The sequence below is a fragment of the Glaciecola sp. 33A genome (assembly GCF_002836745.1).
Taxonomy (GTDB): domain Bacteria; phylum Pseudomonadota; class Gammaproteobacteria; order Enterobacterales; family Alteromonadaceae; genus Glaciecola.
In genome coordinates, this window is record NZ_PJAR01000043.1 from 288,358 (window position 1) to 346,028 (window position 57,671).

The 57,671-nt window shown below is 42.5% G+C and carries 49 protein-coding genes (1 of these 49 running past the window's edge); 30 read left to right on the forward strand and 19 right to left on the reverse strand.

Annotated elements, in window-relative coordinates; all coding sequences use genetic code 11:
• On the reverse strand, positions 1-2,217 hold the 5' portion of the coding sequence (locus CXF81_RS15630) for an efflux RND transporter permease subunit (protein WP_101182268.1). 894 nt of this gene lie to the left of the window's left edge; only the first 2,217 of its 3,111 coding nucleotides appear in the window; it begins with the start codon at positions 2,215-2,217; the stop codon falls past the left edge of the window.
• Entirely contained in the window at positions 2,214-3,260 is a 1,047-nt protein-coding gene (locus CXF81_RS15635) for an efflux RND transporter periplasmic adaptor subunit (protein WP_101182269.1), read from the reverse strand. Before CXF81_RS15635 ends, CXF81_RS15630 begins: the two co-directional genes overlap by 4 nt.
• A 458-nt stretch (positions 3,261-3,718) precedes the next feature.
• Here CXF81_RS15635 and CXF81_RS15640 point away from each other — a divergent pair, with 458 nt between their 5' ends.
• Together CXF81_RS15640 and CXF81_RS15645 are read left to right on the forward strand one after the other, a co-directional pair.
• Positions 3,719-4,060 (forward strand): hypothetical protein, encoded by a 342-nt coding sequence (locus CXF81_RS15640; RefSeq protein WP_232771962.1) that lies wholly within the window; start codon positions 3,719-3,721, stop codon positions 4,058-4,060.
• Positions 4,061-4,248: 188 nt separating this feature from the next.
• The gene (locus CXF81_RS15645) at positions 4,249-6,438 is read left to right on the forward strand and encodes a TonB-dependent receptor (protein WP_232771963.1); all 2,190 of its coding nucleotides are present in this window, start codon (positions 4,249-4,251) and stop codon (positions 6,436-6,438) included.
• Between the two features lie 131 nt (positions 6,439-6,569).
• On the opposite strand, the gene typA is transcribed toward CXF81_RS15645, so the two are convergent.
• From typA to CXF81_RS15665, 4 genes are all read right to left on the reverse strand, one after another.
• The gene (gene typA, locus CXF81_RS15650) at positions 6,570-8,399 is read right to left on the reverse strand and encodes a translational GTPase TypA (protein WP_101182270.1); all 1,830 of its coding nucleotides are present in this window, start codon (positions 8,397-8,399) and stop codon (positions 6,570-6,572) included.
• 206 nt (positions 8,400-8,605) lie between these two features.
• Entirely contained in the window at positions 8,606-9,208 is a 603-nt protein-coding gene (locus tag CXF81_RS15655) for a YceI family protein (RefSeq protein ID WP_101182271.1), read from the reverse strand.
• Between the two features lie 43 nt (positions 9,209-9,251).
• Positions 9,252-9,842 carry a cytochrome b gene (locus CXF81_RS15660; RefSeq protein WP_232771964.1) on the reverse strand — a complete coding sequence of 197 codons (591 nt, stop codon included), beginning with the start codon at positions 9,840-9,842 and terminating at the stop codon, positions 9,252-9,254.
• A complete protein-coding gene (locus CXF81_RS15665; protein ID WP_232771965.1) occupies positions 9,823-10,659 on the reverse strand; it encodes a YceI family protein in 837 nt (278 codons plus the stop codon). The genes CXF81_RS15660 and CXF81_RS15665 overlap by 20 nt, the downstream gene beginning before the upstream one ends.
• A gap of 251 nt (positions 10,660-10,910) precedes the next feature.
• Here CXF81_RS15665 and glnA point away from each other — a divergent pair, with 251 nt between their 5' ends.
• From glnA to glnG, 4 genes are all read left to right on the forward strand, one after another.
• A complete protein-coding gene (glnA, locus tag CXF81_RS15670) occupies positions 10,911-12,320 on the forward strand; it encodes a glutamate--ammonia ligase (RefSeq protein WP_101182273.1) in 1,410 nt (469 codons plus the stop codon).
• A gap of 152 nt (positions 12,321-12,472) precedes the next feature.
• Positions 12,473-13,024, forward strand: coding sequence for a DUF4124 domain-containing protein (locus tag CXF81_RS15675; protein WP_101182274.1), 552 nt, complete (start codon positions 12,473-12,475; stop codon positions 13,022-13,024).
• Between the two features lie 134 nt (positions 13,025-13,158).
• Positions 13,159-14,247, forward strand: a complete 1,089-nt coding sequence (gene glnL, locus CXF81_RS15680; protein ID WP_101182275.1) for a nitrogen regulation protein NR(II) — start codon at positions 13,159-13,161, stop codon at positions 14,245-14,247.
• A gap of 2 nt (positions 14,248-14,249) precedes the next feature.
• A complete protein-coding gene (gene glnG / locus CXF81_RS15685) occupies positions 14,250-15,659 on the forward strand; it encodes a nitrogen regulation protein NR(I) (protein ID WP_101182276.1) in 1,410 nt (469 codons plus the stop codon).
• Positions 15,660-15,934: 275 nt separating this feature from the next.
• Here the strand turns inward: glnG and CXF81_RS15690 are convergent, their stop codons facing one another.
• Together CXF81_RS15690 and rlmF are read right to left on the reverse strand one after the other, a co-directional pair.
• Complete coding sequence (locus CXF81_RS15690) at positions 15,935-17,215, reverse strand: RDD family protein (protein ID WP_101182277.1); 1,281 nt, start codon at positions 17,213-17,215, stop codon at positions 15,935-15,937.
• A 58-nt stretch (positions 17,216-17,273) separates the two neighbouring features.
• Positions 17,274-18,275 carry a 23S rRNA (adenine(1618)-N(6))-methyltransferase RlmF gene (gene rlmF, locus CXF81_RS15695; RefSeq protein WP_101182278.1) on the reverse strand — a complete coding sequence of 334 codons (1,002 nt, stop codon included), beginning with the start codon at positions 18,273-18,275 and terminating at the stop codon, positions 17,274-17,276.
• Between the two features lie 188 nt (positions 18,276-18,463).
• Here rlmF and CXF81_RS15700 point away from each other — a divergent pair, with 188 nt between their 5' ends.
• Genes CXF81_RS15700 through CXF81_RS15715 form a run of 4 tightly spaced genes read left to right on the forward strand, consistent with a single transcriptional unit; the run spans position 18,464 to position 22,079 of the window.
• Entirely contained in the window at positions 18,464-19,096 is a 633-nt protein-coding gene (locus tag CXF81_RS15700) for a paraquat-inducible protein A (RefSeq protein ID WP_101182279.1), read from the forward strand.
• Positions 19,089-19,709, forward strand: coding sequence for a paraquat-inducible protein A (locus CXF81_RS15705; protein ID WP_101182280.1), 621 nt, complete (start codon positions 19,089-19,091; stop codon positions 19,707-19,709). The genes CXF81_RS15700 and CXF81_RS15705 overlap by 8 nt, the downstream gene beginning before the upstream one ends.
• Complete coding sequence (locus CXF81_RS15710) at positions 19,706-21,526, forward strand: intermembrane transport protein PqiB (RefSeq protein WP_101182281.1); 1,821 nt, start codon at positions 19,706-19,708, stop codon at positions 21,524-21,526. The genes CXF81_RS15705 and CXF81_RS15710 overlap by 4 nt, the downstream gene beginning before the upstream one ends.
• A gap of 1 nt (position 21,527) precedes the next feature.
• Entirely contained in the window at positions 21,528-22,079 is a 552-nt protein-coding gene (locus CXF81_RS15715) for a membrane integrity-associated transporter subunit PqiC (protein WP_101182282.1), read from the forward strand.
• Positions 22,080-22,088: 9 nt separating this feature from the next.
• Here the strand turns inward: CXF81_RS15715 and CXF81_RS15720 are convergent, their stop codons facing one another.
• Positions 22,089-23,429: a magnesium transporter gene (locus CXF81_RS15720; RefSeq protein ID WP_101182283.1), complete on the reverse strand. Its 1,341-nt coding sequence runs from the start codon at positions 23,427-23,429 to the stop codon at positions 22,089-22,091.
• Positions 23,430-23,770: 341 nt separating this feature from the next.
• Positions 23,771-25,144, reverse strand: coding sequence for a xanthine permease (locus tag CXF81_RS15725; RefSeq protein WP_232771966.1), 1,374 nt, complete (start codon positions 25,142-25,144; stop codon positions 23,771-23,773).
• 259 nt (positions 25,145-25,403) lie between these two features.
• On the opposite strand from CXF81_RS15725, the gene CXF81_RS15730 reads away from it, so the two are divergent.
• Entirely contained in the window at positions 25,404-27,836 is a 2,433-nt protein-coding gene (locus tag CXF81_RS15730; protein ID WP_101182284.1) for a DUF305 domain-containing protein, read from the forward strand.
• A 224-nt stretch (positions 27,837-28,060) separates the two neighbouring features.
• Here the strand turns inward: CXF81_RS15730 and gorA are convergent, their stop codons facing one another.
• On the reverse strand, positions 28,061-29,440 hold the full coding sequence (gene gorA, locus CXF81_RS15735) for a glutathione-disulfide reductase (protein WP_101182285.1): 1,380 nt from the start codon (positions 29,438-29,440) through the stop codon (positions 28,061-28,063).
• A 186-nt stretch (positions 29,441-29,626) separates the two neighbouring features.
• Between gorA and prlC the strand changes: the two genes are divergently transcribed.
• The 7 genes from prlC (at position 29,627) to CXF81_RS15765 (ending at position 37,098) form a co-directional block, all read left to right on the forward strand.
• On the forward strand, positions 29,627-31,657 hold the full coding sequence (prlC, locus tag CXF81_RS15740) for an oligopeptidase A (protein ID WP_101182286.1): 2,031 nt from the start codon (positions 29,627-29,629) through the stop codon (positions 31,655-31,657).
• Positions 31,654-32,382, forward strand: a complete 729-nt coding sequence (locus CXF81_RS15745) for a DNA-3-methyladenine glycosylase I (RefSeq protein WP_101182287.1) — start codon at positions 31,654-31,656, stop codon at positions 32,380-32,382. Before prlC ends, CXF81_RS15745 begins: the two co-directional genes overlap by 4 nt.
• Positions 32,383-32,710: 328 nt before the next feature.
• Complete coding sequence (gene ubiE / locus CXF81_RS15750; RefSeq protein ID WP_232771967.1) at positions 32,711-33,559, forward strand: bifunctional demethylmenaquinone methyltransferase/2-methoxy-6-polyprenyl-1,4-benzoquinol methylase UbiE; 849 nt, start codon at positions 32,711-32,713, stop codon at positions 33,557-33,559.
• On the forward strand, positions 33,560-34,261 hold the full coding sequence (locus CXF81_RS15755) for an SCP2 domain-containing protein (RefSeq protein ID WP_101182288.1): 702 nt from the start codon (positions 33,560-33,562) through the stop codon (positions 34,259-34,261).
• A complete protein-coding gene (locus tag CXF81_RS19955; RefSeq protein WP_157825575.1) occupies positions 34,258-34,404 on the forward strand; it encodes a hypothetical protein in 147 nt (48 codons plus the stop codon). The genes CXF81_RS15755 and CXF81_RS19955 overlap by 4 nt, the downstream gene beginning before the upstream one ends.
• Positions 34,394-36,022: a ubiquinone biosynthesis regulatory protein kinase UbiB gene (gene ubiB, locus CXF81_RS15760; protein ID WP_101182289.1), complete on the forward strand. Its 1,629-nt coding sequence runs from the start codon at positions 34,394-34,396 to the stop codon at positions 36,020-36,022. The genes CXF81_RS19955 and ubiB overlap by 11 nt, the downstream gene beginning before the upstream one ends.
• 86 nt (positions 36,023-36,108) lie before the next feature.
• Positions 36,109-37,098, forward strand: a complete 990-nt coding sequence (locus tag CXF81_RS15765; protein WP_101182290.1) for a catalase family peroxidase — start codon at positions 36,109-36,111, stop codon at positions 37,096-37,098.
• Between the two features lie 40 nt (positions 37,099-37,138).
• Here CXF81_RS15765 and CXF81_RS15770 read toward each other — a convergent pair whose 3' ends face one another.
• Positions 37,139-38,647, reverse strand: a complete 1,509-nt coding sequence (locus CXF81_RS15770) for a guanosine-5'-triphosphate,3'-diphosphate pyrophosphatase (protein ID WP_101182291.1) — start codon at positions 38,645-38,647, stop codon at positions 37,139-37,141.
• A 12-nt stretch (positions 38,648-38,659) separates the two neighbouring features.
• Complete coding sequence (gene rhlB / locus CXF81_RS15775) at positions 38,660-39,967, reverse strand: ATP-dependent RNA helicase RhlB (protein ID WP_101182292.1); 1,308 nt, start codon at positions 39,965-39,967, stop codon at positions 38,660-38,662.
• 98 nt (positions 39,968-40,065) lie between these two features.
• Here rhlB and trxA point away from each other — a divergent pair, with 98 nt between their 5' ends.
• The 5 genes from trxA to CXF81_RS15800 all read left to right on the forward strand — a co-directional run bounded on the left by trxA (position 40,066) and on the right by CXF81_RS15800 (position 45,480).
• A complete protein-coding gene (gene trxA / locus CXF81_RS15780) occupies positions 40,066-40,392 on the forward strand; it encodes a thioredoxin TrxA (RefSeq protein WP_101182293.1) in 327 nt (108 codons plus the stop codon).
• A 440-nt stretch (positions 40,393-40,832) separates the two neighbouring features.
• On the forward strand, positions 40,833-42,098 hold the full coding sequence (gene rho / locus CXF81_RS15785) for a transcription termination factor Rho (RefSeq protein WP_006011298.1): 1,266 nt from the start codon (positions 40,833-40,835) through the stop codon (positions 42,096-42,098).
• A gap of 370 nt (positions 42,099-42,468) precedes the next feature.
• Positions 42,469-43,722 carry an amidohydrolase gene (locus tag CXF81_RS15790; RefSeq protein WP_198556419.1) on the forward strand — a complete coding sequence of 418 codons (1,254 nt, stop codon included), beginning with the start codon at positions 42,469-42,471 and terminating at the stop codon, positions 43,720-43,722.
• Between the two features lie 115 nt (positions 43,723-43,837).
• Positions 43,838-44,329, forward strand: a complete 492-nt coding sequence (gene purE / locus CXF81_RS15795) for a 5-(carboxyamino)imidazole ribonucleotide mutase (protein ID WP_101182295.1) — start codon at positions 43,838-43,840, stop codon at positions 44,327-44,329.
• Positions 44,326-45,480 (forward strand): 5-(carboxyamino)imidazole ribonucleotide synthase, encoded by a 1,155-nt coding sequence (locus tag CXF81_RS15800; protein ID WP_101182296.1) that lies wholly within the window; start codon positions 44,326-44,328, stop codon positions 45,478-45,480. The genes purE and CXF81_RS15800 overlap by 4 nt, the downstream gene beginning before the upstream one ends.
• Positions 45,481-45,503: 23 nt before the next feature.
• Here the strand turns inward: CXF81_RS15800 and CXF81_RS15805 are convergent, their stop codons facing one another.
• From CXF81_RS15805 to CXF81_RS15820, 4 genes are read right to left on the reverse strand one after another with little or no spacing between them, the layout of a single operon-like run.
• Entirely contained in the window at positions 45,504-47,792 is a 2,289-nt protein-coding gene (locus CXF81_RS15805; protein ID WP_101182297.1) for a xanthine dehydrogenase family protein molybdopterin-binding subunit, read from the reverse strand.
• Position 47,793: 1 nt separating this feature from the next.
• The gene (locus tag CXF81_RS15810) at positions 47,794-48,300 is read right to left on the reverse strand and encodes a (2Fe-2S)-binding protein (protein WP_101182298.1); all 507 of its coding nucleotides are present in this window, start codon (positions 48,298-48,300) and stop codon (positions 47,794-47,796) included.
• Between the two features lie 25 nt (positions 48,301-48,325).
• On the reverse strand, positions 48,326-49,483 hold the full coding sequence (locus tag CXF81_RS15815; RefSeq protein ID WP_101182299.1) for an iron-containing alcohol dehydrogenase: 1,158 nt from the start codon (positions 49,481-49,483) through the stop codon (positions 48,326-48,328).
• A 45-nt stretch (positions 49,484-49,528) separates the two neighbouring features.
• The gene (locus tag CXF81_RS15820) at positions 49,529-50,227 is read right to left on the reverse strand and encodes a type 1 glutamine amidotransferase domain-containing protein (RefSeq protein WP_101182300.1); all 699 of its coding nucleotides are present in this window, start codon (positions 50,225-50,227) and stop codon (positions 49,529-49,531) included.
• Between the two features lie 120 nt (positions 50,228-50,347).
• On the opposite strand from CXF81_RS15820, the gene CXF81_RS15825 reads away from it, so the two are divergent.
• Positions 50,348-51,280 (forward strand): LysR family transcriptional regulator, encoded by a 933-nt coding sequence (locus CXF81_RS15825; protein WP_101182301.1) that lies wholly within the window; start codon positions 50,348-50,350, stop codon positions 51,278-51,280.
• Positions 51,281-51,357: 77 nt separating this feature from the next.
• On the opposite strand, the gene CXF81_RS15830 is transcribed toward CXF81_RS15825, so the two are convergent.
• Positions 51,358-52,056 (reverse strand): type 1 glutamine amidotransferase domain-containing protein, encoded by a 699-nt coding sequence (locus tag CXF81_RS15830; RefSeq protein WP_101182302.1) that lies wholly within the window; start codon positions 52,054-52,056, stop codon positions 51,358-51,360.
• Positions 52,057-52,470: 414 nt separating this feature from the next.
• Between CXF81_RS15830 and CXF81_RS15835 the strand changes: the two genes are divergently transcribed.
• From CXF81_RS15835 to CXF81_RS15845, 3 genes are all read left to right on the forward strand, one after another.
• Positions 52,471-52,944, forward strand: a complete 474-nt coding sequence (locus CXF81_RS15835) for a copper chaperone PCu(A)C (RefSeq protein WP_101182303.1) — start codon at positions 52,471-52,473, stop codon at positions 52,942-52,944.
• Positions 52,945-52,970: 26 nt separating this feature from the next.
• Entirely contained in the window at positions 52,971-53,438 is a 468-nt protein-coding gene (locus tag CXF81_RS15840; RefSeq protein WP_101182304.1) for a Dps family protein, read from the forward strand.
• A 131-nt stretch (positions 53,439-53,569) separates the two neighbouring features.
• Entirely contained in the window at positions 53,570-54,652 is a 1,083-nt protein-coding gene (locus CXF81_RS15845) for a PQQ-dependent sugar dehydrogenase (RefSeq protein WP_101182305.1), read from the forward strand.
• A 91-nt stretch (positions 54,653-54,743) separates the two neighbouring features.
• Here CXF81_RS15845 and CXF81_RS15850 read toward each other — a convergent pair whose 3' ends face one another.
• On the reverse strand, positions 54,744-55,055 hold the full coding sequence (locus CXF81_RS15850; protein WP_101182306.1) for a DUF962 domain-containing protein: 312 nt from the start codon (positions 55,053-55,055) through the stop codon (positions 54,744-54,746).
• Between the two features lie 146 nt (positions 55,056-55,201).
• Between CXF81_RS15850 and CXF81_RS15855 the strand changes: the two genes are divergently transcribed.
• The 3 genes from CXF81_RS15855 to CXF81_RS15865 all read left to right on the forward strand — a co-directional run bounded on the left by CXF81_RS15855 (position 55,202) and on the right by CXF81_RS15865 (position 57,643).
• Positions 55,202-56,062, forward strand: a complete 861-nt coding sequence (locus CXF81_RS15855; protein WP_101182307.1) for a co-chaperone YbbN — start codon at positions 55,202-55,204, stop codon at positions 56,060-56,062.
• Between the two features lie 13 nt (positions 56,063-56,075).
• Positions 56,076-56,270 carry a DUF2065 domain-containing protein gene (locus CXF81_RS15860; protein ID WP_101182308.1) on the forward strand — a complete coding sequence of 65 codons (195 nt, stop codon included), beginning with the start codon at positions 56,076-56,078 and terminating at the stop codon, positions 56,268-56,270.
• A gap of 74 nt (positions 56,271-56,344) precedes the next feature.
• Positions 56,345-57,643: an adenylosuccinate synthase gene (locus CXF81_RS15865; RefSeq protein WP_101182309.1), complete on the forward strand. Its 1,299-nt coding sequence runs from the start codon at positions 56,345-56,347 to the stop codon at positions 57,641-57,643.
• Positions 57,644-57,671 lie beyond the last annotated feature (28 nt).

A 57,671-nucleotide genomic window follows, 5' to 3' on the forward strand; every position in this document is an offset into this window, starting at 1 on the left:
GTCATCGCCACTGATAGCAACTCTTAATGTAGTTGAGATATCACTGAAAGAGACGCCCAGTTCTTCGGCTCTGCGTCTATCAATATTCACTCTTAGTTGCGGTTGCGTTGGCTGGTAGCCAATATCGGGTCTGCCAAGCTCGGGCAACTTTTCTTCTATAAGTTTCCCGAAGGCCAATGCCGATCGATAAATACGCTCGTAAGTGTCTCCTGTAAGCGCCATTTCCAAACCACCACCTTGGCCACGAAGATTCAAACTATTACTACCAAAAGCCCGCGCTGGAGCCCCTGGGATAGCGCCAAGCTTGGGTCGCATCTCATTTATAATTGTTTGCTGTGACTTCTCTCTATTGTCCCAATGTGCTAGTGGTACAGTGATGAAAACAATGTTCGGATCCCATCTACCAACAACAGTATAAATCGAATCAACATCGGCATCATCGACATAAGGCAGCAAAATTTGCTCCATTTTCTCGGCTTGCCGGTTCATATAATTTAAGCCAGCACCATCGGGACCTCTGGCAAATACGCGTATTACTCCTCTATCTTCGGAGGGCAAAAGTTGGTTTTCAATTTGTTCATATAGTAATGCGGCACCACCAGCCGATAAAACCGAAACCAGCACCGTTAACCATGAAAAACGTAGCGTCTGATGCAGTACTGCCATGTATCCATTTAACATGAAGGTACCAAAGACGCCAAGGGTACGGTCAAAAAAACTATTATTTTTGGTCTTGACGGGTAACTTAGCGGTTAACGCCGGTACTAAACTCAATGCAACAAATGAAGAAATGATAACAGCGCCAGCAAGCACACCACCAAACTCCCTAAACAGTCTACCTGCGGTAGATGGTAAAAAAGCGATAGGAATGAAAACCGCAGCAAGTACTGCAGTGGTGGCAACCACCGCAAAAAAAACTTCTCTGGTACCTAAAACTGCAGCGGCTCTTGAACCCATACCTTGAGCACGACGGCGTTGGATATTTTCGGATACTACAATGGCATCATCAACGATAAGTCCGGTTCCAAGCACCAATGCGAGTAGGGTTAAAATATTGATAGAGAAACCAAGTAGCCACATGATGACTAATGCGCCAACCAATGAGACTGGTATCGACAAAGCAGGGACTAACGTCGCTCTAAAGTTACCTAAAAACAACCACAAGGTGCCAATAACTAGCAATATAGTCAAAGCCAGAGAGAACACAACCTCATCTACCGAACTACGAATAAATTCTGCATCATCGGATGTAACCACAATATGCAGGTCAGCAAATCGCGTGTCTAGGGCCTTAACCATCGCCAGTACTTCATCTGAAATTTCTATCGTATTTGAACGTGCCTGTCGTATTATACCTAAACCTACAACGGGTCTGCCATCGAGTCGGACTATACTATTGGCATCAGCGGGGCCGAAATAAACGCTCGCAACATCACCTATCCGAGTGTCTCCTGAGATTAAAATTTGCTCAATATCTTGTGTAGAGACTGAAGTTGCATCCGCTCTCACAATGAGTTCTTGGTCTTGCGATTTAACACTACCAGCAGGCACATCAAACGGTGCCAAGCGCAAGGCTGCAGAGACGTCCGTCATCGACAAATTGAAGCTTGTTAAGCGCAGTGGGTCGACGGATACTCGCATGACTCGCTGGCGCTGACCGTCTAGCGACACATCAGCAACGCCGGGAATGCTCAAGAATAACGGTGCTAGGTCAACTTCGACGCGCTCGGTTAAGGTTTCCATATCAAGCGAGTCGCTGCTTATAGCTAAGCTCACAACAGCCTGAGCGTCGTTGTCTGCTTTTATAATCGATAACTGCTCAACTTCTGCAGGTAATCTGCGCTGCACGCGACTGACCGACTCACGGAGTTCATTAGCGGCATCTTCAAGGTTTGTGCCCGGGCGAAATTCAACTCGAATCCGTGAAGAGCCTTCCTCGCTGGAGGCGTTGATAGAATCAACCCCGCTGACTCTGGCAACGGCACCCTCTAACCGGCTAGTTACTTCACTATCAACGGTCTCAGGAGAACCGCCAGGATAACTAGCTGAAACCGTAACAATTGGGCGATCCACATCAGGCAATTCTCTTATTTCTAGGTCGTTAATGGCGGCAAAACCTGCTAAAATGATGAGCAAATTTAGCACCATCACCAGCACGGGACGGCGTATGGATAGTGAGGGTAAATCGTTTATTTGACGTGCATTATTTTTGCTCATGAGATGCCTTCAGGCCTATTAATAGCCTCAAGCCTTTGCCCCTGTCGCAGTTGCTGCACACCTTCAACAACTAACATTGCCTTGGCGTTAAATTCTCCGATAACCAAAATTGTGCCGCGTAAACGCTCTTGTATTTGTACATCAACTCTAGTGGCCTTACCATCAAACATTTGCCAAACGTAGGCACCGGTTGCACCCCACAATAGTGCTGTTTCCGGAATTGCCGCATATTCTTGACCCTTAACCGATAACGTCACTCTAAAGCTCATACCGGGCCGATATCTATCGTCGCTATTATCTAGCTTTGCCCTCACGCGGATGGTTCGATCTTGCTCATTAATTCGCGTATCTATTTGCGCAATGCTGGCACTAATATTAATATCACGATTTTGCCAAGGTGTTAACGTTACTTCTGGCTTATTACTCAGCATCGCCAAAGACACTTCAGGTGCTGAAAAATTAATAAAAAGGGTCTTTCTATCATCGAGTGTGGTGATCATGGTTTGCTGAGAAATACGATCACCGACCTCCACATCCGTGAAGCCAACAATGCCGCTAAAAGGAGCTTTGACAATCCGCTCTCTGAGCGCAACCTCAGCTTCTTTTACTGCAATTTCGGCAAATGCAAGTTGGGTGCTGGCAATATCTACTTGGCTTTGTGATGCAGCACCTTTTTTTCGACTTTCAACTAACCGGCTATACTCTCGGCTCGCATCTTTTAATTGTATTTTGCCGCGTTCCAGTGCAACTGACTCACGTTCGTTGTATAGCGTTAATAATACGTGGTCTTTTTCAACTTGTTGACCGGGAATAAAGTTGACCGAAATCACTCGTTCACTTACGGCCGGAAACAAAACAATGGACTTTACCGCTTCGGCTGTGCCAACAGCTTCGATATTCGACACCTGTGCTTGATATGCTAATGGTTCGACTAAAACCTGTGTTTTGCTTTCACCTCGCTCACCCCATGATTGTGCGTGCGCAGTACTGGTAAATATTAATCCAAATATAAAAATAGATAGCAAAATGCGGTGAGTCAACATAAACAGGGGGGTCTCAGTTAATTAATCATATATCAGACATACGACTACGCGATAAGTACCTTTTTAGATCAGGTTTTTAGCTTGTCTAATCTGCATTTTAAAAAAAGGCGGCTTTATGTTGATAGAAACTAATGCTTACACTAAAGCAGACTGGTTACAAAAATTAAGCAAAACGAAAAAGGACGTTGAAAACCACTAGGATATTGACTTATGTTTTAAATAAGCTGACAAATTTAACTTATGCCTTGTTTTTATCTTCAATTTGGGGTTGACTATCGTTCAAGCTAATCTTTGTTGGCGTTATGATCACAGTAGTGCACGAATCATTATGAGGTTTTAAAAGCGCAGCAAACAAAAGGTAACCAGTTAACGTAAGCATGTTGTTTAAAACTGCAAATCACTACATTCTCATTACGCTGCTCCTGCTAGCCCTGATTTTTAATCAAGGCCTTGGCATCTTGAGTAGTGCTAATGCGATGTCTGGAATGCAGAGTTTTGCAGATGAAGATACCCTCGCGATTTGCACAGGTACGAGCGTAAAGTGGATATCAGCAGCGATATTCTATCAGTCTGGTGAGCTTATAGAAGTGGATGCTCCGAGCGACACCCCTGCTAACTTACATGAAGTATCATGCATTTTTGCGCACCTCAACGACTCACCAAAAGACCACCAATTTGGTACACTCCAAGCCCCTAAAAATGACTTTGTCACTCCTGTAGTTAACAATGCAAAGCGTTTATTCGTTGCAACAGATTACGTCAATAATTTTCTGGCTAGAGGACCTCCTGCTTTTCTATAAACCACGTTGATACTTAAAACTAATCCGCAATATATGGATTATCTTCTATCATTTATAGGAAACAGATACATGATGTTACGTTATAGCTTTAGTCCTGTGTGCTCAGATAATACGGGCACTAAAAACAACAAAAAAAGCTTCAATTGAAAGCAAAAAATAAACCGATAGAATATAAAAAAGGTGTATATTTGCCAATTTATATGGCGGTAATACTCGCTTTCACAGCGCCAAATAATGCACTTGCTGAGTCTGCCTCAGCGCTTGAAAATAATACACGACAATCAATATCGAGAGTAAAAGATGGTCAACAAGCGCCACTTCATAATGAGGGTAGGGCAGTTAAAGAAATTGAAAGAATTGAAATCATTGGTCAAATAAATACAGGATTAATGGAATCTCAAATTGCATTGGCCGATTCCAGTTCACCTGACCTGCGTTCACAATTGTCACAACTCCCTGGTGTCAGTATAAACGGCAATGGTCTGGTCAGTGGGATTGTCCAGTATAGAGGTTTATTCGGTGATCGGCTCAAGGTCAAAATTGACGGTATTGAGATTGCAGGTGCAGGACCAAATGCAATGGATAGTCCACTATCTCATGCCCTTGGTAATGGCCACGAAATTGTTCTGTATCAAGGCATAGCTCCGGTATCTGTTGGTTATGAAACGCTTGCTGGTGCGATTGAAATAAAGGATGTAAAACCCTCACTTGGTGACTCGAAAGCGTTTGCTGCTGCAACTACGTTGTCGGCAAGTTGGTTTACGAATAACGACGCTAAAATGGTAGGTGTTAACACTGTTCTTGCCAATGACAAGAACTATGCTTCATTTCAGGGCCAATATCAGGATGCACAAAATTATGAAAGTGGTGCTGGATTAATTGTTCCATCGACTTTTTATGAACGCAGTGGCCTAAAATTTAAAGTTGGAAGACAGACAGACGAGTATCAGTTAGATCTATTAGTTGGTACTCGTAATACCAATGAGTCAGGAACGCCTGCGCTTGCTATGGATATATCGTTTATAGACGCACTTTGGTACAAGCTTAGTTTTGAACAAAATCTTAGCAACGATTGGACAACTAAAGTGCAGGTGTTTGGTAATCAAAATCAACACATTATGAATAATTTTAACCTTCGCACAGCGCCTGCTTTGGCAGCATATAGACAAAATACAGTGGATAGCAAGGCTGTTGGGGTAGACCTTGATATTATCCAAAATTCGGCGAAAAGAGATTGGCAATTCGGGGCTAATTATTATTCGCAAGCTCACAACTCTCGAATAACTAACCCCAATAATACGTCTTTCTTTATTCAGAATTTTAATAATATTGAGCGTGAAGTAGGGAGTGTATACGTGCAATATAATATTACAGCTAATTCAAATGAGTCTGCCAATATCCATAGCAACGATGTGCATTGGCAACTTGGTGGCAGATTCAGCAATATTAGTTACAGCACTGATGAAGTCGACTCCAATATGGTTTTGGTCAATCCAAATATTGCCACACTGGCAAATAATTTTAATACTTCACAAGGAACACTTGATTTTGATTTAATCGATTTAGTCGTTAAAGCCGAAACAAAAATTAACGATAACTTACGCGCAACCCTATCATTGGGCCAAAAAGAACGAGCACCGAGTTATAATGAGCTTTATTCTTGGTTTCCACTCGGTGTGTCAGCTGGCTTAGCCGATGGAAGAAACTACGTGGGTAATTTAGCGCTTAAAAAGGAAACGGCGGGGCAGATTGATATAGGTTTGCAATTACACAATGATGATCTGACTATTATGGGCAGTGTTTTCTACCATAGTATTGATAACTATATTATCGGTGTACCGTCAAGCAATATGTCAGCCAACATGATAGCCAATATGATGGGAGCAAAACCGCCATTGCAGTGGAATAACCGCAAAGCGAAATTACGTGGAGCTGACTTATATATATCCAAAATAATTGGGACATATTGGCAAGCAACGATGAGCGGTCAATGGGTTGAAGGTAAATTGAGCGATAGTATTGATGTCCAACGCTACCCGCTATACCGTATAGCGCCTTTGAGTGGAAATATATCTTTACGCTGGAGCAAGGCCGAGCTTGATGCATCGCTGTCATTGACTATCGCAGACAGCCAAAATAATGTGTCGTCATTACAAAATGAAAGCCCAACACCGGGTTATGCTGTTTGGAATTTCAATCTGCACTATCAAGTGACGCCAACACTGGCATTGAGTTTAGTTGCAGAAAACCTGTTGGATAAAGAATATGCCCAGCACTTGGGTGGTATTAATAGAGTTTCTGGCAGCGAAATAGCAGTTGCACAAAAAGTACCTGAAATGGGTCGTAACATAGGCTTATATGCAGAGTATTCGTTCTAACATTCATGAGTATAAATGAGAGTGGATTTAGTTAATCTTTTATTTCTGCAGCGGCTAATCATCAAGCGCTTACAATAAAAAACCCAGCAACTGCTGGGTTTTTTAATGATTAAATTAAAAAAGACTAAGAATTAATCCTTTTTAGGGCGACCTGCACGCTTACGCTCATTTTCGCTCAATAATTTCTTGCGAAGACGTATGCTAAGAGGTGTGACTTCTACTAACTCATCGTCATCAATAAACTCTAGCGCCTGCTCAAGTGTATAAACAATTGGTGGCACTAACGTTTGCGCTTCATCAGTACCTGAAGCACGAACGTTGGTAAGTTGCTTGCCTTTAAGCGCATTCACGGTTAAGTCGTTTTCACGGCTGTGAATACCAATAATCATACCTTCATACACTTCAATACCGTGTCCAATAAACATGCGACCACGTTCTTGCAAATTAAATATGGCGTTGGTAAGTGCTTTGCCCGTCGCGTTGGCAACTAAAACACCATTTTTACGCGTACCAATATCTCCGCCTTTGTGCGGACCATAATGATCAAAAGAATGATAAATTAAACCAGACCCGGATGTTAGCGTCATAAAGTCGGTTTGAAAACCAATTAAGCCACGACTTGGAATAATGAAGTCGACACGAGTTCGACCTTTGCCGTCGGGTGTCATGTTGGTCATTTCACCTTTACGCCTGCCAAGTTGCTCTATCATCGTGCCTTGATGCTGCTCTTCAACGTCTATCGTCAACGTTTCAAACGGTTCCATTAGTTTGCCATCTACTGTTTTCAAGATAACTTCAGGGCGAGATACTGCTAACTCGTAACCTTCTCGACGCATATTTTCAATCAATATACCCAAGTGAAGTTCGCCGCGACCAGCAACGCGGAATTTATCTGGGTCGGCCATTTCTTCGACACGCAAGGCAACGTTATGTACTAATTCGTCCTGCAAACGCTCAAGAATGTTGCGTGACGTAACGTACTTACCCTCTTTACCAGCAAAGGGAGATGTGTTTACTTGGAAAGTCATAATCACGGTTGGTTCATCAACGGACAGCGGCTTGAGTGCCACAACGTTATTAACATCACAAACCGTATCAGAGATTTTTAACTCACCTAATCCAGTAATGGCTACAATATCGCCTGCATCTGCAGATTCAATATCATGGCGTTCAAGACCTAAATAGCCCAAGACTTTACCAATTTTGCCGTTACGCTTTTCACCTTTAGCGTTAACCACGGTGACTTGCTGATTTACCCTAACTGTACCGCGAGTAATACGGCCTACGCCGATTACACCGACATAAGAGTTATGATCAAGTTGTGAAATTTGCATTTGCAATGGGGCTGAAGGATCGCCGTTTGGCGGTTCTACTTGGTCTACGATGGCTTGAAACAAGGGTGTCATACTATCGCTTGGCACATTGTAATCCATTGTTGCCCAGCCGTTAATTGCAGAGGCGTAAATAACTTGGAAGTCCAACTGCTCGTCAGTCGCTCCTAGATTGTCAAAAAGATCGAACACTTGGTCAATGACCCAATCAGGGCGAGAACCCGGCTTGTCAATTTTGTTAATAACAACAATTGGCTTAAGGCCTTGTGCAAATGCTTTTTGCGTTACGAAACGGGTTTGCGGCATAGGACCTTCTTGCGCATCGACTAACAGAAGCACAGAGTCGACCATCGACATAACACGCTCAACTTCACCACCGAAATCGGCGTGTCCTGGAGTATCCACAATGTTTATGCGATATTCATTCCAGTTAATAGCTGTATTCTTAGCAAGGATCGTAATACCACGTTCTTTTTCAATGTCGTTTGAATCCATTACGCGTTCTTCGGCTACACCTCGGCTTTGCAATGTGCCTGATTGTTGAAGAAGCTTATCAACTAGGGTCGTTTTACCGTGGTCGACGTGAGCGATGATCGCGATATTGCGAAGATTTGCAATGGCTGAAGGCATGTTTTACTCTCAATAAATAAATGCGAAGGGAAAAAGCCCCTAGGATTGTTGGGCGCGGATTCTACAGATTTATTCCGCAATTAGCGACAAACTTTAGCATTTAGTCGCTAAATATAATCAAAAATCGAATAAACCCTTGATTTTCAATCAACCAGTCCACTATTTCACTTTACATTTAGCGTTATAATTTATCTTAAAACCATTTTCTATTGTTTTTGTAGGGTTAATGTCATTTTTATTTCTTTGTTTACCCATTCAGCGTCAGGATCTGACTCCATTCCAATACTGTAAGCCAGTCGGTCTATTATAAAACTCGCCGTCAGTGTTGTGTCGTTATTCTTCAGTAAGAACGAAACGGGTTGGCTTATGCCACGTAAGGTTAATGTACCTGTTACTGCGTAATCTTTGTCTTTGGCAACAATTTGGTTGCTTTCAAATACACTTTTAGGATGATTTTCAACATCAAACCAGTCTCCTTCGGGCAACGTACTATCGTAAGTGCTGTCTCCGGTTTTTGCGGATGTCACATCAAACGTAGCTATGATCTTTGGTGACGCTGCGGGTGGTAACAAAATATCAGCATCCCATTTATCAAAAATCCCTGAAAACTGCATACCAACATGTTCCCCAGCAAAGGTAACTTGGCTGTCTTTCGCACTAACAGAGAATTTCTCTTGGGCAAAAGATGACGGCATGCATATAAAGGCAGTCACTAACAGCAGCAAAAATGACAAACTATCTAAATAACCGCCGTCTCCTTGCTGTCTGGTTTTCAGAGCGCTTTTAAATTTTAATTGTGTTTCTAACATATTGTTATTTTCCAAAATATAAGTTGTCATAATTGCGAATAGACTATCTTTTAGTCTTTGACCACCACATACGATCCAATAGATTTACGCCATGTTTATTTCTATGCCAGATAACGGCGCCGATATGGCCTACAATCAGAAAACCCAAAACTGAAGCAGTTATCCAATGTATATTGTTGGCAATAGTTTCAATCGTCTTATTTCTAGACACTCCGGGAATGTGTGGCCATTTTATCCAATCGACAAATACAAAAGTGGGCAGGCCAAAAGGACTGGCGGAGACCATTAGCCAGCCGGAGAGAGGCATAACAACAACCGCAACATAAAGTAGTATATGCCCTGTTTTTGCTTTCTTCTTATCGCTGTTTGAAAATCCCTCAGGAAGCTCAGGTGCGTGTGTGAATATTCGCACACACACTCTGACAAATAAGGCCCAAAGCATAACAACGCCAGCTGCTTTATGGATCTGAAATAGCTTGTATTGATCCGCTTTACTGATGTCTGCGTTGACCATATATAAGCCACTCACGAACATAAATACAAGGCCTAACACCACGGTCCAATGTAATAAAATACTTAGGCTATGGTATCGATGTTGCTTACCGATGAAGTTATTAACCATCTGATTTAACAAATTCACCTTCAATCATCACTTCAACTTCATCACCAATATCAGGTGCATATTTGCTCATACCCCAGTTTGTGCGCTGTATAGTTGTGGTTGCAGAAAATCCCATCGTTGGTTTGCCGCTAAAAGGCTGGCGCAGCATTGCACCATTAAATTCAACATCCAGCGAAACCGGTTTAGACACACCCAAAAAAGTAAGCTTGCCTTTCATTACTGCGGTTTTCTCTCCCGTCATTTCTATTGAGGTTGAAACAAAATCAATACTGGCAAATTCACCAGCATTGAACCAACTCTTATCAGTAGCAAGAATGTTGTCAAAATCTTTCTCTTTTGCATTCGGATAAGCCGTTTGAATTGACAAAGGATTAATTTTGGCCGTCACTTTACTTTGAGTTATATCTGAAGTGTCGTAGTCAATCGCAGCTTCAAAATCTGCAAAGCGAGCGACATAACTAGAGAGTCCTAAATGTGATACTTTCCAAACTACAGACGCGTGGCTCAAGTCGACCACATATTCACCCTCTGGCATGTCATTGAACGGGCTCTTTGCAAACACCAAGGAAACACAGCCAGCCAAACTAAGTACCAAGCTAAAAATAGCCATTTTTAAAAAATTCATCATGTCATCCATTTTTTTGATTTTACATTCTACACACTGAGCATAAACACTCAACGCCGATATTATTTTTCCACGCACAGTGTAAGATACGCTAATGTGAACAAAAAGTGGGTGATTTTGTTGCAAAATTAATTTAAGAATAAAATGATTATCCTGTATAAACAAGTCAGTCAGTTCAACGGCCATTATTTTAAGTTGTTGCACCAAAATAATACGATAATGGCTATTTGCACCAACTTAATTCATTTTTGTATCTTTTTGGTGCAAGTAGACGATTGATCACAACGTGTGCATCAATGACAAGCCAGTGTTTACAAGGGCTTTTATTTCATTGCTTTGTGGCACGAATATAGCTTATGCTTTTGTATAACTATTTTTGACAGCTTATTGGATAGTTTTTAACATGTGTTCGGACATCAAGTCCGTGCAAGGAAATTTTTTTATCGGAGGACAGTATGTCAATTGAGTCGGCATTAGAGCTAATTAAAGAAAGTGAAGCGAAATTTATTGATTTGCGCTTTACGGATACGAAGGGTAAAGAACAACACGTTACTATTCCTAGTCACCAAGTAAATGAAGACTTCTTTGAAGAAGGTAAAATGTTTGACGGTTCATCAATTGCTGGCTGGAAAGGCATTAATGAGTCGGACATGGTACTGATGCCAGATCCTACAACGGCGGTTTTAGACCCCTTCGCTGAAGAGACCCAAGTTAATATTACTTGCGACGTACTAGAGCCATCGACGATGCAGGGTTATGATCGTGATCCTCGTTCAGTTGCGAAACGCGCTGAAGAATATTTGAAGTCTACTGGCATAGGTGACGCTGTGTTGTTTGGTCCAGAGCCAGAATTCTTTTTGTTCGACGACGTTCGTTATCACACAGATATGTCAGGTTCTTTTTTCAAAATTGATGCTGAAGAAGCGGCATGGAATTCTGGTGCAGAATTCGAAGGCGGTAATAAAGGACATCGTCCTGGTGTTAAAGGGGGCTACTTTCCAGTCGCACCAGTTGATTCTGCGCATGATACACGGTCAGCAATGTGTCTTGTAATGGAAGAAATGGGCTTAGTTGTTGAGGCTCATCACCATGAAGTTGCCACCGCTGGCCAAAATGAAATCGCCTGTAAATTTAATACAATGGTTAAAAAAGCAGATGAGATACAAATTTATAAGTATGTTGTGCACAATGTTGCTGACGCATACGGTCAAACAGCGACCTTCATGCCTAAGCCGCTAGTAGGCGATAATGGCTCTGGTATGCACTGCCATATGTCAATCACAAAAGATGGCAAAAATACATTTGCAGGCGATAGCTATGCGGGTCTTTCAGATGATGCATTGTTTTATATTGGCGGTATTATCAAGCATGCCAAAGCAATCAATGCTTTTGCAAATGCCTCAACCAACTCTTACAAGCGTTTGGTTCCGGGATTCGAAGCACCTGTTATGTTAGCTTATTCAGCACGTAACCGTTCGGCTTCTATTCGTATTCCTTACGTAACTAGCGAAAGAGCACGTCGAATTGAAGTTCGTTTCCCTGACCCATCAGCTAATCCATACTTAGCGTTCACTGCTTTATTAATGGCTGGCCTTGACGGGATCAAGAACAAAATCCATCCAGGTGAGTCAATGAACAAAGATTTGTATGACTTACCACCGGAAGAAGCTGCACAGATTCCGAAAGTCGCTAGTTCATTAGAGGAAGCCTTGGCCGCGCTAGATGGAGACCGTGAATTTTTAACTACGGGTGGCGTAATGAGCGACGATATGATTGACGCTTACATTAGACTTAAAGCTGCTGACGTTGAAAAACTCAACATGTCCACTCACCCAGTTGAGTTTGAAATGTACTACAGCGTTTAAACCCTCATTATTTAGAATGCAGGGCCGATATTTATATAATACATCGGCACGGCGTTGCCTAAATATAGATATTTATACTAAAGCCTGTGTTTACAGGCTTTTTTTTTATTTAAAAACGGCTACACTAATACAAGGTTGCCTAGGTCAATTAAATGAATATAGTAAAGTGCTCAACATCCAAATGGTTTAGGCTGCTGATTATACTCGGTCTTGCGCTCTCTTCTTCTGCGCATGCGGGTAAAATATATAAAACGGTAAACACAGATGGAACAATTACTTATTCAGACCAGCCAACGCCGGGGGCTATTGAGGTTGATTTCGCTTCTAACACGACCACGATAGTACAAAATCCAAACATTCAAACTAAACAACTCAAGACCATAAAACAGAAGAAGCCTGTTGAACATGCACTCAACGTTATCTCCCCTGTTATTGATGGCACTATTCGAAATGCAATGGGTAATGTAACCATCAGTGCGTCAGTCACGCCGAATGCTCCAGGTCACTATGAACTTTCACTGCATGAGAAAAAACTTCGTTCCACTTCTGGTACTTTTTTGATAAAAGATCTGCCCAGAGGCGAGTATTCCTACCAAATCAACTTTGTTAGCACTTCGGGCAAGGTAATTGCATCGTCTTCGGTAAGACGCTTTTTTATGCACAAACCTTCAGCGCTAATTAAGCCTCAAAATAATAGCAATTAAGTAATACCGCGTTGGCAACTCTGCATTCATCGTTTGTTCGATGGGTTAGCGAGTTTTTACTATTTATTTAATTACGCTTCGAAATCGCATAATATAGTGCATTGCACAAATTTAGTGCAACAGACAAGGAAATTATGGACGACCGTTTAGCTGCAATAAACTTATCGCCGTTTCAGCTGCGTAATATGTTGAAAACTGTAGTGATCATTATCGATGAGCATTTTGATATTTTATATGTCAATGATGCCGCGTTAGCGATGCTAGAGACGGGATTAAAACAAATTCACGATCGCAAATTCTATGAATTCTTTCTCGATGATGGCATTGAGCGATCGACATTTGAAATAGCACTTCGTCATCAAGAAGACTTCAGTGAAACGGAGGTGCAACTGTGCTTCAAAGACGGACGTAGTGTATTAACTGATATCACGGCTAGTTGTTTTGAGATTGATGGTCAACGCATGATGTTGCTAGAAATAAAACAAATTGATAAACAGAAAAAGATAACCCAAGAAACGCTGCAACACGCGCAGCAAGAGGCAGCAAGGGAACTTGTGCGTGGCTTGGCACATGAAATTAAAAATCCCTTAGGTGGCATTCGCGGCGCGGCGCAGTTGCTTGAAAAAGAACTGACGGATCCAGAACAGAAAGAGTTCACGCAAATGATCGTTGATCAATCTGATCGCCTTTGTTCGCTGGTTGATAGACTTCTTGGTCCAAATTCCTTGCCACAAAGGAAGTGGATTAATATTCATCAGGTAATTGAGAAAGTGCGCTCGGTTATTCACGCAGATACCTTGCACAATATTGAGATAGAAAGAGACTATGACCCATCAATACCGGATCTATATGTTGACCCTGACATGCTGCAACAAGCGTTGTTGAATATTGCACGTAATAGCATGCAAGCATTGAAATCGGACAACACAGAAAATGCACGTATAAAGCTTAAAACGCGTATAGAAAGGCAGTCAGTTATCAAAGGAAAGCGTTACGGACTCAGCGCATTAATTAGTATTATTGACAATGGCCCAGGTATTCCCAAGGAACTCAAAGACACCGTATTTTATCCGATGGTGACAACCAAGCAGAATGGCAGTGGTTTGGGGTTATCGATAGCGCAAAACTTGACCAACCATCACGATGGTAAAATTGACGTAGTAAGTTATCCAGGGCACACCGAATTTACCCTCTATCTACCCATTAAGAAAAGGCACGAATAGTTATGAATGAACCAGTTTGGATTGTCGATGACGACAGCTCTATTCGTTGGGTTTTGCAAAAAGCATTGCAAGCAGCCAACATTGCCTGTGTCAGTTTTGAAAACCCTGAAGATTTATTGCTTCAACTTCAATCTGGCGAAGCACCACAAATAATTATCTCCGATGTGAAAATGCCACAAATGGATGGCATGACATTACTCAATGAGATCCACCAACAATTCCCAGAAATGCCGGTTATAATTATGACCGCACATTCTGATTTAGACAGCGCGGTTAATGCTTATCAGGGCGGTGCTTTCGAATATTTACCGAAACCCTTTGATATTGATGAAGCCGTAACACTAACCAAACGTGCAATTGAGCATGCCAAGGAGCAAAGCAAGCTAAAACGAGTTGCTCAGGTTAACCCAACAGCAGAAATCATTGGTGAAGCACCGGCGATGCAAGAGGTTTTTCGTGCCGTAGGGCGTTTATCCCGTTCATCAATTAGCGTTTTGATTAATGGTCAGTCAGGAACGGGTAAAGAGCTTGTTGCTCTTGCGCTACATAAGCACAGCCCGAGATCAGCAAACCCATTTGTCGCCCTAAATATGGCTGCTATTCCTGCCGATTTAGTCGAGTCTGAATTATTTGGGCATGAGAAAGGAGCATTTACGGGAGCTCAATCGGCGCGTCAAGGCCGCTTTGAACAAGCTGATGGTGGCACCTTATTTTTGGATGAAATTGGTGATATGCCTATTGATGTACAAACTCGATTGCTAAGAGTATTAGCTGAAGGTCAATTCTATCGTGTTGGGGGGCATAATCCAGTGAGTGTGGATGTGCGGATCATTGCAGCGACGCATCAAAATCTTGAAAAACGCGTTGCAGCAGGTCAATTTCGAGAAGATTTATATCATCGTCTAAACGTTATTCGAATTCATATTCCATCATTGAATGAGCGTCGCGAAGACATTCACTTATTGGCTAATCATTTCTTAGCTAAAGCCGGAAAAGAATTGGGTGTTGAAGTTAAAATTTTAAGTAAGGCTGCCGCCAAAGTGCTTTCTCAACTCGCTTGGCCTGGCAACGTCCGCCAGCTAGAAAACACCTGTCGTTGGTTAACTGTTATGGCCAGTGGACAAGAAATTCACCCCGCTGATTTACCGCCAGAACTGGTTAATACTCCTGACGATTTAAAGGTAGAACAGCATAGTAATGACTGGGCTACTTTGCTTTCTCTTTGGGCCGACTCGCAGTTAGGAGCGGGATATGACAATATTTTGGGTGATGCAATGCCAACCTTTGAAAAGATTCTATTGCAGCGAGCGTTAAAATATACCCATGGACACAAGCAAGATGCTGCTAAGAAGCTCGGTTGGGGACGTAATACATTGACCAGAAAATTGAAAGAGTTGGACGTGGATTTATAAAATCTGCGTTTTACCGTTGTGTAAGCCAAACAAAAACTGATTTGCTATTTAAACCAGCAAAAGGTTGCCCGATGGTAACATGGCAAATCCAATGATAAATTTAAGGATGTTCCATGCTCTGGGTTTTAAAACGGAAACACTCATTGTATATTCCTATTAAAACCGCCTCTTTAAGGTAAGCAAATGAATCACTTAGTTCGCATTAAAAAAATGGTCACGCTTAAATTATTTTCTAATAATTCCGACTAATGTCGCTTTGTGACAAGAAACGAAAATTAGTGGTGCTTCTTTACATTAGGTTTTAAACGAAGCACCAAGGTTTCAGATATTTTGTCTTGAATGGCCTGTCTATTAGGGTCCCAATAAATTTGTAAGAAACCTAATAAGCCTGTCGCGAAGCCTGCACCATAGCCTCCATAGCGACCAAAACTTTCCCATAATGAGGGGTAATTTCCGTCGAGTTTAACCACTTCAATGCCAACAATTTTTTTGCCAATAGTCTGTCCGCGCCACCAGGCGGTAAATACGCTGAAATACAACGCTGCCCAGCCTAAGCCAAGGCCAAGGTCAGACATAATACCTTTAACCCATTGGACGACGCTATAAACCGCGTTTGTATCTTCACCAGCATCGTTTGCTTGAGTAATTTCGAGTATATCGTCGGTGTAGGCGTTACGCTCTTCGTTTAATGTGTTGACAAATTTGTCCATAAACACGGCTTTGTTCTCATCGCTCCATTCCTTTTGAGAGACAATATCACTTGTTGTTGCATTAATGTCTTGGACCGGGATTTCCATTGCAGCAGCCCCCGTTGCGACGGCTTCTGCATACTTAAGCAAGCATTCACTATCGCCTTTGCAACTGACATCTATGAGCGCTGCAGCAAGATCAAGAAGGCTTTTCATGGTTGCTTTATTTTCTTGCTGTTGTGCGGCGTTGGTTAACATCAGTTCATCGGGTTCGTCCATATCTGAAATAATCGCAAATATGATAAAGAACAATAAAAATGCAGCGCTTGCGCGCAACGTCAGTCGGATAAAATTCAAGCGCTTTTGTCGCTTTAAGCGACCATCTGCTTTAAAAAAAGTCATGGCAACAAAGCCAGCAAATAAGAGTGCGCTGAGTCCACTTAGCACGGCAATAAGAAATAGATCAATCATCATTGCAACAGCTCTTCGAGTCGGTGTTGCAAGAGGTTGACCGAGTAATTCAGGAGAAACCGTAAAAGCGTATGGTGTGACCATTGCGCGTGTTTCTTTGTCGCTTAGTTTGGTACTTTCTTGTGTCTGAGGGGTATTTTGTTCTGCATCATCAAGTGACCTTGATCTTGTTTGTATATGAACGTCCTCAATAGGCGAATCGACTTCTAATCTATTGCTATTTTTTTCAGGAATATCCACGCTTGTAACAATATCTTCGCCTTCAACAATATCCACGCTTTTTTCAGTAGCTTTAATAGCTTCAGTAGGTGACTCATCGTCCTCTTTGTTTTCTGTTTCATAAGACGAGGGATCGAGGTCAAAAGAGTGTTGTTTGGGATTGTCCGAAGAAGTCATAGTGAGTCCGTTTTTACCATTCTTGGGTTAATATTTTTTAAAATCAAATACACTTGAGTCAAAAACGCCATGCAATGAAACGGCTCGCTTTTGCACCTTGTGCCATATTAATGGTTTTACATTCGGTTGCACCAAGTTTCTCTGCCAGCGTTAGCAAAGGGAGGACATTATCTTTTTTGGATAGTAATGAGGTAAACCATTTCACTTGAGTTTTAAACGCGACACTTTCAGTGATCATGCTTTTGACAAATTCAAATTCACCCCCTTCGCACCATAATTCACTATGCTGCCCACCAAAATTGAGTGAAGACTGGTTTGTGGTTGTGGAGTCTTTACCTCTTCGCTTTTGACTGTGTCTCGCCAAATTTTGATTCTTTTTGCGACTGCCAGCCAAAGCGGCATCCGCAGAAATATGAAATGGTGGATTGCACAGACTAAAATCAAACAACTCATTGTCTTTGACAACACCCGAAAATATTGCTTTTGGCTGTTTTTGAAGACGCACACTTACTAATTTGCGCAAGTTAGGATTAGATTCAACAATAAGACTCGCAGCGGAATATGAAGCCTGATTAATATCGCTTCCTATCATATTCCAGCCATAGCTTTGGCTTGCCACTATTGGATAGATGAGATTTGCGCCAGTGCCAATATCTAAACCTCTGATTTGCTTTCCTTGAGGAATTTGACCGTCCTTGTCTTGTCCGAGTAAATCGGCGATGTAGTGGATGTAATCGGCTCGCCCAGGTACTGCGGGGCATAAAAAACCGGCAGGAATGTCCCAATGTTGGACTTGATAGAATTGCTTTAATAACCCAGCATTAAGGGCTTTTACTGCGCTAGGCTGTGAAAAATCGATGGTTAGTTTGCCCGCGGGATTGGCAGATAAAAATATTCTTAGGGGAGCATGTACTTGCGCTAACTTAACAAAGTCGTAGCCGTGATTGTGCACATTTCTATGATGCATTTCAGCTTTCGCATTGGTTTTTTTGTCCAATGCAGTTGAAGGGTCTGTAGCTAGGTGACCATTTTTAATCGATTTCATTTGCGCTGATTTCATTCTGCAATCACTAAATAATGCCTCAAATGCCTGCTTTCATTCATTCTATAACAACTTCACCTGCAAATCTGGTACTAATGTTGTTAGATCTTAATTTTGGAGACTGGGTCATGCGCACACACGTCTTTACTGTTCATCAACATGGTTTATACTTCTGTGTATGAGATATTTAGGCGAACCTGTTGCAAATGAATAAAGCCCAACCGCACCTGCATGCATGTCTGGAATGTGATCTCCTTGTAAACATGCCTGATGCTATTTCACATCGCACTAATGTTCATTGCCCAAGATGTAACCACAGCATTGCCATGGGGCACAATAACGCCAAACAATATGTATTGGCGACGAGTTTTACCGCTCTCATTTTAATGGTCGTCGCGTGCACATTTTCATTTATCTCTTTTTCTTCTAATGAACAAATCCGCACGATTAATTTATTGCAAACGTTTACAGAACTATATACGCAAGAGTACTACTTTGTTGCGGTTCTCGTTTTTTCCTTTATTTTGCTGCTCCCTACACTTTACTTAACGTCTGTTTGCCTTATTATTTTGTCGACCTTTCGAGGTTTTGAAATAGTGCCTTCGGTAGGGCTAGGTAAATTGATGAGTTATATTTTGCCATGGTCAATGGCCGAAGTATTTCTAATTGGCGTGTTAGTTGCACTAATTAAAGTGACTTCGATGGCCGATATCTCACTTGAACCATCTTTTTGGGCATATGTGATCTTTGCACCGTTATTCACGCATATTGTATCCGTCATAGACAGCCATAGATTATGGGATTGGATAGAACAAGCGGGTGCATGTTCACATGGTTAATTCAATAAAGCCAAAAACAGCGGCAAACAGCGGCTTAGTTAATTGTCTGGTGTGCCATCAATTAGCACCTATTGCCGCAACGCATTGTCAACGTTGCAATACTGCATTGTCATCTCGAGTCAAAAATAGTGTACAAATATCGTTGAGTCTTTTAGTCACTGCCATTTTGCTTTACATACCTGCAAATATTTACCCTATAATGAGCACAGAATTACTAGGTAAAACGACGCAGAGCACCATTATTGGTGGAATAGTTTTGTTCTTAGAACACGGTTCCTATTTTGTTGCTGCGGTCATCCTTATCGCCAGTGTAATTGTCCCGATAGCGAAAATGTTCGCTCTCGCTTGGCTGTGCTATTGTGCAACTAGGGCTGACGGCATTAAGCAATATGAGTTAACTCAATTATATCGAGTGACTGAATTTATAGGCAAGTGGTCGATGGTTGATGTATTTGTTGTGGCTATTTTAGTAGCCCTGATACAACTAGGCGAGATAATGTCAATTAAAGTTGGCTTTGCGGCAACCGCGTTTGCTGTTGTGGTAATAATGACGATGGTCAGTGCTCATCAGTTCGATACAAGGATCCTGTGGGATAGAGTGGACCAAGAATGACCAGTAACAAGAATGAAGAAAACGCACAATCTGAAAATGCTAAAACGGATCATCCCCAAAGTAGTGAGTCTCCCAATGCCGATAGTCCGCCTGAAACTAAAAGTGCAGACCAACTGAAACAAGATAAAAGCAAACAACAGCGGCAACAAAATCAAGCAATACCAACTAATGACCTTGACCAAAATACCACTTTAAACAACGTTGCTAGTGCACCGGTTATCGCTAATAAATCGAAATTTTCGATAATATGGATCTTACCAATCATTGCTGTGCTTATAGGTGTCGGCATGGTTTACAACGATTGGCAAAATCGTGGTATCCACATCCAAGTTGAATTCGAAACTGCAGAGGGATTGGAAGCAAAAAAAACGGTATTAAAAAACCGTAATGTAGGCATCGGCTTGGTCAAAAAAATTAGTTTTAGTGCAGACAAGAAAACTATTTTAGTGGATATTGAGGTTGACAAGTCAATGGACTCTTTTTTAGTTGAGGACAGTGAGTTCTGGGTCGTTAAACCGAGATTTGGCGCAACCGGTTTTACCGGCGTCGGAACACTGCTATCTGGCGCTTATATTGAGGTATCGCCCGGGCAGTCGAATAGTGAGAAATTTGCATTTGTGGGCCTTGAAACCCCACCGGTGACCTCACTTAATGCAGACGGTATTCACTTAAAACTAATTTCACGTGGCAATAAGCCGCTTAACGTCGGTAATCCTGTGTTGCACAAAGGGTTTGAAGTAGGGGCTGTTGAGTCAAAGTACTATGACGACCTTGAGCAAGAAGCTCATTATGACATTTTTATTCACGCTCCTTTTCACAATTTAGTGACTGAAAACACCTCATTTTGGAATGTCAATGGATTGTCGATTACAACCTCGACTCAAGGCGTCAGTTTAACTATGGCATCCCTAGATGCGCTGGTTGCTGGTGGTGTTGAATTTGGACTTGTTGATGATGCAGTGCCGGGAGTTGGTGTGCCGCAAAACCATCAATTTCAAGTTTATGATTCACAAGAAAGTATCGATGAGCAACGAAATTACAAGTTTATCGAGTATGTTATTTTAGTTGAAGACAGTGTCGGTGGCTTACACAAAGGTGCGCCAGTAGATTACCGAGGCATTAGACTTGGCACAGTCAGCAAACCCTATATGGAGTTCTGGGAAATTATTGATATAGCAGGGGTAGGCATAGAAGATCGCATTCCTGTTGTAATCAAACTTGAACCCGAGCGCTTGATGAAGAATGGATATATATCAATTGATATTTTCAAGGGAATGGTTGATGACTGGATCAAAGAAGGCCTAACAGCGTCTATTGAAAATGCGAACCTGATAACCGGAAACCTGAAAGTCAGCCTTCAGCCGGGTGGAAAGCCGATAAACGTAGTTGGTCAATTTGGTGAATACCCTGTTATTCCGGCGGCGCAAGGGGGCTTTGCGAGTTTAAGTAAAAAGTTAGAAAATATTTTGGGTGAACTCGAAAAATTACCATTAAATGCGACGCTTGCGAATATAAATGGATTAATAGATAGCGCAGATGAAACGGTCAAAACGTCAGCCAAGGTAATTGAAAAAGCGAGCATGACCTTGGGTACGTTAGAGCAAAGCTTGCAAGAATTACAGTCGACATTAAAAGGCTTGCAACCGGAGTCGCATGTATATCGTTCGGTTGAGCAAATGATAAAGAAAATTGAAATCGCCTTAGATGAAATAAAGCCTATTGTAAAAGAAGTACGTAACCAGCCCAATTCACTTGTGTTTGGTGGGCCGGCAGAAAGTGATAAACAGCCACAAGCATCTAAAAAAGAAGGTAACTAATATGCAAAAAATGTTTATGTTAACTGTGTTTTGTTTGTTGGTTATGTCATGCGGCACAATGTCACAAGCACCTGATCCGACTTACTACCTATTTGATGCTGAACCGAGAGTGCAAAAGCAAAAAACCACAACGACCAGAATTAAGCTAGAACAAATTAAACTCGCTGACTATTTAAGTACTAATCAGTTAGTTATGCGTGATGGTGGGCAGGTGCTTATTAAGGCCAATTATCACAGTTGGGCAGACAGTTTAGACGACGCTATTGGGCGTGCATTACTAAGCGACCTGAATACTTTAAATGAAAATAGTGAATTCGTAAGCCGGTGCAATAGTTGCGACAGTATTAGTGTGACAATAGAGCATTTCTATCCGGGGGCAGACGGTAAATTGCTACTGTCAGGTTTTTTCGAAATATCATCAAAAAATACTGAAAACACACTTTCTCGCTTTAAACTTGTTGATGATTTGAGCATTGACGGTTATGCCAATGCGGTAAAACAAATGCGGGAGCAAGTGGGCGCTCTCGCCATTCAAATTAACCAGAAGCTTTAAGTTAAAGCCTTACAACAGCAGTATTGTTCCCAAGCCAAGGAAGGCGACAAAACCGACTATGTCAGTAACCGTTGTCAAAATTACTGAGCCAGATAGCGCCGGATCAATTTTTAATTTAACAAGTATCACAGGCACAAAAACACCGGCAAACGCGGCTGCAACGATATTTAAGAAAATAGCGATAGCTATTACGGCGCCGAGTAATGGGTCACCAAACCATGCGAACGCAACTATACCAATGACAATGGCCCATATAATGCCGTTCAGTCCACCCACTTTCAATTCTTTGGATAGCAGTACCCTGGTATTGGCTGGGGTAACTTGTTTTAGTGCTAAGCCTCGTATAATAAGAGTCAGTGTCTGACTACCAGCAATGCCTCCCATACTTGCTACTACAGGCATTAATACAGCCAAAGCCACAACTTGCTGAAGGGTTGCTTCAAACATGCCAATAAAGGCGCTTGCCAAGAGTGCAGTCAGTAAGTTAATACCTAACCAGATTGCACGCCTCTTGGCACTTCTGCGAACCGCAGAAAATAAATCTTCGTTTTCATCCATACCGGCGCTAGCCATCAGTTGGCGCTCATAATACTCTTCGCTCAATTCAGAGGCTGTGGTAACGTCAATTCGGCCAATTAATTTACGATTTTCATCGATAACAGGCAATGCGCCATAGCTTGAATACAAAACATCTTTTACTACCTTTTGGCCTTCATCTGTGGCATTGATGACTGGAAAATCGTGCAATGCAAAATCAACTAAGGGAACGTGTTCCGGTAACGCGTAGAGCTTAGAAATAGGCACGGCCTCAGAAAAATGGCCAAAGCGGTTAATCAGAAAAATCACATCCGTGTGGCGCGGCATTTCGCGGCGTATAAGACGAATACCCTCACGCACTCTGGCATTCAAGGGAAGCACTAGATAGTCATGCGTAATCCAATGACCCACTTGTTCTTCTGGATATTGATTCGCTTCGGTAAAGTACTGCTTTTGTACTCTATCCATCGCCGCATACGCGCGCTCAACCAACTCTTCAGGTAGTGAATCAGCAAGTTCAAGCAAGTCTTCGGCTTCAATACCGACAAACAATTTATCCCATCGTTCGGGCTCGGTTGCTCGCACCAATACTTCACGAGGATCGCCGCGCATGGCAATAAGTATATCGAGCTTTTTATGTTCCGGGAGAGTCTGCCAGAGGCTTAAACGCTGTTCTATCGGCAATGACTCGAGTAGCAATGCCATCTCATCTTCATCAGCCTGCGCAATAATTGCAGCCACGCCTATTCCACTGTCACTCAATTCCGAGTGGCTAATGACCTCTTCAATCAAATCAGGTAATAGTTCAGACATCCGAAAGTCTCCAAAAAGGGGGGCGATAATGTGCGTAGATTCACATCAAATGAAATAAACTGCAATGGATATTTCGGGTTTTTTGCACATAAATAAGCCTAATTTATGCCCTCATTTATACACATAAAGTGGTGCAATTTAGTGGATTATTTACTGGTGTTGACGGTGCATTACAAAAACGTAATTGCTCAAGTGCCTACCGCTTCTAATGAAGCACCGTTGGACAGGTTGCGGTAATATCAATACACCCATAACTAGGTAATGGAATGTTGATACCATCCGCGGTAGTGGCGCTATCTAGGAGTACAACTTGACGCATATACGTCTTTAAATGAGCTGGATTAACTTTTCTCTTCGGGTTTGAAGACTTTAAATCCACATAAACCGATGATAGTGATAATGCCGACGAGTAATCCAATCCACGGTTCGAACACGCTAAATGCCATTGCGGTTATGACCATCGCTCCACGCTCTGTCGCATCCTGCACGAGCGATAGGGCCAGGGTGGCACACGCAAACGCAGTTAATACTAATGTCACTGCCAAGGCCACTGGCAATAGCGGTTGTAATAACGTGACTAATGGCAGGAAAACAAACAGAAATGGCAGACCAAACGCATAGAAACTGCCAATGCTATCGAAAATTGAATCTAGTTTGTCGCGACCTTGAGACCAACGTTTAAGAAGAACCACTTGTATTCCTGTCCACAGCACTCCTTGAGTCGCAAAGAACGGGGCGATGATCCCCATTAATATGTTTCTGATACCTGTAGCCATATGCGCGCGGCTGCTATCTAATTCTAATTTCTCATCGCTGCGAGCTTTTTGCGCTTGCTCTATCATTTCGTTGCCGGTGACCACATCACCGAAAAACAAGATATAGGTGATTAGGGCTAATGGAAACGAAGCGATAAAAGTGTCTATTGATGGCCAGCCAATCACGAATGGTGACGCTTTTTGCCAAAGTGCAGTTGCCGACGTGCCAACATCTAGAATTTCCCAGCGGATATTGTATTCAAATTCACCGGTAAAATATCCAACAGTGCCAGCCACAACAAAGCCCGGTAGTAAGCCAAATCCAAGTAGCTTGGCCAGCCATCTTCGGTCCGTCGCAATCGCATGTAAAGGTTTAGAAAATGCAAAAACTAAACAGACAACAACACCCAGAGTACCTGCTATTGGAGCTGACTGAAATACATTCGCCGCATCACCATCTTTGGTTACGCGCAAGAAGGCAGCGACGGCTGCGCCGAGTATGATGCCGCCTTTAAATACATTGGGTACAATCTTAATTAACTTTTCTCCGAGGCCGGTAGCGCCTAAAAAAATAAGAATAAATGCAAAATTTAATGAAAGTGCAGTCATGGCCTGAAATTGAGAAGTATGATCACCTAAATAGGCCGGCGCCGTTATAAATGCGACTACAAAGGGGATTGCGGGTGTTAACCAACCCGGTGCATAGGGGTCGCCAAAAAACATCCAAGAAAAAGAAATGAGTAAACTATGGAACATTGCCATTGTCACGGCTTCTTCGAAGTTAAGCCCTAACAACGCCATAAAATAAGGTACCAACGCCATTCCGGTTGCACCTGCTACGGCTAGGCCTTGTAGCATGTCAGCTAGTGAAAAACGTAAATGAATCAGTGGGATCCGCATCGTAAACGGACCCCATTTAAAACCGGGTTGAACCTCTCCATCAAGTCTTGTCTTTGCCATATTATTATTCTCAGTATTTAACTATAATTCCAATACAAACAAATTCTTTGGCATGCGTTATTGAATCAACTGTTTGTATTTGTTTAATAAACGAGCGATCATTATTACATCATTTTTTACAAAAAAGACTTAATTATTTTACATTTTTTTAGAGCTTTTTTTATACAGTGCGTTGTCGAAGTCTTTACACTGATTGATTTTCGAACTAGTCTATCTGTCCACTGAAAGAACGTAAACACTTCAAAAGGATTTGCCCTGTATGTCAATTATCAGTACTAAACCGCTAACTTGTTTGTCGTATTCTGCTCTATTCAGCTTGAGCGTTTTAAGTTCAGCCTGCGTTGCGCAAGCGCCTCCTATTGTTCAGCCTGGTGCGCCTGGACAAATATCACGCACGTTGAGTGCGCAAGATGCAGTCAAAATAGCGAATACAAGTTTTACTCGTGACGACGTTCTGTTTATGCAAAACATGATCCCGCATCATGGACAGGCCGTGGACATGGCTGTGTTGGTCGAGGATCGAACCAATAATGAAGATCTAATCGATATTGCAGGTCGCATTCGCAAATCGCAGGCCGATGAAATTGCTTTTATGCAAGACTGGTTAGCGCAACGCAGTGAAGCCACAGATATTGATCATTCCATGCACATGGACCACAGCTTAATGGGGATGGCGAACGCAGATGAAATGGACCAACTTGAGGCAGCGAAAGGCACTGATTTTGATCGCTTATTCTTAAGCTTGATGATACCTCATCATGAGGGTGCACTGAGAATGGTGGATGATTTACTTGAGCAGTCAGGTTCGGCATATGATCCTATTTTGTTTGACTTCGTCAATGATGTTGTCAATGATCAAAAAGTTGAAATTACGCGAATGAACGCTCTGTTTTCAGGCCTTTCAACGGATCAACGAGTCGGACTCAAAGCTGGTTTTAGAGATGCGGGTGAAGCCGCTCTAAATCTAAAATTAATTAAAACACTGCCAAGACCAAATGGTTTTTTCGATCCTAATAATCCGTCAAATATACCACCAGTTAAAATGCCCTCAGCAGATGATAAGTCTGAAAGTCGAGAGAATGAAGACGGCGGGGATGTAAAAACAGAGTGGGCAGAGCGTTGGCCATTACTTAGTTTTTGGAACACAGATATGGCATTTTCAGGCAATATTTTAGTTGCTGGGAATTATCATGGATTTAATATTTATAACTTAAGTGAGAATGGCGAGCCAAGCCTAGCAAGTTCGATTGTTTGTCCTGGTGGTCAGGGCGATGTCTCTATTGTGGGTGATTTACTGATCATGTCAGTCGAACAAACCCGCGGTCGTATTGATTGTGGTCTGCAAGGTATCAGTGACGATATCAGTGAGCAACGTTTTCGTGGATTGCGTATTTTTGATATCTCAGACATCACCATGCCCAGACAGGTAGGGCTTGTACAAACCTGCAGAGGATCGCATACGCATTCAATAGTGTCCTCAGATGAAGACACAATTATTGTTTATAACTCAGGTACGGCAGGTGTGCGCGATGAAGAAGAATTAGAAGGTTGTATTGGAGACATTGCGGGTGATAACCGCACCGCATTGTTCCGTATAGACGTAATAGAAATACCGGTGAAAACCCCAGAGAAAGCGCGTATTACCTCAAGCCCTGCGGTTTTTTCTGATGATGAAGGACGTTTGCCCGGCTTATGGCGGGGTGGCGATCATGGCGACGGCACTCAACACACAAGTATGACTGACCAATGTCATGATATTACTGTGTTTCCAGCATTAAAATTGGCCGCAGGTGCTTGCTCAGGTAACGGTATATTACTAGACATCTCTGACCCATTGCAGCCAAAACGTATTGATGAAGTATCTGATCCAGGCTTCGCCTATTGGCATTCAGCAACATTCAATAACGACGGCACCAAGGTTCTATTCACCGATGAGTGGGGCGGTGGCACCCAGCCTCGTTGCCGAGCATCTGATCCAAAATCGTGGGGAGCCAACGCGTTTTATGATGTTAAAGACGGTAAGTTGATTTTTCAAAGCTATTACAAAATTGATGCACCACAATCGGAACAAGAGAATTGTGTTGCTCATAATGGCTCAGTAGTGCCAGTGCCGGGACGCGATATTTTTGTTCAAGCTTGGTATCAAGGCGGCTTGTCAGTTATCGATTTTACCGATACAGTTAATCCCGTTGAAATTGCCTATTTTGACCGTGGCCCTATTCATGATGAACGGATGGTGATTGGTGGCTACTGGTCAACATATTGGTATAACGGGAAAATTTACGGTACTGAAATACTGCGTGGTCTTGATGTCATCGAGCTGCAAGTTAGTGAATTTCTGACTGAAAATGAATTAGCGGCGGCGAAATTAGCGGACATGGGTGATACGTTCAATCCTCAGCAGCAGTTTCAGGTCACTTGGCCACTAAGCCCAGTTGTTGGATTAGCTTATATCGATCAACTGGAGCGCGATGGTGGTATGGGTCAAGCTGATATTGATGCCGCTAAGGCCTTACTCAGTAAGGCACAAGTCTCGTTGGCCAATGGTAATGGATCTGCAACACTGTCTGACGCACTTGCAGCGTTAGCGCGTGATATAAACGCAACCAATGATGGCGTAAATACTCACAAACGTATAGTAGGCCTACGTGACATTCTCAATAATGCAGCTGAAATAATGCAGCTGAAATAATGCAGCTGAAATAATGCAGCGGAAATAATGCAGCGGAAATAATGCAGCTGAAATAATGCAACGGAAATAATGTGGCTAACTGAAAAAAGCGCATGACTTTTCTAAATGCGCCCTGAAAGTTAGCCACTATTTTCGGGAGGTATGAACAAATCTAAACACGCTCTAATGTTCAATAAAAACCGTAATGTCCAAAAGCCCAATTGGGTTTTATTGTGGACTTTTTTTTATGTTAATGTAACAAACTCTTCGCCACTGGTCGGATGAATGGCTACACAGGCATCAAAGTCTACTTTCGTTGCGCCCATTTTAATCGCCACAGCGAAGCCTTGCAGAATTTCGTCCATACCAAATCCAATACCGTGGAGACCCACCACCTTTTCATTAACACCTTCACAAATAAGCTTCATTTTTGTCGCTTGTCGGTGCGAGGTCACCGCTGTGTACATAGCAGCAAAACTAGAGTTGTATACTTTGATATTAGATTCGCCATATTTTTCAAGCGCTTCTTTCTCACTCAAGCCGATGGTACCAATAGCAGGATGACTAAATACCACGGTTGGAATAAGGTCATAATCCATGTGTGCGTCAGTTTTAGAGTTGAATAATCGCTCACTCAGCAATCTGCCAGCCTTGACTGCAACAGGTGTTAAGTCCACTTTGCCGATATTGTCTCCCACAGCATATATGCCCGCCGCGGTCGTATTTTGGTATTTATCTACCTTCACGTAGCCTCGCTCATCTAGCTCCACATCAGTATTTTCGATATTGATTTTGTCGTTGGCAGGTTCTCGGCCAATAGCCCAAATTACGGCATCACAATCAATATAACCACCGCTATTAAGCTTAACTTTTAACGATCCATCTGCTTGTTTTTCAATAGCAGTAACTTCGGTATAAGGATGCAGCTTTGGACCGTCCTCTGCCATAATTTCAACCAATGTGTCAGACAACATATCGTCGAAATTACGTAGTGGTTTTTCACGACGCACCAACAAGTGTGTTTCAGAACCCAGTGAATGCATTACACCGGCTAATTCAACTCCTATATAGCCGGCGCCAATCACTACGACTCTTTTAGGTTGTTCACTGACATCAAAAAATTCGTCTGAATTAATTCCTAGTTCTGCTCCTGGTATATCTGGTTTTATGGGGCGCCCACCCGTAGCAATGGTAATGTGGTCTGCCGTGTATATATCACCATCAACAGCAATGGTGTGATTGTCGATAAACGTGGCAAAACCTTTAATAAGTTCAACGCCATTTTTGCCTAATACGCGATCATAAGATTGATGAATGCGATCAATATATGCGTTGCGACTAGCAACCAATGTTGCCCAACTAAAGCTATTAACGGTAATATCGAAACCATAGTCGGGGCTATACTTATGAATAGCTTCTGCGACTTGTGCACCAAACCACATGGCTTTTTTAGGAATACAACCTACATTAACGCAGGTACCGCCAATGTCTTTGGCTTCAATAATCGCAGCTTTTTTGCCGTACATTGATGCACGATTTGCGGATGCAATACCTCCACTACCGCCACCAATGGAGATAAAATCGAAATGTTTTTTCACTTGCGGGTTATGTGTTTTTGTATTCATTTTGTTCCTAAAAAAGTGACTGCGTTAAATCTAGTACGTCAAATATGCCTACTAGACCGGAATTATCAAGTGTTCGTTCAAAAAAAGTTTTATTTACCATTGTGATCCCATCCTGAATACCCAATTATAAATAAACTACATTGTAAGCATTTTTGCTGACAACAACGAACAACGATGAGATCCTTTATGAATGCAATCGAAAACGTGAGCGGGCTTCCTCTTTTTTCAAAAATTGATACCCAAGATATTGTTCCGGCCATTGAAAAAGCCATTGAAAACTGCAAGGCAGTGATTGAAGACGTGGTTAAAAACGGACAAGCTACCTACGCCCAAGTTGTCGAACGTATAGAAGATACTGACGACGTATTGTCAAAAATGTGGTCGCCCATTGGTCATATGAACTCGGTAGTCAGCAGTGACAAACTTCGTGAAGCTCATGATGCTTGCCTGCCTATGTTATCCGAATTTGGTACTTGGGTTGGCCAAAACCAAGCATTGTTTAGCCTGTATCAGCAACTCCGGGACAGTCAAGAATTTACTACATTAGATGAAGCGCAACAAAAAGTGGTCACTAATGCCATTCGGGACTTCACGCTTTCTGGTGTTGGCTTACAGAACGATAAAAAGAAACGCTACGCAGACATACAAAGCCGTCTGTCAGATTTATCATCTACCTTTAGTAATAATGTTATGGACGCGACGATGGCGTGGACTAAACAGATAACGGATGAGGCAGATCTTGCCGGTTTACCTGATTCTGCAAAGGCAGCAGCAGCCCAAACTGCGAGAAAAAAAGGCGTTGATGGTTGGTTGTTTACGCTCAACATTCCAAGTTATTTGCCGGTCATGTTGTATGCTGATAACGGCGCATTACGTGAAGAGATGTATCGTGCATATAGTTCAAAAGCATCAGATCAAGGGCCCAACGCAGGTGAGTTTGATAATACGGCTAACATCGATGAGATACTTTCTTTAAAGCAAGAAGCCGCGGTTTTACTTGATTTCACTTCCTATGCGGAACGTTCGTTAGCTACCAAAATGGCAAAATCAACAGAGCAAGTCACACAGTTTTTGGGAGACTTAGCAAAACGTTCAAAACCGCAAGCGCAAGTTGAACTAAAGGAGATCGTTGATTTTGCCTCCCAGCAACATGCCCAAAAAGATTTACAAGCATGGGATTACACTTATTTTGGTGAAAAATTAAAACAGCAAAAATACGCAATATCAGACGAACAATTACGTCCATATTTTCCTGAAAAACAAGTGCTGAAAGGCTTGTTTGAAGTTGTTTCACGTTTGTATGGTTTGCGCATTGAGCAACAAGAAGATGTTGATGTGTGGCATCAAGATGTTTCGTTTTACACAATATTTGATGCCGACAATCAACACCGTGGTTCTTTTTACTTCGACTTATATGCTCGCGATAAAAAGCGTGGCGGTGCATGGATGGATGATTGCAGAAGCAGACGTCGACTACCGGATGGGGAGTTACAGCTTCCAGTCGCTTACATGGTATGTAACTTTAGTAGCCCTGTTGATGGCAAACCGGCGCTATTTACGCATGATGAAGTGGTCACGTTGTTCCATGAATTCGGACATGGTCTTCATCACATGTTAACCAAAATTGAAGCCGGTGGTGTTTCAGGTATCAATGGTGTTGCTTGGGATGCGGTAGAGTTACCCAGTCAGTTTCTTGAAAACTGGTGCTGGCAACCAGAAGCCTTGAGTTTTATCTCTGGCCATTTTGAAACTGGCGAAGCTTTGCCAAGTGAATTATTAGAAAAAATGTTAGCAGCCAAAAACTATCAATCGGCAATGCAAATGGTCAGGCAGCTAGAGCTAAGCATGTTTGACTTTACGCTTCACCAGCAAAACAATGATGAAAAATCAGTGCAACAAATACTGGATGAAGTTCGACAAGAGGTGGCGGTAGTTATTCCACCTACGTTTAATAAATTTCAAAACAGCTTTGGGCATATATTTGCGGGTGGTTATGCCGCCGGTTATTACAGTTATAAATGGGCTGAAGTATTGTCCTCCGATGCCTTTGGTCGCTTTGAAGAGGAAGGTATCTTTAATCAAGAAACCGGCCGAGCTTTTCTGAATAATATTCTTGAAATGGGTGGCAGTAAAGAGCCCATGGAATTGTTCGTTGCGTTTAGAGGTCGTGAACCAGAAGTTGATGCACTGCTGCGCCACTCGGGTATTGCGGCATGAGTTTAGCTCGGTCAAAAGATATTGATGTCAAAGCAGAAGCCTTTGCGAGTCTTTATGACCGAGTCTGCAAACGCAAAGGTAGTGAGGCAATGGTTAGAGATTTACTGTCGCAGCCCGCTAGCAGAAAACAGATACTGGATACACCAGACGATCGCTTTTTAGCCGAGTTTACAAAGAAAGTTTTTCAGTCAGGCTTTGTCTGGCGTGTCGTACGTCAGAAATGGCCAAATTTTGAACAGGTTTTTTTTGGTTTTGATATCAATAAAATATTATTAATGCCTGATGAAATGCTAGAGCAAAAAGCAACAAACCCCGCGATTATTCGCAACTTTAATAAAGTAAAAACAATCCGCGAAAATGCATGGATGATTGATGACATTCGTCGCAGTCACGGCAGTTTTGCAAATTTCGTTACGCAATGGCCGCAAGATGATCTTATTGGTTTATGGGATTATCTTAAGAAAAAAGGCGCAAGACTAGGTGGCAACACTGGGCCTTATGCTTTACGCACGCTCGGCGTGGACACATTCTTGTTAAGTCGTGACGTCGAGGCTTATTTTGTTGAACATGGATTAATTAGCGGTTCTGCTAGATCGAAACGCAGTTTAAATACAATTCAAAATACTTTTTTTGATTGGCAAAAAGAGAGCGGTTTATCGTTACAAGAACTCAGCCAAATTGTGTCTTTCAGTTGCGGTGATAACTATGTCGGTATGGTTCAGTAATCTTAAAACAGCGATAAATGAATGCTGCGCATATTTTCCTAGCCCAAGTTCAGCTTAGTTGATGTATTTATTCCGATTTTTAGCTACAATTAGGTTATTAGTTAGCTGCAATTAACGCAGTAGAGAGAGTATGAATTTTCACTAAACACGATTCTAGGAAGCTACTTGTGAACGTTATTTATCAAAAGTAACGCTTTTTAAGTCACTGCCGGACAGTCATTTATTAAGAAATCACTTATACTCAGTTAGCGAGTTATAGAACTTTACTTAAAGAGAGTCACTGTTAACTAATTCATCAGTATCAAAATTCTTAAAAGAAGCAACTAAAATGCAAAGAACAAAACAAACACCAGCAGAAAAATCCGATGATGAGCGCGGTGAGAATTTGCTCGATCATTTAAGCGCTTCAGAGGATACAGCTTCAGAGAAAACAGCCACAGAGCAAACGCATTTTGGTTTCAAGCAAGTTGCGAAAGAACAAAAGCAGTCGATGGTTGCCGATGTTTTCCATTCCGTTGCGGCGAAATATGATGTGATGAATGATCTGATGTCATTAGGTATTCACCGTATTTGGAAACGCTACACTATTGATTGCAGCGGTATTCGCCCAGGTCAAAAAGTATTGGATCTTGCGGGTGGAACGGGTGACTTAGCCGCCAAGTTTAGTCGTATGGTTGGTGCAACGGGGCAGGTGACATTGGCCGATATCAATCATTCTATGCTTTTGGTGGGTAAAGAAAAACTCACCAATATGGGCATAATGTCTAATCTCAATTATGTGCAGGCCAATGCTGAAGCGCTGCCATTCCCAGACAATCATTTCGACTTAGTGACCATGGCGTTTGGGTTGCGTAATGTGACAGAAAAATCAAATGCACTCGCTTCTATTTTTCGTGTTTTAAAGCCAGGCGGTCGCTTGTTAGTGCTGGAGTTTTCAAAACCGACCAGTGACGTATTGAGCAAAATTTATGATACGTATTCATTTCATCTATTGCCAAAAATAGGGCAGTTAGTTGCTAATGACGCAGAGAGTTACCAATATTTAGCTGAATCTATTCGTATGCATCCTGATCAAGAAACGCTTGAAGCTATGATGAAAGAGGTGGGCTTCGAACAAACCACATTTACAAATCTAAGCGGTGGTATTGTGGCGTTGCATAGAGGGTTCAAATTCTAAATGTATGAAGCTCAAGTTATGACCGCTGCTGTTGAATTTGCGATAAATAAGATATTGTCCTTTGATGAAGACAGTCACGTGCTGTTGCAGCCTCTAGTTGGTAAGCAATGCGAAATAAAGTTACATGAGTTACCCTTTCCACTGGTGTTTAACTTTCACGCGACAAGAGTTGAAGTCAGCTCTTTATCTAGTTCTTTACCCAGCCCTTTATCCGGCCCTTTATCAAATCATGCAAGCGAGCAGGTTGCAGCACAAAAAAAACATCAAAAAAGCCACAACTATTGCGCCATAAGCCTATCGATATTTATTATTAGTGAGCTAAAAGATACCAGTAATATCACTCGGCTTATTCGTGAAAATAAACTCGATTTTGATGGTGACTTACAAATCGCTAGGAACATGAGTGAATTATTTGTTGGATTAAATATTGATATCGAAGAAATTCTTTCTAAACATCTTGGTGATATCGCGGCACATAATGCAATGCAGGGCGCCGAGTCTTTTGGCCAGTTCATTAAAAGCAAGCATACGCTAGCAATGCAAGCCCTGAGCCACATATTACTCGATGAAAAGCCGATTGGTGTTAGGCCGATTATGCTCGAGAACTATATACAAGAAGTGTCTGAAGTGCGAGATACGGCAGCAAGACTAGAAGCTCGGTTGGCGATCCTAGAGAATAAAGCTAGGAAAAAGCAGAAATGAATATTAGGAAACAAAATACGGTCGGTGAATATACTTCTTATCGCTACCCAGGAGATGCCAACAACACCATAAATGTGCTCAATGTAGAGCATGTAAATAAGTTCTCTAACCATCATCAGCAGGGAAGTAAACGTGCAAATTAGACGCTTTTATGACATCGGTAAAGTGTTGTTACAGCACGGACTCGACGAGATTATACCAGCACGTTTTAAGCCATGGTATGTGCGCTTCGCCCGCCGCTGTATTTTTTGGTTGCCAAATAACCACAAGAATCAATCCGAAGGGCGTCGACTGCGTTTGGCACTTGAAACCTTAGGCCCTGTTTATATTAAGTTTGGGCAAATGCTGTCAACGCGTCGCGATTTGCTAAGTGATGACATAGCAACAGAATTGAGTATGTTACAAGACAACGTGCCGCCATTTGACCCCGAAATAGCGCAAGATATGATCAAACGATCATTAGAAATTACAGATTTGTCTGTGCTTTTTTCAGACTTTATGGCTAAACCTTTAGCGTCCGCTTCGATTGCACAAGTGCATACTGCAACTTTAAAAAGTGACAATAAAGAAGTTGTTATTAAAGTATTGCGCCCGAACATTCGACAGACTATTGAAGCGGATGTTGATTTGTTGTTGAGTATCGCGCGAATTTTAAAACAATGGCTTCCTGACGGCAAGCGTTTGCGCCCAGTTGAAGTGGTGGAAGAATACAAGCGTACCATTCTTGATGAGCTAGACTTGCTGAGAGAGGCGGCAAATGGAATACAAATTAAACGCAATTTTCAAGATTCTGATTCGTTATATGTCCCCTATTTTTATAGCGAACATTGCCGCAAAGACGTCATTGTCATGGAACGTATTTTTGGTATTCCGATATCAGACGTGACTGCATTGAGAGCGCAAAATACAAATATGAAATTGCTTGCTGAACGCGGTGTCGAAGTATTCTTTACCCAAGTATTCAGAGACAGCTTTTTTCACGCCGATATGCACCCTGGAAATATTTTCGTCAGCAGGGAACACCCTGAAAATCCTCTTTATATTGGTATAGACTATGGGATTGTCGGCACATTAAGCAAACAAGATAAGCGTTATTTGGCAGAAAATTTTATTGCCTTTTTCAATCGCGATTACCGAAAAGTAGCAGAGCTCCATGTCGATTCTGGCTGGGTGCCTGCGGATACTAATATTGCTGATTTTGAAATGGGTATCCGCACAGTTTGCGAACCGATTTTTCAAAAACCACTCGAAGACATCAGTTTTGGTAATATCTTGCTGCAACTGTTTAATACCGCTCGTCGCTTTAATATGGTGGTTCAGCCGCAACTGGTGTTATTGCAAAAAACACTGTTATATGTCGAAGGTCTTGGCCGTCAGCTCTACCCGCAGTTAGATCTTTGGAAAACCGCAAAGCCTTTTCTAGAGAACTGGATGAAAGAGCAAGTGGGACCTAAAGCGATGTTTAAAAAGGTGTATGAAAACTTACCATTTTGGAATGAGAAGCTGCCTGAAATGCCCGACTTAATATATGACGGTATGAAGCAATTGAAACGCCTTCCAATTGAACAACAAAAACACCATGAAATGCATATTGAAGCCATTAAGAACACCCAAAAAGCCCGTTTTTATAGCCACCTTGCCGCCGCATTTTCGGTGGTAGCCGTATTGATGTACCTTTTTGAAAAGCCAGTTTGGTGTAGCATTGGTTTAGGCTTCTTTGGTGGTATTTGCTGGTTGATGTCGTGGCGTAAGCTTTCTTAGACACCAATTTGATTGTATAACTAGCTAGCTAAATAACTATATTTGTTAGCGGTTAAGGTTAAAACTAACAAAAGTAAGGGACACATATGAAGCACACATTGATTGCATCAAGCATTGCAGCTTGTTTATTAATTGCAACGGTGCCTTTCAGCGCAATGGCAAGCGACAAAGAAGTTCAGGCTACAGATTTAGTGGATATTTTTGAGAAACTAGGTGGTTCGCATCCTGGTTTCAGAAAAGCCCATGCCAGAGGGATGTGCGCAATAGGTACTTTTGTGCCGTCACCTAACGAATATTTTAGAGGTGCTGCTTTATTGGCAAACGGTGACTTGCCTGTTGCTATGCGATTTTCTTTAGGCGGTGCTAACCCCAATAGTGACGAACGAGCGCCTGGTACGCGCGGTTTAGGTATGCAAATTAAATTACCGAGTGGTTCATTCCACACGTTCACAGGGAACAATTTCCCTGTTTTCGCGGGTAAAGATCCAGAAACCTTCTTTGGTTTCTTATCCACATTATTACCAGACGAAAATGGTAAAACAGATCCAGCTAAAACAATGGCTTTCATTCAGGCAAATCCCTCAGTGCAAGCAAATGCAATGTGGAACCAAGGGGCTAAAACACCTGCTTCTTTTGCAAACACAGGTTTTTTTGGCCTACACACATTTTATTTTAATCAAGCGAGTGGTGAAAAAACCAAATTTCGATGGGATATTCAGCCAAGTTTAGGGGTCAAAACCTTGGATAAAGATGAAGCAGCCGAAATGCCTGAAGAGTTCCTAGTTGACACTTTTACTAAACAGCTTGAAGAAGGCGCAGTTAGCTTTACGATTATGGCGAGTTTAGGTGAAGAGCAAGACAGCGACATCGACCCTTCACAACAGTGGCCAAATGAGCGTCCGCAAGTTGCGTTAGGCACCGTAACCGTAACGGCGAATGGTGGCGATGCGTGCAAGAACACTAACTTTGACCCGAATATGATGTCCTCTGGCTTCACACCAAGCGCTGATCCTGTGTTAAGAATGCGTTCACCATCTTATGCGATTTCATTTGGTAAGCGACTCAGTAACCAATAGTCGATATCAACTCTGCCTGTGAATAGTGCTGCGTCATGCATCATTCACAAGCTAGCTTCCAGCCCGCTTTATGTTGCAACCAAGTTTCATGTATGACTTCAGCATGCACTAGTGGATGTGAGAGTAAAACGCCATCGCCGAAGTGTAAATGCCAATCATCGCCAGCTACAGTAAGATTAGGACTGGGAATGGTGTCGTCTCTTCTGCGAGTACATAAAATCACGGAAATCCTGACAATACGTAATGCGTTGACGAGCATTTCTTTAAAGTCTTCTTGGTAGTTATTAAATACGCTTAAATCAATGTCTTGGCGGTGCATGCCTACTAGATCTCGAATAAACATACGTTGCAGTGTAGTGAAGCCAGTCAATTCAACATGTGTCAAAATATAAGCACCATGTTCATGAAACTTCTTATAGCCGATATGTAAGCCAAGTTCGTGAAGCGCCGCAGCAGAAGAAATGAGTGCTTCTGTGTCAAAGTCACAGAACTTGCTCTGTGCGCACATCTGACGGCTTAACGCCATAGCTACTTTACGCACTCGGTCGCTTTGTGCTGTATCGATGTGAAAACGCGACACCAGTTGATTGATACCTTGAGTTCTGCGATCGGCTCGTTGGTAATTATCCAACATGCCGTAAATCATACCCTCACGAAGCGCACCACCTGAGATTTGCATATTTTTTAAATTCAATTGCTTAAATAGTGCGATTAGAATAGCTAGGCCAGCGGGGAAAATAAGCTTGCGAGAATCGGCGAGTCCATCAATCTGTAAACTATCAATATGCTGACAAGCAATAGCTTGCTCACGTAATTGATACAGGTAATCCAATCTGATAGCGTCGTTTATACCTTGTTTAACTAGGATACTGACAATAGCTTGAGGAGTGCCTGAAGCGCCTAAGCATTGCTGCCAATCAAAGCATTTGAACGTGGCTGCATATGGGACTAGCATTTGTTCCGCGGCTGCGAGCGCATGCTCGAAGTTTTCTTTATTTATTACCCCTCCTTTAAAATACCTTTCCATGAAAGTGACACAACCCATGTCCACACTGTTTAAATGCAGCGGTTGCATATCACGGCCAACGATAACTTCGGTACTTGCACCACCAATATCAACAACTAAAGTATTGCCTTGGTTTGCAGAGGTATAAGCAACACCTAAATAAATTTGACGGGCTTCTTCCTCACCTGATATGACATTGATTTTATGATTGAGGATACGTTCGCCACGGGTGACAAAATCGGCTGCGTTATTAGCAATACGCAAGGTAGCTGTAGCGACAACTTTAATGTTAGCTTTAGGAATGTCGTCTAATTGTTCGCGAAACGTCTTTAAACACTCAAGACCGCGCTGAATACTCTCTTCTGATAGATTAAAATCATCATCAAGCCCTGCAGCGAGTCTTACTTTGCGTTTATTTTTACTGACTATTTGAACACTACCGCTGAGTACTCTAACTATCACCATGTGAAAGCTATTTGAGCCTAAATCAACGGCAGCATAATATTCGTCTTGTATAACAGTATTGGGTACTTCTTGGATCAAGCGCGACTACCTCTAGTTTCTTCCTTGGTGGTTCCTTTTTGGGCCACTTGGACGCTGCCCGCCAGAAGAACGACCACCCCGGTTGCCCGGTCGACCATCAGTTCTGCCTCTTGGCTTGCGATGGAATACAGGCGCCTTTACATCTTTCAGTAACTGGTTAGGGTCATAGTCAGTTACTGTAATTTGATGTTCAATATACATTTCAATAGCAGGCAAATTCAATGCATATTTTTCGCAAGCGAAACTAATCGCAATGCCGCTTTCACCTGCTCGACCCGTTCTGCCGATGCGATGCACGTAATCCTCTGCGTCATCGGGTAGGTCATAGTTAAATACATGCGTGACCTTAGGAATGTGCAAACCGCGAGCAGCAACATCGGTAGCTACCAATATATCTATTGCTCCGCTGGTAAAGTCTTCAAGAATACTCAAACGTTTCTTTTGAGGTACATCGCCACTTAGCATACCGACTCGATGTCCGTCAGTTTGTAACCAAGCGGAAACGGTTTCACAACCAAATTTGGTATTGGCAAACACAATGGCTTTGTCTGGCCATTCGTTTTCAAACAGAGTTAGTAGCAGAAGAGGCTTGTCTTTATCTGATGGGTAGAATAATTCTTCAGATACCCTCGTCGCCGTTTTCTTTTCGGGTTCAATTTGCACATGAGTTGGATTATTCATATGTTCATAAGCGAGTTCTTGGACGCGAAAACTGAGGGTAGCGGAAAACAGCATACTCAAGCGTTGAGTTGGTTCTGGCATACGTCTAAACAAATAGCGGATATCCTTGATAAAGCCGAGATCAAACATTCTGTCAGCTTCGTCGAGTACGGCCACTTGTATATTTTTCAACGAAAAAATATCTTGCTTATAATAATCGATTATACGGCCAGTAGTACCAATAACAATATCTACCCCTTTTGTTAGTCGATCCCGTTGACTTTCGTAACCTTCACCCCCATATATTAAGCCAAGAGATAAGCCGCAGTGTTTGCTAAGCAGTTCTGCATCATTGTAGATTTGCACAGCAAGCTCTCGGGTTGGTGCCATAATAATGGCTCTCGGGCTCGGTTTATTTGGCTCATTGTCAGGTTTCGGGTGATGTAAAAGGTAGTGGAAAGTAGCCACCAAAAATGCAATAGTTTTGCCCGTCCCAGTTTGTGCTTGCCCTGCAATATCGTTTCCTTCAATAAGTTGAGGCAGTGACATTGACTGAATTGGCGTGCATTTGGTGAAATTGGCTTCCTCAAGCGCTTTTAAAATAAGCGGATGGATCGGAAGATCTGAAAAAGATGTATCTGTTAAATGTGTTTGTGGCATAGCTTATAGCTTATCATTGCTTGCATTAAAAACAATTTCTATTAACACTATAGGGCAAGGCTGAAAGTTTCAGCGGATGACCAAATTTGGAGAAAAGAATGAGCGACAAAATTATTTCGTTGAGTGACGAAAAATTCGAAGCAGATGTAATCAATGCTAACGGTCCTGTTTTAGTTGATTTCTGGGCAGAATGGTGCGGCCCTTGTAAAATGATCGCCCCAATCTTAATTGAGATTGCTGACGAGTTTGAAGGCAAGGTAACAGTTGGTAAGCTTAATGTCGATGAAAATAACGAAACACCCCCTAAATATGGTATTCGTGGTATTCCAACATTATTGCTTTTCAAAAATGGGGCAGTTGCAGCAACCAAAGTGGGTGCGCTGTCAAAAACTCAATTAGTTGAATTTTTGAACGAAAATATCTAAACGCTGCTATCGGCATTTATCACGCCGGACATACGATTAAAGGCCATCAATTTTGGTGGCCTTTTTTATTTAAAAGTTATTTTTTTGTAAAACTGGACGATAACTTAATTTAGTGCTAACTTATTTCAGCGCTCACCCGAGCAAACCTTTTTTTATATTCCTTCAGTGCCCACTGTTCGCTGGTTACTTACATTCAAGTAGTGTGAAATAATAGTGGATAGTAGTAGCTGTGTAAGCAGCTTAATCGTCTTCAGCTGGTATCAACCGTTTGTTGTTATTTTCTTTAGTCAAATAATCTATAGATGCAGCACTGAAAGAAAACATAAAATCATACTTCAATAACTGACAATTTTAACCAGAGACTACTTTTGATAGGGCATTGTTAAAAAGAACAAATAGTTTGTACTTATTACGCCGCCTAAACATAAAGACCTACCAATATGAATTTGACCGAATTAAAAGACAAACCCATCAGTGAATTAGTATCCTTATCTGAAGAGATGGGATTAGAAAACCTAGCCCGTGCTAGAAAACAAGACATTATATTTTCAATATTAAAGTCCCATGCGAAAGGTGGCGAAGACATTTTCGGAGGTGGTGTTCTTGAAATCCTTCAGGATGGCTTTGGATTTTTACGCTCAGGTGATTGTTCCTATTTAGCTGGGCCCGATGACATTTATGTCTCACCGAGTCAAATTCGACGCTTTAATTTGCGCACAGGTGACACTATCGCTGGGAAAATTCGCCCGCCAAAGGACAGTGAACGTTATTTTGCTTTGCTTAAAATACGTGAAGTGAACTTTGATAAACCCGAAAATTCTCGCAATAAAATTCTTTTCGAAAACCTAACTCCTCTGCATGCCAATGAACGCTTCAGGCTAGAACGTGGAAATGGCAGTACTGAAGATATCACTGCACGTATACTCGATTTAGCATCCCCAATTGGGCGTGGTCAGCGTGGTTTGATTGTGGCGCCACCAAAAGCAGGTAAAACACTCTTACTGCAAAACATCGCACAATCAATTGCGGCAAATTATCCAGAGGCGCAGCTGATGGTTTTGTTAATTGACGAGCGTCCAGAAGAGGTGACAGAGATGCAGCGATTGGTCCAGGGAGAGGTTATCGCTTCCACTTTTGATGAACCAGCAAGTCGCCATGTTCAGGTTGCTGAAATGGTAATTGAAAAAGCCAAACGTTTGGTTGAACACAAGAAAGACGTGGTTATTTTGCTTGATTCACTCACTCGCCTAGCGCGCGCTTACAACACGGTTATTCCCTCGTCAGGTAAAGTACTTACCGGTGGTGTTGATGCGAATGCACTGCATAAGCCTAAGCGATTCTTTGGTGCCGCTCGAAATGTTGAGGAAGGCGGCAGTTTGACTATTATTGCCACTGCCTTGATTGATACGGGTTCCAAAATGGATGAGGTAATCTACGAGGAATTTAAAGGTACGGGTAACATGGAATTACATCTAAATCGTAAGATTGCTGAAAAGCGTGTGTTCCCTGCTATCGACTTGAACCGCTCAGGAACACGTCGTGAAGAATTATTAACGTCCCAAGACGAATTGCAGAAAATGTGGATACTTCGTAAAATCGTTCATGAAATGAGTGAAATAGACGCAATAGAATTTTTAATTGGTCGTCTAGCGATGACAAAAACAAACGACGAGTTCTTTGACTCAATGAAACGTTTGAAGAGCTAGGTTTTTCCAGCGCAAGTTAATACGCTTAGTAAGTTGTGTTGACTATTATTGAATTGGAACCGCGATATTTTTATATGGCGGTTTTTTTGGTTCGCGAAAAGTCGTTTATTGCAATCACTATTTACTGGCTGTTGTAGGTTAAAATGTCGAGGTCACTATTGTAACGCTCGTAATATAGTCTATTTTACGCTACTGTTTTCGCTGGTGATTAACATGCGTTGAACGCGCTTGGTCGAGTCCAATTATCAAATAATAATTAAAACCAAGGTAGATCAGATATATGAAACGCTTACTAGCTCTCTTTACAGCTCTCTTTACAGCACTCTTTACAGCACTCTCAGTTACGGCACTCACATTTACTTTTTCTAGTATGGCGAGTGCCCAAGAGGATGACACTGTGGCTATAATGGCTGATAAAATTGAGCCCGAAGTAATCAAGTGGCGTCATCACTTGCACCAAAATCCGGAATTATCTAATCGCGAGTTTGAAACTGCCAAGTACATTGAAAAATATTTACGCGGCTTAGGACTCGACGTTACTACAGGTGTCGCTATCACTGGTGTTGTTGCTATTTTAGATTCAGGCAAGCCTGGCCCAACTGTTGCGTTGCGAGCCGATATGGACGGTTTGCCAGTTCTTGAGGAGAATGATTTACCTTTTAAATCTACCGTAAAAGGCATGTTAGATGGCAATGAAGTACCCGTTATGCATGCGTGCGGTCATGATACTCACGTGGCTATGCTAATGGGGGCGGCAAAAATCCTAACAGAAATGAAAGGTGAATTGCGAGGTAAAGTTAAATTCATCTTTCAACCAGCAGAAGAGGGCGCGCCCTCTGGAGAGAAAGGGGGTGCAGAGGTCATGGTTGCAGAAGGTGTTCTAAAGAACCCTGATGTTGATGTGATTTTTGGTTTGCACATAAGCTCCAACACCGATGTGGGTAAAGTACGCTATAAGCATGGTGGCATTATGGCTGCCGTTGACCCTTTTAAAATCATTGTTAGAGGCAAGCAGGCTCATGGAGCATACCCATGGAAGAGTGTCGATCCAATCACTACCTCAGCCCAAATCATCATGGCATTACAAACTGTTGTTAGCCGCGAAATTAAGGTGATTGACGATGCTGCTGTTGTGACTATCGGGTCTATTCACGGTGGCAATCGTTCGAATATCATTCCTAATGAAGTTGTTATGGTTGGTACTATTCGTACACTGAACAAAGCGGCCCGTGAGCATATGTACGAAGCAATACCTCGCAAAGCTAAAGGCATTGCCGACAGCATGAGAGCAGAGGTTGAAGTCATACTGCCGTTGGATTATAGCTACCCAATTACATTCAATGACCATGCGCTCATGGATCAAGTATTACCTACGTTAGTCCGCACCGCTGGGCAGGAAAACGTAATCGACTCAAAAGCGGTGACCGGCGCAGAGGATTTTTCTTTCTTCCAGCAGGAAATACCAGGTGTTTATTTATGGATAGGTGGTAAACCATTGGATGTATCTGAGGAAGATTCACCAGCTCACCATACGCCAGAATTTTTTGTAGATGACAGCGGCATGAAGTTAGGAGTAAAGCTTCTGACTAACATGACGCTGGATTATATGAAAAACGCAAAATAAACAATAAGTTTTTATGTAAAAAAGCACGATATTGCGTATAATTTCGTGCTTTTTTAATGGCTAAAAAATTATCAATCTTATTTGATAGCCTTAACCGATTGAAGTGGTAATTAAAATGGCGCAAGTTGCAATTGTAATGGGTTCAAAATCTGATTGGCCTACGATGCAAAAAACAGCACTTATGCTTAAAGAGCTAGGTGTTTCATATGAAGCGAAGGTTGTTTCAGCTCATCGGACTCCCAATTTATTAGTCGAGTTTGCTGAAAATGCAGCTGATCGGGGCGTGCAAGTAATTATTGCTGGCGCTGGTGGCGCAGCCCACCTGCCCGGTATGATTGCGGCTCACACATATCTCCCTGTTTTTGGTTGTCCTGTTCGTTCAAGTCAACTCAACGGGTTAGATTCACTACTTTCTATTGTACAAATGCCCAAAGGTGTAGCAGTAGGAACCCTCGCTATTGGCGAAGCGGGCGCTGCTAATGCGGGTTTGCTTGCTGCTCAAGTTATCGCTTTGCAAGAGCCTAAGGTGAGAGACGCAATTATTGCATTTAGAAAAAAACAAACTGATACAGTGATGAAAAATCAAACATTGGAATTAGACGTTTGAAGGTTTTAGTCTACGGTTCAGGCCAACTAGCACAAATGATGTATTTGGCAGCGGCACCGCTTGGAGTAATAGTGAGTGCAGTTGATGTATTCACAGAAACTGTGGTGGATCCGGTTTCAAAAAAACCAACCGGGGTTTCATTGAGCCAAGCAATACGTGACGCAAATGCGATTACCATTGAATTCGAGCACGTACCTGAACATCTATTGTTAGAAGCTGACAAAAGCGGAAAACTTTACCCTAATGTCGCTTCTATTTTGGCTGGTGCAGATCGTGTCAGAGAAAAAGTCTTACTAAGTAAGAATAAAATCCCTAATTGTGACTATTTGATTATTAGCCATGTCGACCAGTTAGACGATGTGGTTGCTGCTCTGGGCGAAAAAGTCATTTTTAAAGCAAGTCGCGATGGTTATGACGGTTATGGCCAGTGGCGAATAAGCTCAGCAGCAGAATTACCTGCTTTACGTCAAGAATTTTCATTACTCGACTTAGAAAAAGTACCATTGATTGCAGAAAAAATGATGCAATTTGAACGTGAAATATCCTTGCTGGGCGCCAGAAGTAAAGACGGCCGAGTCGCATTTTTCAGCTTAGCCGAAAATTTGCATCATGAAGGACAATTGCATGTGTCAGTTGCTCCTATTACTGAGCTCTCCGATACTCTGCAGCAAAAGGCGAATGACATTTTTGTCACTATTGCAACCTCCATGGACTATGTTGGTGTGCTAGCGGTTGAATTATTTCAATGTGGTGAAGAACTATATGTTAATGAAATAGCACCGCGTGTACATAACTCTGGGCATTGGACCCAACAAGGTTGCTCTACAAGCCAATTTGAACAACACATAAGAGCGGTCTTGGGTTTACCTTTAGGCAGTACTGAGGTGATTGGTGTCAGTGCAATGGTTAATATTATAGGCTGTACAACGTTTAACCGAGACTTAATAGGTATTCCCAATGTACACTTACATTGGTACGGCAAAGAAGTCCGTGTAAAACGCAAGATGGGCCATATCAATGTTATCGCAGATTCACACGCTAATTTAGGTTTGAAGCTGAAGCAACTAATTGAATTTTTACCGCTTGAGCACTTCCCAAAATTGGAAGGTGAAGCGACACGCTTACAAAAAAGCAGTGGGTCTGTTTATTAACCCACTTTATCGGTCTACCCAAATCAGCTTGGCATCGCCGCTAATACTGTTTCAGGACGGATAGGTAAGTCTCTTACCCTCGCCCCTACGGCATTAAAGATCGCATTTGCAATAGCAGGTGCGACTGCAATTAAGCCAGGTTCACCTAAGCCAGTCGGAAACTCTGTATTTTGCACAAAACTGATATCTAACTCAGGTATATTATTCATTCTAAGGGGCGAGTAAGTATTAAGATTCGTATCTTTAACCTGGCCTTGCTCAAAGGCAGTGCCTTCAAATAAAGCTAAACTCAGTCCCCACAACATGGAACCTTCAGTTTGAGCTAATGCGCCATCTGGATGCACCACGGTTCCGCAGTCCAGTAGACCAGTTAATTTATGTACTTTAACGGTACCGGTTTCAGGGTCGACTTCAACATGAGCAATACAGGCGCCCCAAGTTGGCATGTCGCGCTCTTGCCCAGCAGCAATTGCCACGCCAAGCCCCTGATTTTTAGGCAGTTTACGGCCCCAATTAGCTCGCTCTCGGATATCAGTTAACACCTTAGCTAAACGTCTCGCACCACCCACAGAAACAGGCGATGTACCTGCATTCTTGCCACTGGCATCGAGTAAAGATAAACGAAAATCAATAGGGTCAACACCTTGCTTGTGCGCTATTTCGTCCATAAAAGACTCAACCGCCCAGCCCGTCCAACCCGGCCCTACCGCTCTTAGGTAGCCAGGAACGAAGGTTTTTTGTGCCAGCGGATTATTAATCGCACGCACCCTATGGTTCGCTAAGGTATACCAATGGTTGGCACCCGAAATAGCAAATGGGTCATACGTCCCCTTTTTGTCCACACCCTCGGGCATAGAGCTCGGTGCCACAGCTAGCGTAGGCCAGCCCGCAGCGGCGCCATGTTCAATTCCGAGTAATTGTTCGTCGTCGCCCCAATACGCATTCATTTGCTGCACAGAAGGGGAGCGTACACAATCAAAACGCGTGTCATCTTCACGTGTAAATACGAGCTTAACCGGTTTGCCGATAGCTTGGGCTGTCAATGCCGCAGGTATCATGTAATCACCCATTAAGCGCCGACCGAAACCACCACCTAAATAATACTGATGGATAATGATCTTGTCTTGGTTCATACCCATTGCTTTGGCAACCACGGGTAAAAATAATGACTGCCATTGATTGCCGCAATGGACATGACATATTCCGTCTTTGATCTCTACCGCTGCGTTTACAGGCTCCAAAGTAAAGTGCAATACAGACGAAGTGCGATATACAGATTCAAGGGCTGTTTTTGCAGTCTCAGCGACCTTTGTTATATCACCTTCTTCAACCACCAATGTGCCAGACCTCTTATCCTCAACAAGTGCTTCTCCTGCCGCGATAATATCTTGTTCGCTAACATTGGCTGTTTCGCCTACGTCGTACTCAACCTGCAGTGCATTTGCGGCTTTAATTGCCCCGTAATAGCTATCGGCTAGTACAGTTACCCAACCTTGTACGGTATCGCTAGGATCCTTAAGTATTTGGTAACCCTGATAGCCTTTTACGCTCTTAGCAGCACTGTCATCTACCCTTCTAACGCTACTTCCATGACGAGTCGGCGGTATAACAGGTCTTGCATAAACCATGTTGTCAAGTTCAACATCGATACCATATTTTGCACTGCCATTAGTTTTAGCCGGAATGTCTAGAGCTTTGCTGGGCTTGGATATCAACTGACGGTTGGCAGGGCTCTTGGGTTTGAATTCTGCCAACTCATCGGCGCTAAATATGCGGTCAATATTACCGTTTTTTACAATGTCGGCAAAACTGACCGATTGATTACCGGCAACGATCATGCTGTTTTCTGCTTTGCAGTCTCGCGGATTGACGCCGAGTAATTTGGCTCCAGCATCAATCAACGCGGTGCGCCCAGCGGCCCCGGCTTGAGACATAGGCACATATGTTTGAAATACTGACCATGAGCCACCGGTAACCATGTAGCCCCATTTAGGGTCAGTATCAACATGCTTAATTTCAACCTTGTTCCAATCGGCACCTAGTTCGTCAGCAACGATAAGGGCGATAGCGGTACCCACATGCTGGCCCATTTCTGCACGCGCGATGTTGACCAAAATCTGGCCGTTAATATTAATTTCAAACCAAACGGTTGGGCTAAATAACTTATCCGACAGTTGCTTTGCTACACCACCTGAAACAACTTCAAGGGCATTGATAGCGGGAGCAAATGCCATCATTAGACCTCCACCAACTGAGCCAATCAGAAAGCTACGTCGACTGGGCACGAAGGTGTCTTTACTTAATCGAGTCATTTTAAACTACTCCCTGAGTGCTTTGCGTTGTTGTCTTCGGCTTGTAAATCTGGACCACCGAGTCGGATTGCATTGCAACATCTTTGATCGCTTCTTTAATCCGGACATAAGTCATGCAGCGACATAAGTTACCACTCATATAAGTTTCGATTTCATCCTCGCTCGGATTGGCATTGTTTGCGAGTAACGCAGCAGCTTGCATGATTTGCCCTGATTGGCAGTAGCCGCATTGTGGTACTTGGTGTTCCACCCAGGCTTTTTGTAAGGGATGCTGGTTTTCTAAACCTTCAATTGTTCGAATATCTGTATTCGCGATTGCATTAATCGGGAGTGAGCAAGAACGCACGGGCGAACCATTCAAGTGCACTGTGCAGGCGCCGCACATGGCAATGCCACAGCCAAATTTAGTGCCTTTTAAGCCGAATTCGTCGCGGATCACCCATAACAACGGCGTGTCTGCCTCTGCATCTGTTCTTATCTTTTTACCGTTCAATGAAAATTCGATCATGCTTGTTACCTTTTGATACTGCCAATTAAAGCGCAGTGACTAAAATTTCACGGCTAACGTCAAGCGTAACATTACTATGTTCACCCAATTTAAGCATACCGTGTTGAGTTAACTTTTCGATCAATAAATCAATATCCGCTGCACCTAAACCGACCTGTGATAAACGCGTTGGAACTTGCATCTTTTCAAAAAACTGCTCGGTTAATTCGATTGCACGAGTAATACGTGAATCCTCATCACCTTCTGTCACATTCCAGATACGCTCGGCATACTGCAATAATTTTTCACGTTTAGCTTCCTTACGCACTTTCATTACGGCAGGTAACACTATTGATAACGTTCGGGCATGATCAATGCCGTGAGTTCCTGTTAACTCATGACCAATCATATGAGTAGTCCAATCTTGTGGCACACCCGCTCCAATTAAGCCATTAAGCGCCATTGTTGCAGCCCACATAATATTACTGCGAACTTCTAGGTCTTTAGCAGTCTCAGGAGCCAGTGCTTTTGGTCCTTCTTCAATTAAAGTAAGAAGAAGTCCTTCAGCAAAACGGTCTTGTACCTTAGCGTTTACGCTGTAGGTCAGGTACTGCTCCATGGTGTGAACAAATGCATCCACTGCACCGTTGCCGATTTGGCGATCGGACAATGACAGCGTTACTGCTGGGTCAAGTATAGCAAAGATTGGGCGAACTAGGGGGCTTGCGAATGGCAGCTTATTACCACTGCGTGTTACTACTGCACCCGTGTTCGATTCAGAACCGGTTGCGGGTAGAGTCAATACACAAGCAAGTGGTAAGGCCTTGTGAATGCGTGCGTGCTTGCTTACGATGTCCCAGGGGTCTTCACCTTCGAACAACGCCACAGCAGCAATAAATTTGGAGCCGTCAACAACCGAGCCACCGCCAACCGCTAGAATAAAGTCAATATTATTTTCTTTTATAATATCTTGTGCCTTCATTAACGTGTCGTAACTTGGGTTTGGCTCGATACCAGAGAATTCAAACCAAGTATGATTGGCCAATGCTTTTGTAACTTGCTCGTAAACGCCGTTACTTTTGATTGAACCGCCGCCGTACGTCACGAGAACTTTCGCATCGCTAGGGATCTGCTTGCTCAATGAGGCTATTTGACCTTCACCAAAATGAATTCGAGTGGTGTTTTGGAAACTAAAATTTAGCATGAATATCATTTCTCATTATTCTAAAAAAAACTCAGGTATTTTAATCTACGCTAAGGCTGCAAGTAATTTTTTCGCAGCTAAGTCTGAGCTTTGAGGGTTTTGCCCCGTTATTACCAAGCCATCCTGGACCGCAAATACATTCCAATCATCTGCTTTTTGATATTTGCCACCGCGCTTAATTAATTCATCTTCTAGTAAGAAAGGAACAATATCCGTTAGTTGCACGGCATCTTCTTCGCTATTAGTGAAACCCGTTACCGCTTTGTCTTTGACCACATATTCGCCCGCGGCATCTTTGATATTCAAAAATGCAGCTGTTGCATGACACACTGCGGCGACTGGTTTGTTGGCAGCTAAGAAGCTTTCAATCAATGAAATTGAAACCACGTTGTCAGTAAGGTCCCATAATGGGCCGTGACCACCAGGATAGAAAACAGCATCATAGTCTGCTGCGTCAACATCAGCCAACTTCGTTGTATTAGCCATTAATGCTTGGACTCCATTATCCTCGTCATAGCGCTTAGTTGAAGGCGTTTGAAAATCTGCTAATTGGCTTTTCGGATCAATAGGTGGCTGTCCACCTTCTGGCGACACTACAGTGACTTTTAAGCCCGCATCGATAAACGCATAATAAGGCGCAGCAAACTCTTCTACCCAAAAACCTGTTTTTTCGCCGCTATTGCCTAGCTCGGCATGGGAAGTTAACACCATTAATACGTGTTTAGCTGTTTGTTGTGTATTCATTATCTTTCTCACCTCTATTTTAGTATTTATACAGTGTAGATCCTAATATGATATCTAACAATAGCAAGAAAATAGATAACATTGTTCTAAAAATTAATACAATCTCTGCTATGATGTCGCATGAACTTATATTTTGAACAACTCAAAAGCATGGTGGTCTTTGCTCAGATCGTTGAGCAGGGCAATCTAACTGCTGCGGCAAAACATATTGGTTTATCCCGGGCGGTCGTCAGCTACCACATTAAGAAACTGGAATCTGAGCTTGGAGTGAAATTACTTAACCGCACTACACGTTCAATTGCCTTAACCGAAGCAGGGGCTGAGTATTATCAGTCTTGCCGGGTCATTGCCGAGCGAGCCATCACTGCTAACCAGCAGATAGAGAACATTAAAAATGAACCCGAGGGCTTATTGAAGATCACCTGCCCTGTTAACGTGGGTTTGCAGATGGTGGTGCCTGCATTAAATCACTTTCGCAGCTTATATCCCAAAATTGACCTCGATGTAATGCTCACCGACGAGGTGGTTAATATTATGCAAGAGGGCATCGATCTCGCAATTCGAGGCGCGCCACTGCCTGATTCTGGCTTACAAGCCAGTCAGCTTTCTACATTAGCGACCTGCTTATGCGGGGCCCCAGATTATTTCAAAAAGCGAGGTCGTCCTGCGACCCCCGCAGATTTAGAAAAGCACGAGTGGGTTGTGTATCAAATGACTTCACCAGCCATTGAACTGACGAAGGGCGGTCATGTATATAGTGTTTTGGTCAAAGGCGGTATTAGCACTAACAACGCGGCGGCACGAACTGCCTTTCTGGAGGGAGGGCATGGCTTAGGTCGAATCCCGGTATACGACGCATGGCCCAAAATTCAAGCCGGTACGTTGGAATCCGTACTGGATGATTACAAGTTAAAAGACATTAATATTTATGGTGTCTTTCCTCCTGGTAGTGCAGCCTCAAAAAAACTAAGGCTTTTACTTGATTATTTAAAAGAGTATTTCATTAAAATCGATCGCCAAAAACAACACCCGATGTCTAACATAAGGCGCTAAGATTGTGATACCACGAAATTTAGCACGCCTCTGCAAAGTAGTCGTCATTAAGCGCAATTAAGTATAATCTCGCGCTACTACGCTTTCAATTTGCAGACTAGTCTCTTTGCAACAGCCGCTGAGCTTGCGGGGTTTTGGCCGGTAATAATTAGACCATCTTCAACTGCAAACGAGCCCCAGTCATCGCCTTTTTGGTAAACGCCACCTTTTGCTTTTAGCTCATCTTCTAACAGAAAAGGGACCACCAGCGAGAGCTCAACGGCATCCTCTTCAGTGTTACTAAAACCGGTTATAGTTTTGCCATTAACAATTGACTCACCTTGCGGATCCCGAACATGCAAGAATACGGCACTAGCGTGACAGACCGCTGCAACTGGCTTGTTATGTTTAATTGAGTTTTCAATCAGTGAAATTGAATCTATATTATCAACTAAATCCCAAAGTGGACCATGCCCGCCGGGGTAAAAGATAGCGTCTATTTGGTCAAATTCAATATCGCTTAGTTTTAAGGTATTTGCGAGTTTTGCTTGTGCTTTAACATCTTTATCGAATTTTCTCGTTTCATCAGTTTGAAAATCAGCTAACTCACTTTTGGGGTCAATAGGTGGTTGTCCGCCTAATGGGCTTGCTAAAACAATATTAAAGCCAGCATTCTTCAAAACGTAATAGGGTGCAGCCAATTCTTCAACCCAGAAACCTGTTTTTTCGCCCGTGTTGCCTAATTTATCATGTGAGGTAATGACCATCAAAATGGTCTTTTTTGCTAAATCCGTCATACTGATCCTTTATTGCGTTGTGAGTACTCAATTGACCGTATAGGAGATACGAAACCAGCACAATTTTGGTGTTATCATCGTTGGGAATCAAACATGCTATTTTGGCATAAGTCGATGCATCGTTCCTGCACTTCAGTGCAAAGGAGAGCAAACATCGAATACGGTCAAGCAAAAAATACACAGTAGTCTTGGTTATTTAGACTACTATATAGATACGTTGTCAAAATAAAATTAAAAAGTGATTCTCACGAGCTATTTACACGGGCTATTATACGAGCTAGTTACACGAGCTATTTACACGAGCTATTTACACGAGCTATTTATAAAACAGCATATCGTGATTTTTATTTAAATACATGTGTAATGTAGGCATCATTTTAAAGTCTAAAATGACTTACGGTAAAGGAAATATCCATGCACCAGCGTAATAAAATAATACTTATTTTTTCTATAGTTCTTATGTTGATGGCTCACTCAGTCAATATTCACGCCCACGAACACAAGCAGGCGAAAGGAAAGATGGTTGTCGAAAATGCGTGGGCGCGAGCGACGTTTGCGTTAGCAAAAACAGGTGCCGTTTATTTGAGTATAGATAATCAAAGTAAAAACGACTTAAAACTCCTAGCGGTTAGCGTTGATACTGGTGTTGCAAGTGAGGCTCAGTTACATGAAACCTTAATGCAAGAAGAAATGATGATGATGCGCGAAGCCGAAGACGGATTTGAAATTCCTTCAGGTGCGAGCCTTGAATTTTTGCCCGGTGGGAAGCACATCATGTTAATGGGGCTTGAGAAACCTCTCGAGACAGGCGAACAATTTATACTATCTTTGATATTTGAAAATAACAAAGTTGTGAGAGTTCCTATCGAAGTAAAAGATGCTCGATAAATATCAACTAAATTGGAGTAAATTAAATGAGTCAAATAGATATCGGTATAAGTGAAATTAGCAGACAAGAAATAGCTCACGGCTTGAAAAAGCTGTTGGCCGACTCATATACGTTATACCTGCAAACACATAACTTTCATTGGAATGTAACAGGCCCACAGTTTCGTGAACTCCATTTGATGTTCGAAGAACATTACACTGAGCTTGCACTTGCGGTGGATGAAATAGCGGAGCGAATTAGAACCTTAGGTTATGCTGCACCTGCTACATACGGCGCTTTTGCTGAACTTAGCAGTGTAAAAGAGGTGGATGGCGTGCCGGAAGCTACTGAGATGGTTAATATTTTAATGCAAGCACATGAAACGGTAGTTCGAACTGCGCGAGGAGTCTTAAAAATTGCTCAGCAGGCTGATGATGAATCAAGTGCCTCTTTAATTGGCGACCGCATGCGCGCGCATGAAAAAACAGCGTGGATGTTGCGTGCGACGCTATAAAAAAGCGAATAAAAATTAATCCAAATTGTCGTTCATCATAAACTATGAGCAAACCAATTTTGTGCACCGAAATGAGACGATATAAATCGTTGTTTGTCTCGTTCCGCACGACTTAAAACGAGATAATATTTATGTCCAGAACGCTTATTGCCGCAACCATTCTAGCCACTATTTCGACGTCTACCATCGCAACTGAAATAAAAATTGAAGAGCTTGCTAGTGGATTAAAAAACCCTTGGAGCATTGCCTTTATGAATAACGGCGATGCTTTGGTCACTGAACGTGCTGGTGGTTTGCGCCTACTTTCAAAGAGTGGTGATCTGAGTCCAGCTATAAGCGGTTTGCCTGAATCCTCAGTATTTGGACAAGGGGGAATGTTAGGCGTAACTATGCATCCTGACTTTGACGATAACAAGTGGGTTTATGTCTGCTTGTCTGTTGCTAATGGCAAAGAAAGAGGCAGTGAAGTTCATCGCGGCAAGTTAGTCGGCAACACGCTGGAAGAGGTCCAAGAGATTTTTGTCGCTAATCCTAAGCTGGACACAGGTCATCATTTTGGTTGCAGACTAGTGTTTGACAATGATAACAAGTTATTTATTTCTTTGGGTGACAGGACCAAACAAGATCAAGCGCAATTAACCAGTAATCATATTGGGGTAGTTGTAAGGGTGAATGATGACGGCTCTGTGCCAAGCGACAACCCATTCTTAGACGGCCAAGCGCCAGAAGTATTCAGCTATGGTCATCGCAATGTGCAAGGCATGGCACTGCATCCTGCAAGTGGTCAAATTTGGACACATGAACATGGGCCCAAAGGCGGTGATGAGATCAATATTCTGGCCAAAGGTGGTAACTACGGTTGGCCTAAAATTACCTACGGGGTAAATTACAACGGCTCTTCAATAACCGATAAAACTGAGATGGAAGGTATGCTTCAGCCGCTCACTTACTGGGTGCCTTCTATTGCCCCCAGCGGAATGGCGTTTTATACGGGGGATGAGTTTCCTGAGTGGAAAGGTAACTTACTGGTCGGTTCTTTAAAGTTCAGATACCTCAATAGAATGGATATGGACGGCGAAAAAGTGGTGAAGCAGGAAGAGTTACTTAGAGATCGCAACGAGCGTATTCGCGATGTAAAGCAGGCGCCGGATGGCAGTATTTATCTGCTAACTGATGATGTCAATGGTAAAATATTAAGGTTAACAAAGGGTTAAACTTAGCTTTGTAAACCAACGAAACGACTGGTTTAATCGCGAGCCGTTTTTCGAATGCTATTCGGAAATATGTTAAGCTGCAAAAAACTTTCTAATTCTTTAAAGAGACCTTGCCGGTCAGGATGTCTTTAAACATAAGCCAATCGCCCATGAAGCTATATAATGGATACTGAAATGTAGCGGGTTTATTGTGTTCGTAGAAAAAGTGTCCTACCCATGCAAACCCATATCCAATGACGGGGACAAGCCAGAGGAATACCAATTGGTTGGTGATTAGCGCGAAGGCTACAAGTGATAGTACAAGCCAAGATCCAATGAAGTGCAACAAGCGGCAAGTACCGTTTGCATGTTCTGACAAGTAATAAGGATAAAAATCACTAAAGCTCGTATATTTTTGTTCCATCTCGGACACCCTCTTTTACGCTAATATTAGTCGATGCTAGAACAATAGTGTACAGAAAAATTAGTCTGTGTATATTCAAAACAGGTTGCTTTCTATGAATGAAACCCAATACTCTGTATTATTGAATAAAATAAAAAAGTAAAGTTATGCTGCCAGAAGTAAATGCAAACCAGATTGATATAACATTAGAGAATTTCCAACATGTTATTTTGGAAGAATCAAAAACCAAGGTGGTGATGATTCAGTTTTGGGCACCATGGAGCGAACCGTGTACGGAATTAGCACCAGTGCTTCAGTGTATCGCTGCAGAATATCAACGTGATTTATTGTTCGCACGGGTAAATTGCGACGAACAACAGGAAATTGCGGGCCAATTTGGCGTCAAAGGTCTACCTACGGTTATTCTGGTTAAAGACGGTCAACCCTTAGATGGGTTTGCAGGTCCCCAAGAAGAAAAACAAATTCGTGAAATGTTAGATAAACATTTGCCTAAAGAAGAAGATGGCTTATTGCAATCGGCAATGGAATTAGTTCTGCAGGGAAATTATCACGACGCGTTTAGTTTTGCCAAGCAGGCGTTGGAATTAAACAGTGAACGCGCTGATATTCGCTTAATGATGGCTGATTGTTATGTTGAAGTAGGTCAAGTGGAACTGGCTAAAAAATTAGTGGAGCAGGTGAAGTTGGTAGACCAAGACGGCCAGTATCAAGCCATTGTTGGTAAAATTCAACTGGCAGAACAAGCGGCTGATTCACCAGAAATACAACAGTTACAAACTGAACTTGAAGCTGACCCACAAAGCATGGAGCTGAAAGTTAGTCTTTCAGTGCAATTGCATCAAGGGCATCGTACCGAAGAAGCGTTAATGTTGTTATTGTCAGTCTTGAGGCAAGAATTAGGTTTTGGCGATGCGAAAAAAATTACATTGGATATGATCAATGCACTTCCCGATGGTGACCCATTAAAATCACAATATCGCCGTAAAATTTACAGTTTGCTATATTAGGTACGATGTTTAAATGTTAGATAGTATTCTTTTGGCTATTTGTTTTGTGTTAATCGTAGAAGGATTGATGCCTTTACTGATGCCAGACAAATGGAAACAATTTTTGATGCAAATGGCCTTACAGCCCAGTCAATCTTTGCGCCGAATGGGTGGTATTTTAGTGGTTATCGGTGCTATAAGTGCTTATTTCTTAATAATGAATACATAAATAGCAAATATGGGGTGATTTTTACTTCATATTTTTGCTAATATCACCGCCTAATTTTCTGACATATACCTCTCATGGCTAAAAATGTTGTAGTACTCGGCACCCAATGGGGTGACGAAGGAAAGGGAAAGGTCGTTGACCTTCTTACTGAGAAAGCGTCTTTTGTTGTGCGCTACCAAGGCGGACACAATGCGGGGCATACGCTCGTTATTGATGGCGAAAAAACCGTACTTCATTTAATTCCCTCGGGTATCTTACGTGAGAACGTCAAGTGCGTGATTGGAAATGGTGTTGTTTTAAGCCCCGAAGCATTACTAACAGAAATGGCGATGTTAGAAGAGCGCGGTGTGCCAGTAAAAGAACGATTGGTGATCAGTGAAGCTTGCCCATTAATTTTGCCTTTTCACATTGCATTAGACATAGCAAGAGAGAAAGCGCGTGGTAACAAAGCCATAGGGACCACTGGGCGCGGTATTGGCCCAGCCTACGAAGATAAAGTATCGCGCCGCGGTTTGCGGGTTGGCGATCTCTTCAACCCAGCAGACTTCGCTATTAAGTTAAAAGAAGTACTCAGCTATCACAACTTTATGCTCACTGAATATTACAAAGTCGACGCGGTTGATTACGATACTGTTCTCAAGCAAGCCCTTTCGGTCGCCGATTTATTAAAATCAATGGTAGTAGACGTGACCGATTTGCTCGAAACGGCAAGACAAAACAATCAGTCGATCATGTTTGAAGGTGCGCAAGGTACGTTGCTTGATATTGACCACGGTACCTACCCATATGTCACTTCTTCAAATACAACGGTCGGCGGTGTTTGTACTGGCGCAGGTTTTGGTCCACTCAATCTCGACTATGTGCTGGGTATAGTTAAAGCTTACACTACTCGCGTTGGTTCGGGTCCTTTTCCGACAGAGTTGGACTGTGAAGTTGGTCAGCATCTTGGCGTTAAAGGTCATGAGTTTGGCGCAACTACTGGGCGTAAACGTCGCACCGGCTGGTTTGATGCGGTTGCAATGCGACGCGCAGTTCAATTAAATTCTATTTCTGGTTTATGCCTGACTAAGCTAGATGTTTTAGATGGTTTAGAAACACTACGTATTTGTATCGGTTATAAAGATGTAACTGGCAACGTTAGCAAAATACCACCACTAGCTGCCGAAGGTTATGACCTAGTCACTCCCGTTTATGAACACATGCCTGGTTGGTCTGACAACACCTATGGCGTTACCACTTATGCCGGCCTTCCTATTGCTGCTCAAAACTATGTTAAGCGTCTTGAAGAGCTCACAGGTGTCTCGATCGATATTATTTCAACCGGTCCTGACCGCAAGCACACCATGGTCTTACGCAATCCATTCGATGAGTAAGCCCTGTGGGCCGGAAATCGCGTAAATA

What these genes read in the sequence shown, in the direction of transcription:
- rlmF (WP_101182278.1), bottom strand. Translation starts at nt 18,275, where the DNA reads ATGAAATCAGCGCAAATGAAATCGATTAAAAATGGTCACCTAGCTACA.
- CXF81_RS15745 (WP_101182287.1), top strand. Translation starts at nt 31,654, where the DNA reads ATGAGTTTAGCTCGGTCAAAAGATATTGATGTCAAAGCAGAAGCCTTT.
- rhlB (WP_101182292.1), bottom strand. Translation starts at nt 39,967, where the DNA reads ATGCCACAAACACATTTAACAGATACATCTTTTTCAGATCTTCCGATC.
- CXF81_RS15825 (WP_101182301.1), top strand. Translation starts at nt 50,348, where the DNA reads ATGAACTTATATTTTGAACAACTCAAAAGCATGGTGGTCTTTGCTCAG.
- CXF81_RS15690 (WP_101182277.1), bottom strand. Translation starts at nt 17,215, where the DNA reads ATGACTTCTTCGGACAATCCCAAACAACACTCTTTTGACCTCGATCCC.
- rho (WP_006011298.1), top strand. Translation starts at nt 40,833, where the DNA reads ATGAATTTGACCGAATTAAAAGACAAACCCATCAGTGAATTAGTATCC.
- CXF81_RS15705 (WP_101182280.1), top strand. Translation starts at nt 19,089, where the DNA reads ATGGTTAATTCAATAAAGCCAAAAACAGCGGCAAACAGCGGCTTAGTT.
- CXF81_RS15830 (WP_101182302.1), bottom strand. Translation starts at nt 52,056, where the DNA reads ATGACGGATTTAGCAAAAAAGACCATTTTGATGGTCATTACCTCACAT.
- CXF81_RS15675 (WP_101182274.1), top strand. Translation starts at nt 12,473, where the DNA reads ATGAATATAGTAAAGTGCTCAACATCCAAATGGTTTAGGCTGCTGATT.
- CXF81_RS15635 (WP_101182269.1), bottom strand. Translation starts at nt 3,260, where the DNA reads ATGTTGACTCACCGCATTTTGCTATCTATTTTTATATTTGGATTAATA.
- gorA (WP_101182285.1), bottom strand. Translation starts at nt 29,440, where the DNA reads ATGAATACAAAAACACATAACCCGCAAGTGAAAAAACATTTCGATTTT.
- CXF81_RS15790 (WP_198556419.1), top strand. Translation starts at nt 42,469, where the DNA reads ATGGCGAGTGCCCAAGAGGATGACACTGTGGCTATAATGGCTGATAAA.
- CXF81_RS15865 (WP_101182309.1), top strand. Translation starts at nt 56,345, where the DNA reads ATGGCTAAAAATGTTGTAGTACTCGGCACCCAATGGGGTGACGAAGGA.
- CXF81_RS15815 (WP_101182299.1), bottom strand. Translation starts at nt 49,483, where the DNA reads ATGCTAAATTTTAGTTTCCAAAACACCACTCGAATTCATTTTGGTGAA.
- CXF81_RS15820 (WP_101182300.1), bottom strand. Translation starts at nt 50,227, where the DNA reads ATGAATACACAACAAACAGCTAAACACGTATTAATGGTGTTAACTTCC.
- CXF81_RS19955 (WP_157825575.1), top strand. Translation starts at nt 34,258, where the DNA reads ATGAATATTAGGAAACAAAATACGGTCGGTGAATATACTTCTTATCGC.
- CXF81_RS15860 (WP_101182308.1), top strand. Translation starts at nt 56,076, where the DNA reads ATGTTAGATAGTATTCTTTTGGCTATTTGTTTTGTGTTAATCGTAGAA.
- glnA (WP_101182273.1), top strand. Translation starts at nt 10,911, where the DNA reads ATGTCAATTGAGTCGGCATTAGAGCTAATTAAAGAAAGTGAAGCGAAA.
- purE (WP_101182295.1), top strand. Translation starts at nt 43,838, where the DNA reads ATGGCGCAAGTTGCAATTGTAATGGGTTCAAAATCTGATTGGCCTACG.
- CXF81_RS15840 (WP_101182304.1), top strand. Translation starts at nt 52,971, where the DNA reads ATGAGTCAAATAGATATCGGTATAAGTGAAATTAGCAGACAAGAAATA.
- CXF81_RS15835 (WP_101182303.1), top strand. Translation starts at nt 52,471, where the DNA reads ATGCACCAGCGTAATAAAATAATACTTATTTTTTCTATAGTTCTTATG.
- CXF81_RS15805 (WP_101182297.1), bottom strand. Translation starts at nt 47,792, where the DNA reads ATGACTCGATTAAGTAAAGACACCTTCGTGCCCAGTCGACGTAGCTTT.
- prlC (WP_101182286.1), top strand. Translation starts at nt 29,627, where the DNA reads ATGAATGCAATCGAAAACGTGAGCGGGCTTCCTCTTTTTTCAAAAATT.
- CXF81_RS15730 (WP_101182284.1), top strand. Translation starts at nt 25,404, where the DNA reads ATGTCAATTATCAGTACTAAACCGCTAACTTGTTTGTCGTATTCTGCT.
- CXF81_RS15855 (WP_101182307.1), top strand. Translation starts at nt 55,202, where the DNA reads ATGCTGCCAGAAGTAAATGCAAACCAGATTGATATAACATTAGAGAAT.
- CXF81_RS15725 (WP_232771966.1), bottom strand. Translation starts at nt 25,144, where the DNA reads ATGGCAAAGACAAGACTTGATGGAGAGGTTCAACCCGGTTTTAAATGG.
- CXF81_RS15700 (WP_101182279.1), top strand. Translation starts at nt 18,464, where the DNA reads ATGAATAAAGCCCAACCGCACCTGCATGCATGTCTGGAATGTGATCTC.
- ubiE (WP_232771967.1), top strand. Translation starts at nt 32,711, where the DNA reads ATGCAAAGAACAAAACAAACACCAGCAGAAAAATCCGATGATGAGCGC.
- trxA (WP_101182293.1), top strand. Translation starts at nt 40,066, where the DNA reads ATGAGCGACAAAATTATTTCGTTGAGTGACGAAAAATTCGAAGCAGAT.
- typA (WP_101182270.1), bottom strand. Translation starts at nt 8,399, where the DNA reads ATGCCTTCAGCCATTGCAAATCTTCGCAATATCGCGATCATCGCTCAC.
- glnL (WP_101182275.1), top strand. Translation starts at nt 13,159, where the DNA reads ATGGACGACCGTTTAGCTGCAATAAACTTATCGCCGTTTCAGCTGCGT.
- CXF81_RS15755 (WP_101182288.1), top strand. Translation starts at nt 33,560, where the DNA reads ATGTATGAAGCTCAAGTTATGACCGCTGCTGTTGAATTTGCGATAAAT.
- CXF81_RS15765 (WP_101182290.1), top strand. Translation starts at nt 36,109, where the DNA reads ATGAAGCACACATTGATTGCATCAAGCATTGCAGCTTGTTTATTAATT.
- glnG (WP_101182276.1), top strand. Translation starts at nt 14,250, where the DNA reads ATGAATGAACCAGTTTGGATTGTCGATGACGACAGCTCTATTCGTTGG.
- CXF81_RS15850 (WP_101182306.1), bottom strand. Translation starts at nt 55,055, where the DNA reads ATGGAACAAAAATATACGAGCTTTAGTGATTTTTATCCTTATTACTTG.
- CXF81_RS15845 (WP_101182305.1), top strand. Translation starts at nt 53,570, where the DNA reads ATGTCCAGAACGCTTATTGCCGCAACCATTCTAGCCACTATTTCGACG.
- CXF81_RS15720 (WP_101182283.1), bottom strand. Translation starts at nt 23,429, where the DNA reads ATGTCTGAACTATTACCTGATTTGATTGAAGAGGTCATTAGCCACTCG.
- CXF81_RS15810 (WP_101182298.1), bottom strand. Translation starts at nt 48,300, where the DNA reads ATGATCGAATTTTCATTGAACGGTAAAAAGATAAGAACAGATGCAGAG.
- CXF81_RS15655 (WP_101182271.1), bottom strand. Translation starts at nt 9,208, where the DNA reads ATGTTAGAAACACAATTAAAATTTAAAAGCGCTCTGAAAACCAGACAG.
- CXF81_RS15710 (WP_101182281.1), top strand. Translation starts at nt 19,706, where the DNA reads ATGACCAGTAACAAGAATGAAGAAAACGCACAATCTGAAAATGCTAAA.
- CXF81_RS15715 (WP_101182282.1), top strand. Translation starts at nt 21,528, where the DNA reads ATGCAAAAAATGTTTATGTTAACTGTGTTTTGTTTGTTGGTTATGTCA.